A 43,886-nucleotide genomic window follows, 5' to 3' on the forward strand; every position below is an offset into this window, starting at 1 on the left:
CTCGCGCGCACAACAGCGTCACGGTCGATCGGTTCGCCGATTCGGACCGCTTCCGGACGCTCGAGCAGCGAATACTCGATATGCTCGACACCGATACCAAGATCGCCTTCCCCAGCCGTCGCGGCGGCTGGCTGTACAACTTCTGGCGGGACGCGCAGCACCCGCGCGGGCTCTGGCGACGCACGACATTCGCCGAGTACACCACCGCGGCGCCGGACTGGGATGTCCTGATCGACCTGGACGCGGTGGCCGACGACGAGGACGAGAACTGGGTGTGGGGCGGAGCGGTGGTTTTGCGCCCGCAGCAGTCCAGGGCGCTGATCAGTCTGTCGCGCGGCGGGGCGGATGCCAAGGTCGTGCGCGAATTCGACCTCGACGAGCGGCGATTCGTCGACCCCTCCGACGGCGGCTACTTTCTGCCGGAGGCGAAGTCGCAGATCTGCTGGATCGATCTCGACTCGGTGTATGTCGGCACGGATTTCGGTCCGGGTTCGCTGACCGATTCGGGGTATCCGCGCATCGCCAAACGGTGGCGTCGTGGTACGTCGCTTACGGAGGCGACACCGGTTTACGAGGGAGCGGTGACCGATGTCGCGGTATCGGCCGGGTTCGACCGGACGCCGGGCTACGAACGACACTACGTCGGGCGAGCGACCGATTTCTTCAACGAAGAGGTCTACCTACTCGAAGCCGACGACACCCTACGACGTCTGGACATCCCCAGCGACGCGAACGGATTCCTGTTCGACACGAGCGGATTCCTGGACGACGCGAGAGAACCCTGGTACAAGGACTGGCTGTTGATCCGGCTGAAATCTGCCTGGGAAGTCGGCGGCGCCCGCTATCCGGCCGGTGCGCTGCTGGCCACCGACTTCGAGGAGTTTCTCGCCGGATCCCGAGAATTCACCATGATCTTCACACCCGACGCGCGCACCTCGCTACACGGGTACAGGTGGACCGAAAACCACCTGCTGCTGGTCACGCTCGAGGACGTGCAAACCACGCTGTACGTCCTCACGCCCACCGAAAACGGCTGGCACCGTGAACCGCTGGCCGACACCCCACCGATGGCGACCACCAGCGCGCTGAACCTCGACCCACTGGAAGGCGGCGACGAATTCATGCTGACCACCAGTGGGTTCACCACCCCGACCACCCTGTTGTCCAGCACCGTCGGCGGGCGCACCGAGAAACTGAAACAGGAGCCCGGGTACTTCGACGCCGACGGAATCGAGACCGAGCAGTTCTTCGCCGAGTCCAACGATGGCACGCTGGTTCCCTATTTCGTGATCCGACACCGAGACCGCGCGCACCGCCCCGGCCCGACGATCATGACCGGCTACGGCGGTTTCGAGATATCCCGAACCCCGGCCTACAATGGCACAGCCGGCATGGGCTGGCTGGAGCGCGGCGGAACCTGGGTCGCGACCAATATCCGCGGCGGAGGGGAATACGGGCCGCAGTGGCACACCGCCGTGCGCAAAGCCAACCGATACAAGGTGTACGAAGACTTTTCGTCGATCGCCAAAGACTTGGTCACTCGGGGAATCACTACGGCCGACCAACTGGGCGCGGCCGGCGCCAGCAACGGCGGTTTGCTCATGGGCGTGATGCTGACCCGCTACCCGCAACTGTTCGGTGCGATCGTCTGTCAAGTTCCTCTGCTGGACATGCGGCGCTATCACCTGCTGCTCGCCGGAGCATCGTGGATGGCCGAATACGGTGACCCTGACAATCCAGAAGAATGGGACTACATCAGCAGGTACTCCCCCTATCAGAACACCCGCGCCGACGGTCACTACCCGCCGATTCTGCTCACCACCTCGACCCGAGACGACCGGGTGCATCCCGGCCACGCCCGCAAGATGACCGCGCTGCTGAAATCCCAAGGGCATGAGGTCTGGTACCACGAGAACATCGAAGGCGGACATAGCGGCGCCGCGGACAACAAGCAGGCCGCCTTTCAAACCACCTTGCTCTTCGAGTTCTTCACCCAGATGCTCGTCGAGCGCCGATCCGGGGTTTCGAACCAACGGTGACGATGGCGCGCGACTATCGGTCGCGCAGCCACTGCTCGATGCGTTCGACCGTGCTGGAGTAGTTCGAGCATCCAGCCGTTGTGGCCCAGCGCTTGGCGCTGTAGCCAGCTGGTCACCTCGGCGTTCGGCAGTTTGTCCAACAGATGGTCGGCAATCGTGGGCGGGGCGAGATCGTCACCGCTGACCGTGATGGACAAAACCGGAAGTCGCAGCCGCGTGATCCGCTCCTCGTAGTCGATATCCGCCCCCGATGGAAGGAAACGACCGGTACGCGCCAGCCGCGCCCAATCCGAGATCAGCACCCGGGACTGGCGGCCGAAACCGTTGGCGATCTTGTCACCGGGCCAGAAGCCTGCCAGATTCGCGGTCAACGATACCGCCGCGGGTCCCACCAGCATGCGCGTTCCCGACAGTCCGCGGTATCGCCGGTAGTACGGGATGCCGGAGGCGACCAGGATCAGGCCACCCAACCGCCCCCGGGCGCGAGCGGCGTACATCACGCAGAGCTGGCCCCCCAGACTGTGTCCGAGGAGGTATGGCGTGCTGTCCGGAAACCTCTCGTGCACCACCTCGAATATCGCCGGGAAGTCGACCGCTACCAGTTCGTGGTAGCCGAAGGTACTCGCGGAGCTCGGCTTCGGTCGGCTGTCGCCGTTGCCGCGCAACTCGCCGATCGCGACGTCGAACCCGCGCTTGGCCAACGCCCCGGCGAACAGCTCGTAATAGGCGGCCGAAACGTCCAGTCCGGGCACGACCACGAGAACCGGGCGAGGTGCATCGGGCGTGACCGGATGCCGATGCGGACCGGTCGCTGAGAACAATCGCACCGTCACCCGGGTGCCGTCGGGCATCTGGATTGGTACTGCCTGCATGTTCGCACGCTACACCGTAGCGGCGGTCGTGCCCGTTCGCCAGAATGTTACGCGCGGACTGCGCCCATGATTACCCTGCTCAAGACTCGGATTACATTGTCGAGCGGTGGTCGTGGGTCCACACCGGTCCAGGAGTCCACCACATAGTTGACCGCGCCGATGACCGCGAGCATGCGCATCTCGTAGTCGCCGGCGGGGATCTCACCGCCCACGGCCGCGTCCTCGGCGGCGGTGACCAGCAGCGCACCCCATTCACGACGCATGTCGAGGCGGAACTTCTCCACCTTCGGACCCGCGCCGACCACCTCGACCAGGGCGACGCGCGCTTTGCGCGCGTCGGAGCCGATGGCCTCGATATAGGCGCGCACGGCCGCGTCGATGATCGCGGACGCGGGTGCGCCGGACTGCGCTTCCAGCGCCTTCTGCACGGCGTCCCGCGCTTGCTGGTCGATCATCTCGTAGAGCTCTAGGAGTAGAGACTCGCGGCCGGTGAACTCCTCGTAGAACTGCCGTGAGGACAGTCCCGCGTCCTTGCAGATGGCGCCGACGGAACTATTCGCGTAGCCGTCCCGCGCGAAGACTGTCAGAGCTGACTCCAGAAAACGCGCACGCCGCTGCCGTTGCCGGTCCTCCACGGGTTGCCCGGCATACATTCGACCCGTATTCGCATCCTGTGACATCGGGGCAGACAATACAGAAGCGCTCGATCGTATCGTCATGGATCGGGCCGTTCATAGAAACCCTTCAACAAAATTGAAAATAGCTGAATATTAGCCATTATGTGATCACCTCGGCATGCAAGTTGCCCACCAATAGCCACATATCGTCCAAGGTAGGCCTCCTCGCCCTGGGACGGCATCTGTTCCTCCCAGCGATCACGCTCGACCGGATGACCATCCCGTGGGATGACTGAGAATTCGCCATCCGCTCGTCGACCGCGATCACCGATGGAAGCGCACGCGATGATCGACGACCGCGTCGACAACCCATGACGCACAACAGCTGGGCTATCGACACAGCTGGGCTATCGACCTCGAGACAGCCGGGTCCTGCGCGTCGACAAGCTCGAGGCGCTGCTGGCGCAACGCACCTACACGACAGCCGCCGACCTGGCCGCAGAGCTCGGAGTCAGCACACGCACACTGCACCGTGATCTGCAGGTGCTATCGAATCCACGACCTGCAGGTGTTGCCCACCGAATTCCGCCTGCGGCGTCCCGGCCCCTTCCTGGCTGCTGGTGAAGCAGATGCGCGAGCCATATGAGCCCGTGCGATCGTGCGATGGTTGAGTTCGCCGGGCTTCACGCGAGCGTGCCGGTGTCGAGAACGACTGGCAGCGAAACCAACCCGTGCGTGCGCCACGAGTCCCGATAGGCCAGGTCGTCCACCGTCTCGGCCAGACGGGCGTGCGGCCACCGGGCCGTGAACGCGTTCACCACAGCGTCGATCATCGCCTCGCTGATCCGCGCACCCAAGCAATAGTGCGGGCCTCGGCCGAACATCAGGCTCGGCCGTTTTCCCCGCTGTGGGTCGGTATCGGCCGCAGCCAGCGACAACAGCACGGTCGCGCCCGCGGGTACGACCGTGTCACCGACAGGTACGTCCTCGATTGCGAAGCGGCGGATGGCGAATGGTGCGGGATTGGCTTGCTCCATCAGGGCCTGCCTCCTGCACGACCATGCAGCCTGCGGCTGCTCGGGTGCGCTCAGCAAGGCGGCGAAGACGTTCCCGAGCAGATGCGCCGTGTTCTCCAACCCGGCGAGCATCAGGAGAAACGCCAGCGATACCACTTCCTCATCCGACAGCGACGAGTCTCCATCGACAGCCCGCACCCACTCGCTGATCAATCCGTCGTCGATTCCCGACCCACGCTTGTCACCGACCAGTCGCTCGAAGGTGTCGGTCAAAAATCCCACCGCGGTAACCAGCCGTCGAAGCGAATCCGGTGACTCGGCGTCGAAGCACACCATCGCGGTCGCGGCATCGCGGAGCGGCGCAAACACCGACGACGGCACACCCAGCAACCGACCGATCACGGTCGCAGGCACGGGCACACACACATCGGCCAGCAGATCGACCGGTCCATCCGCGGTGAGCGTGTTCACCTGATGGGTGGCCACATCGGTCACCATCGCATCCAGCTGAGCGACCGAGCGCCGTGTGAACGCCGGTGCGGCGAGCGCCCGGACGCGCGTATGGTCGGCGCCGTCCATGTTCAACAAATTGGCATCCAGCGACGGCGGCAGCGAAAATCCCTTGTACCCGTCTCGGGAACGAACTTTGTTCAGCGCCAACCGGGAATCGGCCAGCAAGCGAGCCACATCGTCGTATCCACCCACCACCCAGGCACGGTGACCGCCTGGCAGCGCGACCATATCCACCCGGTCCCGGAACCGTGCATGTTCGCTGACGCATCTGGCCTTCGGTACGGTATTCGAATCCGCCATGGGGCCGATCCTGCTATCTGGCCCTGCAATCCCGCAATCCCGCAATCCCGCAATCCCGCAATCCCGCCCCCCGCCGCTGGCGGCAGTTTGCCACGGTTCTGATGCGTGGCGCTCAGCAATGGGACGTCGCAGCGCTATGCTGTGCAGATGAATGCCGGTCTCCCGCTTCTTGTCAGGACGTGCTGAGCAATATTCTTCAGCACGTCGACCCCTCGCACGCGAGGGGTTTTTCCATTTCTGGAGCACTGGAGACACGAACCGACTGTGAGGGGAGAGCACAGTGAGCGACGAGGACGACTTCGACCCGAAGTTTATCGACGAACGGTGGCAGCGAATCTGGCGTGAGGAGCGGTCCTGGGAGGTATCCACTACCTCCTCGGCAGAGCGGACGGCTTTCGTGCTCGAAATGCTGCCGTACACCAGCGGTGAGCCGCACGTCGGTCATCTGAAGAACTATGCGGTGGGTGATGCGGTCGCACACTTCCTGCGCCGGCACGGCTACTACGTGCTACACCCGATGGGCTTCGATGCTTTCGGCTTGCCCGCGGAAAACCACGCGATCCGCACAGGCCGGCATCCGCGCCTGTCCACCGACGAATCGATCACTGCGTTCCGCGAGCAGTTCGACAGGTGGGGCATCTCGATCGACTGGACCCGCGCGATCGCCACCCACGAACCGGAGTATTACCGCTGGACTCAGTGGATCTTCCTCCAGCTGTTCGAGGCCGGGCTCGCCTACCGTCGTGAGGCCGCGGTGAACTGGTGCCCGAAGGACGCGACAGTGCTGGCGAATGAGCAAGTTGTCGGTGGACAGTGCGAGCGTTGCGGGGCGCCGGTGGAGCAGCGGCAGCTGGAACAGTGGTTTTTCGGTATCACCGCCTATGCCGACCGTCTGCTGGATGACCTCGATGGTCTGAATTGGCCGCCGCACGTGAAACGGATGCAGCGGAACTGGATTGGCCGCTCGGACGGTGTCACCGTACGATTCGCCACCGACACCGAGCCGATCGAGGTCTTCACCACACGGCCGGATACCTTGTTCGGCGCCACGTATCTGGCCCTCGCGCCCGAACATCCGTCGGTGGACACAGTTGTTGCCGACCACTGGCCCGCCGGTATCGACAGCCGCTGGACAGCAGGATCGTCGACGCCCGACGACGCTGTCTGCGCGTACCGCGCTGCCGCGGCACTGAAGACGGAGCTGGATCGGCAGGAAAGCAAGGACAAGAGCGGTGTCTTCACCGGTACCTACGCCACCAACCCGATCAACGGTGCTCGGATTCCCGTCTTCGTCGCCGACTATGTTCTGCCGGATTACGGGACCGGCGCGATCATGGCCGTGCCCGGGCAGGACCAGCGGGACTGGGACTTCGCTGCCGAGTTCGGCCTGCCGGTGATCCGCACCGTACAGCCGGCCGAGAACTTCACTGGCGAGGCATACACAGGGGACGGACCCGCCATCAACTCGGGCTTTCTCGACGGGCTCACGGTCGGCGAGGCGAAGTGGACAGCCATCTCATGGCTGCAGGAGCACAGTCACGGCATCCCGACGGTGACCTACAAGCTGCGTGACTGGCTGCTGTCCCGCCAGCGCTACTGGGGTTGCCCGATCCCGATAGTGTATTGCGACTCCTGCGGTATGGTGCCCGTGCCCGAGCAGTCGCTACCGGTGGAACTGCCAGACGTGAGCGACTACGCGCCGAAGGGTAGATCTCCGAACCGTTCGATGCTCTGTTCACCCAGGGAATGATCACCCGCAACGGCGCGAAAATGTCGAAATCCAAGGGGAACGCGGTTTCTCCTCGGGAGATCATCGCCAGGTACGGCGCCGATGCCGCACGCTGCTATGTACTGTTCATCGGCCCGCCCGACCAGGGCGCGGACTGGTCGGACACGGGTGTCTCAGGGGCATACCGGTTCTTGCGCCGGCTGTTTCGATTCACCGTGCAGGTCTGCGGTACCGATGCGGTGACCATCGGCGTGTCCCCCGGCCGGGACAGCAGTCTCGCGTTGCAACGCAAGACTGCGAGAACGATCCAGAAGGTCACGACCGATATGTCGGGGAAGTTCGCCTTCAATACCGCGATTGCCGCTTTGATGGGACTGACCAACGACATCGGGAGGGCGCTACAGGACGGTATCGACCTAAAGACAGCGACTTTCGCACTGAGCACAACCGCATCGCTGCTCCTGCCGTTCGCTCCCCACACGGCGAGTGAGTGCTACTACCGCCTCACCGGCGAGCACGTGTGGAAGCAGCCGTGGCCCGAGCCGGACGCGAAGCTGCTGCACGCCGAGACGGTAGAGCTGGCTTGCCAGATCAATGGCACGGTCCGGGGTCGGATCACAGTGCCGCAGGGTGCCTCGGAAGAGGCCATACGCGCGGCGGCGCTGGACCTGAGCGAGATTCGGGCGGCCATGGGCGCCCGGTCGATCGAGCGCGTCGTTGTGGTGCCGGGTCGGCTGGTCAACTTCGTCGTCGGTCGATCGGCAGCTGTGTGAAGTTGGTGATTCGTTGCGCAACCGCGACCGGAGATTCGTTGCGCAACCGCCGCTGCCGGTGGGTTACTGGATCCAACGGTGTCGCCACCGCTCCGACAACCGTTGCAGGAAAACCTTTTCCCCCTTCGGAGGCCCCCGATGGCGCCCGTGCTCACTTCGCTCGACCCCGGCTTCGGTCCCGCCTCTGGCGGAAACACGGTACAGATCTTCGGCAGCGGGTTCACCGGCGCCGGACCGTTGACCGTGCGGTTCGGGGCCACGGCAACCACGTTCACCATCGTCTCCGATACCCGGATCGACGCCATCGCCCCACCCGGCACCGGCACCGTCGACGTCACCGTCACCGCACTGGGCGGCGCCAGCAATCCGCTGCCCTACACCTACAACGGCGCCGGCCTGCTATTTTTCACCGATCTCAATCCCGGCAATGTGTATTCGGTGCCGCAAACCGGTGGCGGTACACCTACCCTGTTGGCGTCCGGTCTGAGTATTTCCACAGGTCTCGTGCGGGTCGGTGGCCTGCTCTACGTGTGCGAGTTCTCAACCGGTCAGCTATTGACGGTGCCGGTCACCGGCGGCACGCCGACCCCCCTGGTGACCGGACTGTTGCTCCCCAGGAGTGTCACCGTCTCCGGTAGCACCCTGTTCATCACCAACGGAGGCACCAGTCAGGTGGTGTCGGCACCGATCACCGGCACCGCCACCCCGACCGTGGTCGCCACCAGCCCCACCGGCGTCTTCGGAATCACCGATGGGTTGGTGTCCCAGCCGGGGGTCGTCCCGGTCGCCGCAGCACTCCTGGCAGCACCGGTGCTCACCTCGCTCGATCCGAGTTTCGGTCCCGAATCCGGGGGCAACACAGTACAGATCTCGGGCACCGGGTTCACCGGCGCCGGGCCGTTGACCGTGCGGTTCGGGGCGACGACAACCACGTTCGCCATCGTCTCCGACACCCGGATCAACGCCATCGCCCCGCCCGGGACCGGCACCGTCGGTGTCACCGTCACCGGCTCGGGGGGCACCAGCAATTCGCTGCCCTACACCTACGGCGGCCTGCTGTTCTTCACCGACGCCACTCCCGACAGTGTGTATTCGGTGCCGCAAACCGGTGGCACACCAACCCTGCTGGCGTCCGGCATGAGCACGCCCGCGGGTCTCGTCCGGGTCGGTAACCTCCTCTACATTTGCGAGCTCGGGGCCAATCGGGTGGTGACGGTGCCGATCACCGGTGGCACACCGACCCCGCTGGTGACCGGACTGTCTGCCCCTAGGGACATCACCGTCACCGGCAACACCCTGTTCATCACCAACGGAGGCACCAGTCAGGTGATGTCGGCGCCGATCACCGGCACCGCTACCCCCACGGTGGTCGCCACCAGTCCCACGGGTGTCTTCGGAATCGCGAATTGAGCGGGTCTGCCCGTCGAACCCCGTGGCCTCGACCGCTGCACGGCACGTGATCTCTCCGGTCTTTTGAGCCGGAATACTTCGCGCTCAACGAGCAGGCTCACGGCGATTGTCCCGCGACTCCTGATGGTGGGGCATGGTTTTCGATGTCGCTGACGGTGACACCCGATCACCACGTAACAGCAACGTTCGACTACGACAAAGAACCCGCATAGAGCCTGTACCCCACCTACAGTAGCCATCTCACCGAGCTGAAATGCTTTCCGCGGTCGGAGGAGAACATCCCGGCATGGCTTCGGCAGCGGATGGAAGACGAACGACTGTGCAGTGAATACCGGGCGGCCGAACAAAAAACTACGTCGATACAACCGGCGAGGAACTCGACTTCGAACCCGACCGCCGCGACATCGACACCCTCATCCAAGCAGGACTCCACGCCACCACCGAACACTTCGACGCGATATACGGACCCCTCGACCACGACTCCAACGCCGCCCGCACCGCACTGGAACAGTTCGCCGCCACGATACGACACTGACCACCATCAGGGCTGCATGTCCGGGTCGACCCGCCGCAGTGCCGACGCCAGCCACTCTGTCCGACGATGCTCGAGCGGCATTCCGGTCAGGCCGTCTGTAGCTTCCTCGATCGCTTGCTCGGCGTCCCCCAGCAAGGCCAGCACACCGCCACGTTGCACGGCCCCGAAACCCGGAGTCCACCAGTACATCGCCTCCGGCGGTGTGCATTCGGCCGCCGCCGATGCTGCCATATCGGCTGCGGACAGGGCACTGTACGCGGCATGCCTCTCCCCGCGCGCTGCCAGCAACTCAGCCTGCCGCATTCGCGCGTAAGCGGTCAGGACTGGATGTGCGCCGCGCACTGCCAGCGCTGCGTCCGACAGGCCAATAACCTCGCCGTAATCCCCTGTCGCACTCCAGGCTACGTAGCCGGCGAACCCCAGGCTGTGTACGAGTCGATCAGGATTCCCGGACTTCCGCGCCAGGTCCACCGCAGTGGCCAGGCTGCGTTGTGCGGCGGCATCTGCTCCCACCGCGTGTTCCAGCCAACCTCGGTACTGCACGACCTCGGACGCGAGTGTCGCTGCTTCGGTTCGTACTGTGCGCGCCTTGCGAACGAATTGCTCGGTCATGGAGGATATCCCGCGCGCTATCGGGAGTACCGCCAGCGCCCCGATCGCGTCCTCCACTCGGCGAATGGCCGCCAGCATCGCAGCCACATCCAACAATGCGTTGGCGTCCACAGTGGCGGGGGATCTTGTGGCAGCGGAGAGCCGCCCCAGGTCTGTTGTCCCGAGCACTCGTTCATAAGCGGTGCTCACCCCGACGGGCACGGGACGTCGACCGGTCTCGATCAACCCCAGGTATGCCTTACTGTAAAAGGTCCTCTCAGCCATCTTGCGCAGAGAGATTCCCGCCGCTTCACGAGCGGCACGTAACAGCGCGCCTGATTCCACAACGTTCAGTATGCGTGCGTTGCGGTTCGACTGAAGACGGTTGTGGACAGCAAGACGGTTACCAGCCCAAATACCTATGAATAGCGTCTATCTCAGCCCCTCTGCCGGGTAGACGGCCTACCCAGTTCGTCCCCGACGGTGGTGTGTACCAACCGGACTATGAAGGGGAGGGCCATGGACGTACCCCCACAAATCGATGACGAAGACAATCGGAAACCGGCAGCGGAACCGGACAACAATCGCCCGAGCTTGCTCCAGCACAGAGACGGGTCATGGTCGTTCCTAGGTCCCGATGGATGGCCGATCGGTCCCGAAGACCTGGATGACGAAGTGGTGCTAGCGATTGCCTCGGTATCCATGCGCGTGATGAAGGCAGTACTGAACACTGCGCGGAACAACGAGAGTCGATGAACGGCGCGTGGCTCACGGTCGGGTGGGTGATCGTGTTCTGTCTGCCGCTGGCCGTGCTACTCGCGGCGATCCTCTGGCCCGAGCGCATCCCGAAGGATCGAACGGTACAAGGGATTCGGGAAAGAATCGAGGACGAAAACACCGAGAGGTGAACGGTATTTCGGCGCCGAACGCCGGAAGCCGGCCCACCGTGGAGGTGGACCGGCTTCCGGTTCGCGATATGTGCCCAGCGGCTGGACTCAGAAGTCCATGCCGCCCATGCCACCGGTCGGGTCGGCGGCCGGCGCCGGGGTCTTCTCCGGCTTGTCGGCAACCACGGCCTCGGTGGTCAGGAACAGTGCCGCGATCGACGCCGCGTTCTGCAGCGCCGAGCGGGTGACCTTGACCGGATCGGCGACGCCGACGGCCAGCAGGTCCTCGTATTCACCCGAGTCGGCGTTCAGGCCGTGGCCCGCCTTCAGGTTGCTGACCTTCTCGGCAACAACGCCCGGCTCGAGGCCGGCGTTGAGCGCGATCTGCTTCAGCGGAGCCGACAGCGCGACGTTCACGATGTTCGCGCCCGTGGACTCGTCCCCGCTCAGGTTCAGCGCAGCCAGCGCCGGGGCCGACTGCAGCAGGGCGACGCCGCCACCGGCGACAATGCCCTCCTCGACGGCGGCCTTCGCATTGCGGACCGCGTCTTCGATGCGGTGCTTGCGCTCCTTGAGCTCGACCTCGGTCGCCGCGCCCGCCTTGATCACCGCAACGCCGCCGGCCAGCTTGGCCAGCCGCTCCTGCAGCTTCTCCCGGTCGTAGTCGGAATCGGAGTTCTCGATCTCGGTACGGATCTGCGCGACCCGGCCCTTGATCGCCTCGGCATCGCCGGCACCCTCGACGATGGTGGTCTCGTCCTTGGTGACGACGACCTTGCGCGCCTGACCGAGCAGCTCGAGGCCGGCGGTCTCCAGCGACAGCCCGACCTCTTCGCTGATGACCTCGCCGCCGGTCAGGATGGCGATGTCGGCCAGCTGCGCCTTGCGACGGTCACCGAAGCCCGGCGCCTTGACCGCGACGGACTTGAAGGTGCCGCGGATCTTGTTGACCACCAGCGTGGACAGGGCCTCGCCCTCGACGTCCTCGGCGATGATCAGCAACGGCTTGCCCGCCTGGATGACCTTCTCCAGCAGCGGCAGCAGGTCCTTGACGGTGGAAATCTTCGAGCTGACCAGCAGCAGGTACGGGTCTTCGAGGACCGCTTCCTGACGCTCCGGGTCGGTGACGAAGTAGCCGGAGATGTAGCCCTTGTCGAAGCGCATACCCTCGGTCAGCTCGAGCTGCAACCCGAAGGTGTTGCTCTCCTCGACCGTGATGACGCCTTCCTTGCCGACCTTGTCCATGGCTTCGGCGATCAGCTCACCGATGGACGCGTCGCCGGCCGAAATACCGGCGGTGGCAGCGATCTGCTCCTTGGTCTCGACCTCCTTGGCGGAGTCGAGCAGCTTGGCGGTGACCGCCTCGACCGCCTTCTCGATACCGCGCTTCAGGCTCAGCGGGTTCGCCCCGGCCGCGACATTGCGCAGACCCTCGCGCACCAGTGCCTGGGCCAGCACGGTTGCGGTGGTGGTGCCGTCGCCCGCGACGTCGTCGGTCTTCTTGGCGACTTCCTTGACCAGCTCGGCGCCGATCTTCTCGTACGGGTCCTCCAGCTCGATCTCCTTGGCGATGGACACACCATCGTTGGTGATCGTGGGGGCGCCCCACTTCTTCTCCAGGACAACGTTGCGGCCCTTGGGGCCCAGCGTCACCTTGACCGCGTCGGCGAGGCTGTTCAGACCCCGCTCGAGACCCCGACGGGCCTCTTCGTCGTACGCAATTGTCTTGGCCATTGCGTTGAGATCCTCCACATGTATATGGGGCTGACACACAGAGCGACCGCAGGTTGGGTCGCCCCAGTTACGCTGGCCAGGCTCGGTGCCCGCGACGGACGACCGAGGGTGTCGACGGAACCCGGTCTCACCGTCCCGACCTAGCACTCACAGGTTGAGAGTGCCAAAAGCCTTTTTAGCACTCAGGGATACCGAGTGCAAGGTTCGCCAGCTCGTCGCGGCGGCGTGGCGCACAGATCGTCCGCCCAGCCGGCAGGTCAATGGCGGTCGTCGACACGAAGAACCAATGCCACGAACGCATCGGTACGACGTTCTTCGGGCGTACGCGGTTCGCCATCCTCGACGGTGACGAGTTCGGCATCGTGCAGCAATAGCTCGGCTTCCACTCGCATGATGGCGCGAATGAACGGCGGCGCCACATCCGGCGGCAGATCACCGTTCACCACGTAGCTGCCATCGGGTTGGGACTCGGTGGACACATACGACAGCGCACGCAGCAAATCTGCGCGACGCTCCCCCGCCACTAGGTCGGAATCCGTTTCATCCGCCATTGCTATAGCTTAGCTGTCGGCTATTCACCGCTCCGGCGGGTCGATTCATGCTCCACAACCGGATAAAGGTGCAGCTCACAGCGCTGCTGCTACAGGAATCACGGTGTCGCTGGCGCCACGGCCGATCGGCGCTCGATAGCCTCCGCACAGATATCTCACGCCGGGTCACGGTGATCGCGCCCGAGTAGCGGGATCGATCGGAATCGGGAACCATCGGCGTCGATGCCACACACCCTCGCCGATATCCTGCCCGCCGTCGCTGCGTCGTTCGGGATCGGCGGATACGACCCCCTGGACCTCACGCCGAACCGTGACGTGGTGGTGCTCCTGATCGACGGACTGGGCGCGGAGTTGCTGGCCCGGCACCCCGACATCGCGCCGACAATGACAGCGAATGTCGCCACCACACTGACCGCTGGATTCCCCTCGACCACCGCGACCAGCCTCACCAGCCTCGCCGTGGGGGCGCCCTGCGCGACACACGGCATCGTCGGATCCAGCTTCGCCATGCCCGCATCCGACGGCCCCCGGTTGCTGTATCCGCTGCGGTGGCGGCTCGACAGCACAATCGACGCCATCGAGGAGTACCCACCCGAAACGGTGCAACGGAACTCCAGCCGCCTCCAGGACCTCGCCGTCCACGGGGTGGAGATCCACTATGTGGTCCCCGCCTACCAGCGCGCCTCCGGTCTGACTCGGGCCGCATTCCGCGCGCCGGGCACGCTGCACCCGGCCGCCGATCTCGACGAGGTGCGGGCCGCAATCCTCGAGGTGAGCGCGCGGGCAGGCACTCGATCCCGGTTCACCTATGCCTATTTCCCCGACCTCGATTCCACCGGTCACCGACACGGCCCCGATTCAGCGCAAGCGCTGGAGGTGTTGCGCGACATCGACACCTGCGTGGCCGACCTGCTGACCGACCTTCCAACCACCTGCACCCTGCTCGTCACCGGCGATCACGGGATGATCCACGCGGACGAGGTGATCGACCTGGACACTCGCAGTCGGCTCCATCAAGACGTCCGGCTGATCGGAGGCGAGGCACGGGTGCGTCACATCTACCTCGAGCGCGCCGCCGCCCTGCCCGATGTGGCCGCGCAGTGGAGCGCCGAACTGTCTACGCACGCACGGGTGGTGTCGCGCGCCGAGGCATTGGACGAGCACTGGTTCGGGCGAACCGCACCCGACCCGGCGGTGCTCGATCGCATCGGAGATCTCGTCGCCGTCGCGGAAGGTCGCAGCGTGCTCGTGTGCCCGGGCCGCGAACCGGTGGAGTCGACGATGATCGGCCATCACGGCGCGTGGACTGCCGATGAACAGTTGGTTCCGCTCATCGGCGGTCGTTGAGACGCTACTGCGCTGCCTCGACCAGTGCCTCGCGTAGAAACGCGCTGGCTTGGGCGATGGCGGCGCTCGCGGCTCGAGTACCGCGCAACGCATCGAGCATCACGAAGTCGTGAATGGCGCCCGAGTAGCGCACCGCGGTGACCGCTACGCCGGCTTCCCGCAACCGCGCGGCGTAAGCTTCGCCTTCGTCGCGCAGTACATCGGCTTCAGCGGTGATCACCAGCGCGGGCGGCAGGTCGGCCAGCTGGTCGATGGTCGCGCGCAGCGGTGACGCGGTCACCTGGGCCCGATCGGTCTCGCTGGTGGTGTATTGATCCCAGAACCACTGCATGGCGTCGCGGCGCAGGAAATAGCCCTCGGCGAACTGGTGGTAGGACGGAGTGTCGAAGGCGGCATCGGTGACCGGGTAGAACAGGACCTGCGCCCGCAAGCGCACATCCCCACGCTGCTTGGCTTGCAGGGTCAGTGCCGCGGACATGTTTCCGCCTACCGAGTCGCCGGCTACGGCGATTCGGGCGCCGTCCAGACCATGTTCGTGGCCGTGTTCGCCGACCCATTGGGCAGTGGCGTAGTTCTGTTCGATGGCGACCGGGTATCGGGCTTCCGGTGACAGCGCGTAATCGGGAAAGACCACCGCGGCGCCGGTATTCACCGCCAGCTCACGCACCAGTCGGTCATGGGTGTGCGCATTGCCGAAAACCCAACCGGCCCCGTGAATGTAGAGGATCACCGGCAGCGGACCGGCAGCTGCGGCGGGAGTGACGATCCGAACTCGAACATCGCCGGTCGGCGCGGGCACAGTGACCCATTCTTCACGAATGTCCGGTTTGGCGATGTCGCCGGACTGGACCTCGTCCACCGTCTTGCGGCCCTCGATCGGACCGAGGTCGAACAGGTAGGGCGGATTCGCTGTGGCAGCGGCGAATTCGGCGGCAGCGGCTTCCAGCACTGGGCGGGTGTGCGTGTTCACGATACTCCTCGACGTTCGGGCAACTCGATGGCAGTAAAAGTAGCGCCCATTTATATTGTGCGCAACATGAATGGGCGCAATATTGTTGTGAGCTATACAACACTCTGCGGATCTCTTCGATGCGTCGGCCGCAGCGGGTGCACATCAGGGTGGCCGACCGAATGGATCGACCACCCTGTCACAGCGATTCGCCCGGCGACTTCCATGGAGCGGGCACTGGCGAGGCCACCCTCCTGGGGCGCAACCGATCAGGGCCGGCTGGCCGAGACGGTGCTACGCACCACCTGTTCCTTCACCCAGGCCGCCGTCCGTCCGGTCAGCACCATCCGGCCCGGGGTGTCGTCGGCATGCACGAATTGGATCAGTCCGTCCCGCCGTCCCAGGCTCACGCACTGGACCACATACCGGAAACGCAACTTCGGCGGCTCGGCGCCCCGCAGCCGCGCCGCCACGACATCGGCTGCGTACTTGCCCGTAGGTAGCGCAGTGGCACAGGCCATACGCAGCTCGCGGTCGCCCGGACCCGCGACGACGGCGGCGTCACCCACGGCGTAGATGTCCGGGTGCGACACCGAACGCAACGTGGCGTCGGTCGACACCCGACCCTCGAGATCGACCGCGACACCACTGCGTGCGGCCAGATCGGGTACGCGAAAACCTGTGGTCCACATCGTCGCCCGAGCCTCGACCAACGACCCGTCCGCCAACCGCACGCCCTCTTCGGTCACCTCGATGACCTTGACTCCCGAGCGGATGTCGACCCCGAGACGTTCCAGCGTCCGCCGGACGTGCGCCTGGGCACGCGGTGAGAGCCCCGCCGCCGGTTCCTCCGCACCGAGCAGCAGCACTCGCGTATCCGGGTACGATTCGGCCAGTTCCGCCGCGAGTTCGATGCCGGTCGGCCCGGCTCCGACGACCGCCACCGATCTGGGCATCACCGCCGGCCGCCGCTCGTCTTGGGTCGCAATCGAATAGGCGTGCTCGGCTACCCCGGGGACACTCTCGACATCGGCGACACTGCCGAGTGCGTAGATCAGCGTGTCGTATTCGAGCGCGGGGGACCCGGCGAGCACCACCCGTCTACCGGTGGTGTCGATGGTCGTTGCCGTGGCGTGCTCGAACCGAATATTCTTGCGTTCCAGCAGTTCCCGCAGATCTCGCACGGGAATGTCCTGGCCAGCAGCCCGCTGGTGCAGCCGCACCCGCTCGACGACCGTCGAGTGTGCGTCCACGACGGTGATCTGCGCGCTCCGTGCCTTACGGACGAGCCGGCGGGCTGCCGCCAGTCCACCGTATCCGGCGCCGAGAACGACGATCCGATGCTGTCCGGTCATGATGTGGCTCCTTTCATCGCCGATCACCCCTCAGACCGCACAGGCCCTCGAATCCTGACAGATAGCCGCCATGAAGCGCGTCACACCAGCCGGCGCAGCCGCGCCATCGCCGGGCTCGCTACGGCGTCTACTGCTACGAGCTGGCGAAATGCCTCAGCTTGTCGGGGTTGGCGATCACGTGCAGGGCCACGACTGCACCGTCGGCCACATCGACCCCCATCACCACAAGTGGCGCGCCGTGCACCCGCGCGACCACGGCGGGCGCCGCGTTCACCTCCTCGACGGTCAATCCCAACCCGGGGATCTGCCGGCGTAGCAAGCCCGTCAGGTATCGCGCCACATTGTGCGGGCCGAGCACTGGGCGTCGAGCCGCGGAGACCAATCCGCCGCCATCGGCCGTCGCGGTCACATCAGCAGCGAGCATCCGCTCGAGCGACTCGACATCGCCCTCGCGTGCCGCTGCGAGAAACCGCTCGATCAGCTCACGAGCCTGTTCGGCCGGGATGCCGAAGCGAGCCCGCCCGGCGCGCACCCGCTGGCCCGCGCGCCGAAAGACCTGCTGTGAATTGGCTTCGGTCACATCGAGTATCTCGGCGATCTCGCGATGCGCGTACCCGAATGCCTCGCGCAAAACGAAAACCGCACGTTCCAGCGGTGTCAGCCGCTCGAGCGCGGTCAGCAACGCGAGGGAGACCAGTTCGCGTTCTTCGATCGTCTCCAGCGGTCCCAACTCACCACGCGCGGTCGCCACGGGTTCGGGCAGCCACGGCCCGGTGTAGCGCTCTCGCCGCGCTCGTGCCGAAACCAGCCACGTGCGGCACACGTTCACCACTGCGGTGGTCAACCACGCCTCTGCCGACCGGATCTGGGTACGGTCGACGCCGTCCCAGCGCAGATATGTCTCCTGGACCGCGTCTTCGGCCTCGCTCGCCGAGCCGAGCATCCGGTAGGCCAGCGCGAACAACCGGGGCCGACGCGCCTCGAACTCGCGCAGTCCATCCTGCTCCATAGTCGCCTCCTACACGCCCGCCGAAATCGCCCCGACCGCGCTACGTCCGCGACCGCCGGTGGATACCGAGCGTGCCGCGATCAACCGTAACGTGGACGTCGTCGGACCCGAGTCGCCCGGCTAGAGCACGTCATCCGGCGGTGACGTCCCGTTCTGCCGTCGCTGGCCCGGTCGCCGCAACCGCAACCGGGCCGACGACCCACGAATCGCCGGCCGCCGAGCCGCTTCCAGGCGCCGGTCCGCGCGACGCTGGGCACGGCGCTCGGCAGGCTTGTGCTGCCAGGTCTCCGGACGGGCCGCCACCCAACGCTGGGAATACCAAGCGAACGGAATATGCCCGAGGTACAGCGCAACCAGCACCAACAGCAGCATGATCGGATAGGTGACCAGTGCGGCCGCCGCGAGTGCGACCAGCACCAGCAGCCCGGCCGCCGCCTGCGGCGCCACCGACACCGACTTCATCGCCAAGGTGGGAATCGTGCTCACGCACAGCGCGGCCACGAACACCGTCCATGTGACCACTCCGTAGAAGGTGACCCACCAGCCGTCCCCGAATTGCACGAACAACGCCACCGGCACCATTGCGATGAGCGCACCGGCCGGTGCGGGAACGCCGACGAAGAACTCTCGCGCCCAGTCCGGTCGGGTGTCGTCGTCGACCAGGGTGTTGAACCGGGCAAGCCGCAGCACGATGCTGACCGCGAACAGCAGCGCGACGATCCACCCCACACTGTTGCTGTCGAGCAGGCTCACATACAGAACCAAGGCGGGCGCCACGCCGAAGGAGATCGCATCCGCCAGCGAATCCAACTCCGCGCCGATCCTCGTGGTGGCGGCCAACATCCGGGCCAGTCTCCCATCGAGGGTGTCCAAGACGGCCGCAGCACCGATCATCGCCAGCGCGATATCGAACTTGCCGTCCAAACCGAACTTCACCGCCGACAACCCCGCGCACAGCGCCAGAATCGTGACGATGCTCGGCAACAGCCGGATGGTCCGCCGCCGCTGAGTGGGCATCGCCGCGTCCATTACGCGTCAGCGGTGGAGCCGAACGCGGCGAGTACGGTCTCGCCGCCGATCGTGCGCTGGCCGGGCAGCGCCAGCGGTTCGGTGCCCGGCGGGAAATAGGTGTCGACCCGGGAGCCGAAGCGGATCAGTCCATAGGTGTCGCCGATCGTGAGCACGTCGCCGACCTGCGCGTCACAGACGATCCGCCGGGCCAGCAAGCCGGCGATCTGCACCACCACGATCTGCTGTCCATCCGGGGTCTGCAGCACCATGCTGGTGCGCTCGTTCACGGTCGAGGCCTCGGGCAGATCGGCCGAGCGGAATTGCCCCGGCTGATGCAGCACCGCGCGCACGGTGCCGGAGACCGGAGTGCGCTGCACATGCACGTCCAGCACGGACAGGAAGATGCTGATCCGCGGCAGCGGTCGATCGCCGAGCCCCAACTCGGCGGGCGGGATGGCGGTATCGACCAACGCGATCTCCCCGTCGGCAGGGGCGACCACGACGCCCGGCCGGTTCGGCGGCACGCGATTCGGGTGGCGGAAGAACAGTGCGCAGACCGCCGCGATCAGCAGCCCCGCGCGACGCACCCACCGACGCTTCGAACCGACGAGCGCGATCGCGAGCGGCGCGGCGACGAAGGGGAGCCCAGCGGGATGCAGCGGTGGGACCGTGTGGCGGACCAGGTCCGCGACGTGGGCGACCCTGGTCCGTTCAGGCGTGCCGGGCGGGGTGGGACGGCGGGCCACAGGCTCCTCTTTCGTGCTCGATGCAGACGGTCGCGCCCCCTCAACGATTGAACCGGCGCTAGCGCTCACACCTTACGGGAAAGTGGCCCGAGGCAGGGGGGTCAACTTCGGACACCGCGTCCGGTGACCAACCTGACCACATACAGCAGGACGACCGCACCACCCAAGCAGGTGAAGAAGCTGAACCACAGGCCACCGCCGGCGACATCGACACCGAGCAGCTTCAACAGGAAGCCGCCGAGCAGTCCGCCGCAGATCCCGACGACGACATTGAGCAAGATGCCCTGCTGAGCGTCCGTCTTCATGATTTTGCTTGCGATCCATCCGGCAAGACCGCCGATGATGATCCATCCGATTATCCCGAGACCGAGCATGGGTGTCCTCGCATCACTGATCGGGCCACGCCGCGGGCTGCACTGGTCGAGGTACGCCGCGGGCAGCGGCGGTGTACTTCGAGGAATACCCAGCGATAGTCGAAATACGCGGGTCGGATCGGCTACTCTCAAGTTAATATGAGGGTGCCTCATGTACGTGGGCGCGTAAACATCGAGACCGGCACCCACGAATATGAATGGATGAAGGGTTCGGTGCTTCGGGAAAGACCCGGCGGCTGCGCCGCAGGTACATAGGAGACACAGATGGCTGCTCGTATCGCCCAGACTGTCGGGGCAGAGCACACGGCAATTCTCGGGCTCGGCGTGTACCGCCCCACCCGAGTGGTCACCAACGACGAGGTCGCAGGTCCGATCAACTCGAGCGACGAGTGGATTCGGACCAGGTCCGGCATCAAGACCCGGCGGTTCGCCGACGAATCGGAAACCATCCAGAGCATGAGTGTCGCGGCTGCTCGCGGCGCACTGGAGTCCTCGGCCGTTGCGGTCGACCAAGTCGATTGCGTGATCGTCGCGACATCGACGCACTTGTTGCTCACCCCCGCCGCGGCTCCACGCATCGCTACCGACCTCGGCATGAACGGTGCCGCGGCCTTCGATGTGTCGGCGGGCTGCGCGGGCTTCTGCCATGCGCTCGCACTGGCTTCGGATGCGGTTCGGACCGGTACCGCCGGGCACGTCCTGGTGATCGGGGTGGAGAAACTCACCAACACCGTCGACCCGACCGATCGCTCGACGGCATTCCTGTTCGCCGACGGCGCGGGGGCCGTGATCGTCGGCCCCTCGTCCGAACCCGGTATCGGTCCCACCGTATGGGGCTCGGACGGCACCCAGCACCACGCCATCCGGCAGAACAAGGACTGGATGGAGTTCTTCGCCGAGATAGACGAGAAGGGACTGGACGCGGTTCGGCCCTATATGGCCATGGAGGGCACCGCGGTGTTCCGTTGGGCGGCGCATTCTTTGGAGAAAGTGTGTCGCGATGCGATCGACCGCGCTGGTCTGGAGCCGGAGGACCTGGATGCATTGGTCCCCCACCAAGCCAATGGTCGCATCATCGAGATCATGGCCCGGGTATTGAAATTGCCCGAACACTGCGCACTGGCCACCGATATCGAACATACGGGCAATACCTCGGCCGCGTCGATTCCGCTGGCCATGGAATCGTTACTGCGTGAAGGAAAATCGCGGCCCGGCGACACAGCGCTGCTGATCGCCTTCGGCGCGGGTCTGTCCTACGCGGCCCAGGTCGTGCATCTGCCCAACTGGCGGTAGCGGCTCACAGCGGACGCCAGGATCAGGCAGCGGCCTCGACAGCCTGTTTGATCTTCTCGAGAGTGCGGTTCATACCGCGAGTCAGCGTGTCCTCCATGGAGGGTTCACTGCCGAACACGACCGGGGCCGTCGTGCGCGAAAACCACGAGATGCCGTTGGGCGTGTCTCGCCGTTCGATCAGCCGGGTACCGGTCTCGGTCGGCTCGAGGGTGTAGCTCCACACGGCGCGGTTCTCGTTGATCCGAAAAGCGAACGCACGGTTCGGCTCGTACCGCACGACGCGCGCGGTCGTCGGCCAGAACATTCTGCCATCGCGATTCAGATTGAGTGTCCAGGTACCTGCTTTGAGCGAACCGATCTGGACCATCCGCACGCATTGCGGACTGAATTCCGGCATCCGCTTCAGGTCGGAGACGACCGCCCACACCTGCTCGGGCGGCGCGGAAATGTCGATGGCGGCTTCGAGATTGTTCGGCAACACTGCCTCCGTGACCCAGGCGACGGACCGACGATCATCCGCCCGAACGCGATTCGATGACTCGGTCACATTCTAGCCGGGGAGACGGTTTCGTCACGTTTTCAGCGCTTGTCCGCAGGCCGATGTAATGGGCGGCGCACAATGACAGATAGATGAAGCATCAGATACTGCCTCCACTCTTTCGGTATCCCACACGAGGTGACCGGCCGTGAAATTGCTCTCCCTGCTGCATCGTCGACCTGCGAAGCAGGTTCCGCTCCTGCCCGCCATCGACCCGGACACCGGGCGACGTGCCCGCCGCAGGCCGACAGCTCCGCACGGGTCTCACTCGGCCGGCGCCGAAGAACTCTTGGAGCGACTACTCACCCCCACCGAACTCGATCTCGTCCTACACCATCGGATCTGAACTCGTCGCCGGGCGTGGACGACGGCCGGAGCCGGCCGCATGCCGACGAACAGCGCTGACGTCGCCGCCATGCGACCGGATTCGACCGACGACCGGTCCGGTGCCCGTCCTTCGGAGCACGATCGGAATTCGGTTCCCGATCAGGGCAGCACTTGAGGCACGACCTCTGGCATGAGCGTGCCGACGATGGCACCGATGACCGCGCCGCCGATCGCACCCTGAATGGCGCCCATGACAGCGAACGGCACAGCACCGATGACGAGCAACGGCAGCCCAGCAATCGCGCCGCTCAACGCACCGACCGCCGCGCCGATCCCGGCGCCCGCCGCGGCGCCGTTGGCAACCGGGTCGGAATTCACCGCATTCGGATTCGTTGCAATGTCAGCCGGGGCACTGGCAGCAATCCGTGCGGCCTGCTGAGACGGCACATGCGGCGCCGCAACGGCCGACCCCGAAGCCTCCGCCAGCACCGGCGCCAACGACACCGCCGACACCGGCGCCAACGACACTGCCGACACCGGCGCCGAAGCCACCGCCGACACGGCAACCGCTGGCTCCAACACCGTAAGGGCGGCCTCCGGCGTCGCGTCGACGAAGGGCACCTCGAAGGACGCGGGTAGGCTCGTCGTTCCGGGCGAACCGGAGGCCACCGATACCTGCGCCTCGGCGGCCAATGGCTGGGCCTGCGCCGTGCTCGCTGCAATACCGGCAGCGGCAACGGGCAACAGAACGACGATGCTCAACTTCCGCAACTTCACGTCAGAATCCCCTCGGAGAATGGGCCGGCCATTCGGAACCGGCCGTTCGGAGCCTGGTCGATACGTGCAAGCGACTAGCGCGCACGACTTCGGGGATCCGAATCCACAGTCCACACTCTCGTGGCGACCGAGTAGTACATGCCGAACCGCAGGACCGGACACCCTCGTGCGCGGGAACCACTGCGGGATCGAGCGAATACCCCACATCACAGACGATGCCGTCTGCGCGGCAGAACGTCTCGCCGACGGAGCATCATCGACCGTGGCCTGATGCCGGTCTTGCCTCGAACCGCGCGGACACCCTGATTCCGGGGAAAGACTAGCAAGACGATATCCGTCCGTCGGCGAGGCGCGCCCGAATCGATATACAACCGCTGCCAGGGTTGGGCCGAAACGTGCGCGCGTGACCTCCGGTGTGCCACGCGGCAGAATGACACCGTGGCAGAACTGGAGCTCACCGCCAGACTGAACCCTTCCGCCGCGGATGCCCGGCGTGGCGTGGTGCGGCTACACCCGGAGGCCCTGACCGCGCTCGGGCTACGCGAATGGGATGCGATCACGCTGGTGGGCTCACGACGCACGGCAGCAGTGATCGGTTTCGCGGGCCGTGGAACGCCGGCCGGAACCGCACTGCTCGACGATGTGACGCTGTCCAACGCCGGGCTCCGTGACAGTGCGCCCGTGGTGGTCGGTCCCGCAACGGTTTACGGTGCGAAACAGATCTCGGTGAGTGGATCGGTCCATGCCACCCGCACGATCCCGGCCGCGACCTTGCGACAGGCATTGCTCGGCAAGGTGGTGACGGTGGGTGACGCCGTCTCGTTGCTGCCACGCGACCTCGGCCCGGACATCGATGCCACCGCGGCGACCCAAGCGCTGTCGCGGACTTTCGGTATCGCGTGGACCACGGAACTGCTCACCGTTACCGCTACCGACCCTCCGGGATCGGTGAGCGTGCAACCGAACACCGCAGTGGTGTGGGGCGCGGGTGCGGTCGCAGCGCGAGACGCTGCCGACCGTGCGGCGGCCGGGACACCGATCCCGGTGGGCGAGGCATCGCGCGGAGCCACCGAGGCCGCCGCATTCGGCACAGCGGCGCGCACCAATGCCGCCGCAGCCGGCCGCCGAGCGGCGATCAGGGACGCCGCCCCGCGAATTTCGGTCGAGGATCTTGCTGGGGTCCGCAGCCAGGCCGCGAAACTCACCGAATGGCTCGCTCTCGCCCTGGACGAACCCGAGTTGTTGCGCACACTCGGCGCCCGGCCGCATCTCGGTGTACTGATCACCGGACCCGCCGGCGTCGGCAAGGCGACCTTGGCCCGAGCGGCCATCTCGCCACGGCGAGTGGTGGAACTGGACGGTCCGACCATCGGCGCCGCCGACAGCGGTGCACGACTGCGTGAGGTTGCCCAGGCAGTGGCCGATATCGGCTCCGGCCAGGGAGGCGTGCTGCTCGTCACCGACATCGACGCCCTGCTGCCCGCGACGGCCGAACCGGTCGCCACGCTGATCCTCGACCAGTTGCGCGCCGCGATCGCCGAACCCTGTGTGGCGCTTCTCGCCACGACCGCCCATCCCGCCGAGATCGACCAGCGACTACGAGCGCCCGACCTGTGCGACCGCGAACTCGCACTATCGCTGCCCTCGGCGGCCGTCCGGAGAGCACTTCTCGAGCAACTGCTGCGTCGGGTACCGACCGACATGCTGAAACTCGACGAGATCGCCTCGCGTACACCGGGATTCGTGGTATCCGATCTGGCAGCGTTGTGCCGGGAGGCCGCGTTGCGAGCGGCATCACGAGCCAGGGAGCAGGGTGAGCCATTGCTCACCCAACCGGATCTGCTCGGGGCACTGGAGGTGATTCGCCCGCTGTCGCGATCGGGTATGGAGGAACTCGCCGTCGGTAGTCTGAGTCTCGACGATGTCGGTGACATGGCCGCGACGAAGCAAGCGTTGACCGAGGCGGTGCTGTGGCCGTTGCGCCACCCCGATTCGTTCGCCCGCCTGGGCATCGACCCACCGCGCGGCGTGCTGCTCTACGGCCCCCCGGGCTGCGGCAAGACTTTCCTGGTGCGCGCGCTCGCCGGCAGCGGCCAACTCAGCGTGCACGCGGTCAAGGGCGCCGAGCTATTGGATCGGTGGGTGGGCTCCTCGGAACGCGCGGTACGAGAACTGTTCCAGCGGGCACGTGATTCCGCCCCGTCGCTGATCTTCTTGGACGAAGTGGACGCATTGGCGGCTCGCCGCGGCCAGAGCGGCGACAGCGGCGTCGGTGATCGGGTGGTCGCGGCGTTGCTCACCGAACTCGACGGGGTGCAACCGCTGCGCGACGTCGTGGTCCTCGGCGCGACCAATCGACCGGAACTGATCGATCCGGCGCTGCTGCGGCCCGGCAGGCTGGAACGATTGGTCTTCGTGCCGCCGCCGGATGCCAGCGCCCGACGGGAGATCTTGCGCGCCGCGGGGCGGACGGTACCGCTGGCCGACGACGTCGATCTCGACGCGCTCGCACACGAACTGGACGGATTCTCCGCCGCCGACTGCGCCGCATTGTTGCGCGAGGCGGCGCTGGCCGCCATGCGCCGAGATGTGAATGCCGCCGAAATCACCGCCGCCGATGTTCGAGCGGGCACGGCAGTCGTGCACCCGTCGCTCGATCCGCTGCAGATCGAGGCGCTGCGCCGGTACGCGCACAATCGCGGGCACACGGCCGGTACCGACAGTCACTACCTGTGAATTCTCGCTGAGAATTCACAGCGAATCAGGGGCAAACGCTGCACCGGGCATAGCCGTGAGTATGTTCGACAATCATGCGTAGGGTCGGCGAATGGGTCGACGCGATGACGGCCTTCATAGCGGCCGTGGTCGCGGGACTCACGCTGTTCCTACCCGTCACCGTTATCGATACCCGCAACACGGCGACGCCCTATCAGGTCGCCGGCCTGCTCAACAGCTTGCCGCGCAACGCGGCGATGGCCATGATCGTTACGGTCACGGTCGCCGTGTTGGTCGGAGTGAGCGCCAGGCCGGTGGTGGGCTGGGCGGCAGCAGCGCTGGCCATGCTGGTGGTGTTGATCAGTCACCTGCTCGCGCCGCAGACTCTGACCGCGGAGATGCTCACCACGCAGAACTATATCGACGCGATGGGCGCCGCGGTCGTGCTCGGTGCGCTGGGTGGTGTCCTGCTGCACCGACCCGTGCCCGGGATCGCGTTCGCGGTGGGTAGCGTCGGCTTTCTCGCTTTCGGCGATGTCGCGGCGTTGCTGCGTCTCCCGCTCGATCCCACCTCGCTGCCGAATACTCCGCCGCAATGGTTGGCCGGGATCGCAGTGACCACGGCGTTGCTGGCGTTCGGTACCCTCCGCAACTGGTCGCAGACCAACCCCACGAAGTCGCCAGGAATCGCCTTCTCACTTCCGGTACGGCCGATCCTCGCGGCCACGCTGCTCGCAGCGACGATGCTGGCGGGCACAACCTGGCTGAGCCACGAGTACGAGATGGGACCGACCGATAGTCACGCGATCGAGGTCGTCGCGTTCGTCGCCGCCACCATCGTCAGCGCAACCATCGCGGCCTTGCTGCTGCCCGGTCGCGACGGCGCCGGCATCTACCTGGCCGTGAGCTTCGCCGCCATGGTGGCCGCGGTGAACTATCCTGCCCAACCCGGTTGGGGTGCGGTGATGTTGCTCGTCCTGACCACCCTCGGCATCCGGTTCGGTTCCCGACGTCCCTCGGTCGCTCTGGCCGTCGTGCCGATCGCAGGTATCGCGGTCTTCGCCCGGTTCGCCGCGCCAATCACCAGTCCGGTCGTCAGCGGCGCACTGAGCGTGGTCGTCGCGCTGGCCGCCGGGTACTGCTGCGGCACGGCACGGCCACGCTTTGCCTCCAGCGGCGTGCTCGCCATCACCACGCTGTACCTGCCCACGGTGATCTCGGTGATGCCGACCGAGATCGATACGCTCAACACCGACGCGCGGGTACCCAATTCGGCGCCGGGCCGCGCCGCGATCGCCATCACCGTCGGCTGCGCGATCGGGCTCACGATACTGCACAAGATCCGGCAGAACGGCACACCGGGTACCGAGCAGCAACCGCATCACACCGAGTCCGATCACACCGAGTCCGACCGTGTCGGATACGAGCACGACCTGCGCACCGATCGCTAACGCGCGCGAGTCGTGGACGGTGTGAACCAGGTCGCGTGGAACAGGCAGGCCAGTGCGGCCAGCAGGCCGAGTACGACGGTGCCGGCGAGTACCGGGTAGTCGGCCATCGTCACCGCGAGGTAGCGATACGCCAGCAGCAATGCGGCCAGCAGCACCGCGCCGCCGACGACGAGCCGGACCCGGAACCATCCCCAACCCCGTTCCGGTGCGCGCAGAGCCGACTCGACCGTGAGGCACAACACCGCTCCCGCGACCAGGTCCACACCGTAGTGGTACCCGAAACCCAGGGTGGCGGCCAGCGTCGCCAGCAGCCAGAACGTGCCGCCCCACCGCAGCCACCGTGGCGCCCGACCACCATCGGTATCGCGGCGAGTGTGCAGGAACACCGACAGCGCCCACGCGGTATGCATGGACGGCATGCAGTTGCGCGGCGTCACATCGTCGAACAGCAGCGACGTCGGATTCCGATCGAGCGGTGGCACAACCGCCGGCCAGTAGTTGCCCACCTGCAGACCGTTGCCGTCGGGTCCGAAAACGAACATCGGCCCGACAACCGGGAACAACACGTAGATCAGCGGACCGGTCAACCCGAGCACGAGGAAAGTGCGTACCAGATGGTGCGACGGCCATCGTCCGGAGCGCGCCACCCTGCGCAACTGCCAGCAGGCCACGACGATCGCCGCTACCGGAAGCTCGATATAGACCCAGTGCAGCACCGCATAGACCACCGGACCGAGCGCGTCGACCGCGCGGCCGACGACCCACGCCGGATCACCCAGCGCATGGTCGGCGAGGTTCGCGTATGCGTCGAGGACCGTCGGCTTGCCGATCACCGTGATGTGCAGCCACACGTCGCCGACCTTGGTAGCCACGATGAGCAGCGCACCGAGTGCGGCGGCGCGCAACGCATCGCGACGTTCGGCGCCCGGCCACCGCCACCACGCCAGCAGCGCCAGCCCGGTGAGCACGATCACCGGACCGTTGCCGATGGCGAACGGGCCACCGGTCAGCAGCCGGAGGGCCGCCCACACCAGGTCGATGGCCACCGCCGACCCCACCGCGATCAGCCGCCGGCGGACGGAGATGCCCACCAGGGCAAGGATCAATCCGGCCCACGGCACCGACATGGATTTCGGCGTGCCCACGTAGTCTCGCCACAGACTGCCGAGCGGGCCTTCGACTCCGTGTTCCATCGCGACGAGCTGCAATCCGATCAGCACGACGACAACCGCTGTGAGCGCTGCCGTGACCCGGACCCTGGTCCGCCACCCCCGGCCGCTCGGCGCCGCTACTGCCGACTTGGCATCCGAGTCTTCGACAAGCACATCGGACATAGTAAACGGGGCATGAACGCCGACATCTGGCCAACTGAACGACAGTCGACCTGTGCTGTATGCAGCGCTAGTGGTTCAGCTCCTCGACCAGCGAGTCCACCACCGCGATCAGATCGCCTTGGGCCGCCGCGGCGACCCGGCGCTGCCTCTGGTACGAGGCACCGCGCTTGGGGATTTCGGCAACCAGGGCGAGTTCGTTGCGGCAGCCCAGCTGCACGGCCGTCGGCTCCAGGCGGTTCAGGAGATCGTCGAGGTCGTCGGTGACCAGTCGCTCATTGCTGTCGGCGTCGGTGATGATGATGGCGTCCAGACCGTAGCGGGCGGCGCGCCATTTGTTCTCCTGGACATGCCACGGTGGCAGCGCCGGCAGCGTCTCACCCTGCTCGATGCGTCGATCCAGATCGACGACCAGGCAATGGATGAGGGCGGCCATGGCGGCCAGCTCGGTACGCGTAGAGATCCCGTCGCACACCCGCACCTCGATGGTGCCCCACTTCGGTGCCGGACGAATATCCCAGTGCATCCCCCCGAGCTGCGCGAATACACCGGTCTTGAGCTGGTCATGGACGAAGTGCTCGAATTGCGTCCAGTTTTCGAATTGAAACGGCAAACCCGCGGTCGGCAGCTGTTGGAACATCAATGTCCGGTTGCTGGCGTATCCGGTATCCGACCCCGACCACATCGGCGACGACGCCGACAGCGCGAGCAGATGTGGGTAGGACAGCAACAGCGAGTTCAGAATCGGAAAGACCTTCTCGCGGTGCGACACTCCGACATGGACGTGCACTCCCCAGATCATCATCTGGCGTCCCCACCACTGCGTGCGCTCGATCAACTCGTCGTAGTGCGCCGAACGGGTCAACTGCTGCGCAGACCACTGTGCGAACGGGTGGGTACCGGCGCAGAAAAGGTCGACCCCGAGCGGATCGGCCGCCCGCCGGAGAACACGCATGGTGCCGGCCAGCTCGTCCACTGCCGAGCCGACGGTGTCGTGAACTCCGGTGACGATCTCTATGGTATTGCGCAGCAACTCCTTGGTGACCCGCGGTCTTCCGTCGTGCGAACGCAGGTCACCGACAGAATCGAAGACCGCCGCAGCAGTATTCGACAGATCTCTGGTCGCCTTGTCGACCAGCGCGATCTCCCACTCGATGCCGACGGTCGGCCGGGGCGAACCGTCGAACGGAACGTGGTCGATTCCTGCCCCGGCCATACGACACCGAACTACCCGATGATGCCGCAGGCGACGCGGCCACCCGCGTCGCCGGTCGCCAGCGTCGCCTCGTCTGGACCTGCAACGCCGTCCGCGCGCCGGTAGCGGTCGGGAATATTGCCGAAATTGTCGGCGCCTGCGTGCACGACCAGGGCCTTGCCCTCGATATCGTCCAAGGTGACCGAGTCGGTGGTGGTGACCAGTGTCGCCGCGCCGTCGTCGCGCACCTCGAGCGAGGTGAGGTCGCCGCTGGCCGGGTGCGCGTTGGCGCTACCGACCTGCAGATGGCCTCCCGCCGAGAGGAAGTCGCCGGCTGGACCGCCGGTCGGCGCGACCGAATTGGGCTGGCACTTGCCCACCTGATGGATGTGCAGACCGTGGAAACCCGGACGCAGCCCGCGCGCCTCCACGGTCACTTGGAGGTGATCGCCCGCCTCGGTGAAGTTCGCGGAGCCGACCGCGGCGCCCGAGGCGTCCTTCAACTCGACATTCATCCCAGCGGCAGGCGTCGAGCCATGACCGGTTTCCGATTCTCCCGCTGGAGCAGGAGACGAGGTCCATACCGGGGGGGTTGTTCCCTGGACGTCGCTCGACTCCTGGTTGCTCACGCAGCCAGTGAGGCCGAAGACCGCGACCGCGAGCACGGGGGTCACAGTCCGCCAAGACGGGCGACGAGTTGTGGACGGGACCATCGGGGAACTCCTTTACGAGTGCCGAGTTTACGAGCAAAGTTGAGTGGACACGTTCATTACCGGACAAGATGATGCCACGCCTGCCGTGTCGCGCCCGGAACAGGGCCGCGCGTCGCGCACCGCTCGCCGCGCGTCGCGCACCGCTCACAGCGCACGCACGACCGTGCGCCGCACAAACTCAGCTACCGGTGACGATCACGGTCACGCCCGAATCGGGGCCCGCAATCGAACTCGATTTCGGCGCTACTGCTGCGCCGAGTTCGCGCGCGATGGCCTGCGCCGCCGCCTGGTCATCGGGCGAAGTTCCATAGAACACCGTGGTTTCCGGGATGTTGGCTCCGGCGTAATTCCCGGTTTCCACGATCGTCCAGCCACGTGCGGACAATTGACTCGCCGTCCTGGCCGCGAGTCCGGCGATCAAGCTGTTGTTGAGCACACGCACCGGCACCGAGTCGAGCACGGCGGAGGTGGTCGGCGCCGCCGATGTCGACGCCACAGCCGAGGTCGGCTCCACCGACGCCGGCGGGGTGGACGCCGCAGTGGTGCTGCCTGCAACGCTGGTCGATGTGGCCGAGCTGGATACGGCGGCGCTGGATACGGCGGCGCTGGATGCTGCCGCGCTGGATGCAGCCTGCTCGGTGGCTCCCGAACCGTCGGTGTCGGAACTCGACAGCGACATCGCGCCCAGGCCCGCGCAGACGATGGCCAACGCGATCAACACCATCGCCAGTGCCCGCAACGGCGGCCCACCGGAGGTGGGGTTCGGGTTACTCACCTCCGCGAGCCTAGTCGTATCGGCCGGGTCCTGGTCGGTATCACCGGTCGGACCGGAACCCGAGTCGCCGCGCTGCCCGCGCCTTCTGTCTGCTCGCTCGCAGCCTGCGCAGTCGCTTCACCAGCATCGGATCGGCGGCCAGCGCTTCGGGCCGGTCGATCATGGTGTTGAGCACCTGGTAGTACCGCGTGGGCGACAAGCCGAACAATTCACGAATCGCCTCCTCCTTGGCTCCCGCGTACTTCCACCACTGCCGCTCGAAGGACAGGATGTCGCGCTCGCGACGATCGAGACCATCGTCGTCGCTCGCGGCGACTGCGGACTCGGCCAGCACATCATCGCTCGCGGAAGAATTCCGTGCCGCTGCGCCGTCCATCTCGCTCCCTCGCCGAGTCTCTGCCAGCCGAAATCGATACCTGTAGGTCGCGGATCATTCAACCACGCGGGTGCGCGATCACTTCCGCGCGCCGCGGCGTGTTCGCTGCTCGGACCACCGACGCGGCAGGTCGGCACAGCACAACGTGCCGCTGGATCGCGGCGTGTGCACCCGAGCCGGCACTCTTCGGTACCCGCGGCAATAATTGGTCCATGGCAATCCTCCCGATCGTGATCGTCGGCGACCAGGTTCTACACACCCCGACCGAGCAGGTCACCCAATCGCCGGAGGAGTTGGCCACGCTCGTGGCGGATATGTACGACACCCTCGATGCGGCGCACGGCGTCGGGCTCGCGGCCAACCAAGTCGGGGTGGGGCTACGGCTGTTCGTCTACGACTGTCCGGAAGTCATGGCCGACGGCACAGCCACACGCCGACGCGGGGCGGTGATCAATCCGGTGTTGCAGACCTCGGAGATCCCCGAGACCATGCCCGACCCCGATGACGAGGAGGGTTGTCTGTCGGTCCCCGGCGAGCAGTTTCCCACCGGCCGGGCCGACTGGGCGAAGGTGACCGGCACCGACGAGCACGGCGCACCGATCGAAGTGGAGGGCAAGGGCTTCTTCGCCCGCATGCTGCAACACGAGGTCGGCCACCTCGACGGGTTGCTCTATGTCGACGTGCTGATCGGCCGCAATGCGCGAGCAGCGAAGAAGGCGATCAAGCGGAACGGCTGGGGCACACCCGGTTTGAGCTGGCTGCCCGGCACCGATCCGGACCCGTTCGGCCATGACGACTGAACCCGGCGCCCGGCAACCCGACATCCCGATCGGCCGACGGGTGGTGCTGCGCTATCGACTACCCCCAGGGCAGCCGTATTCCTCGACCGACGTCATCGGTGAACTGGTCTCGGTGGACCCGCCGACAGTGCGCAGCGCCGATGGAGAGCTCGTCTCGGTGACACCCGACCGGGTCGTCGCGATCAAAGCCCTCGGTCCGCGGCCGATTCGCACCAGTGAAATCCGCGCCCTGGAGAGCGCAGCCACCGACGCCTGGCCCGGCCTCGAATACGCTCGGATCGACGGCTGGTTGCTGCGCGCAGGTGACGGCTACACTCGGCGGGCGAATTCCGCAGTGCCACTGGGCAGCTCCGATCGGCCTGCGCTCGCGTCCGCACAGACAGTGCACCGGATCGGCGAGTGGTACACCGCGCACGGCCTACCGCTCCAGCTTGCGGTGCCCGACCGGCTCGCACCAACTCCCGACGGCTGGCACAGCTTTGGGCAGACCGATGTGTTGGCCATGGATATCGAGAATTTCGTGCTGCCACAGGGACCCTCGATGGTCCGGATCATGCCCGCGCCCGACCTCGATTGGCTGGACCTGCACCGCTACCGCGGCGCCGACCCCACGACGCATACGGCATCCACTCCCAAGCCGGTTCCCGACGTGCTGACCGCAGTGCACGACGGCGAACTCGGGTTCGCCGCGCTCGGTGTACCGCGCCCCCTGGCGATCGGTCGCGGCGCGGTGACCACTGCACCGGACGGACGACGCTGGGTCGGCATCACCTGTCTCGCCGTCACCGCCGCGCATCGCAGACATGGCCTCGGGTCCCTGGTGTGCGCCGAGTTGATCCGCTGGGGCGCCGACCGTGGCGCAACGCACGCCTACCTCCAGGTGGAGACCGGCAATACGGCCGCCCGCGCGATGAGCCAACAGCTGGGCTTCCTCGAGCACCACAGCTACCGCTATGTGACGCCCGCCCCTTTCTCCGACCCCGATCCGCCGAGGTAGAACCGGTCCGCCGAGGTAGAACAGCCCTGTCACGTCTTACGAAGGAACCACCGTGCGTCTGGCCACCTGGAATGTCAACTCGATCCGTTCCCGGATCGACCGGGTTACGACCTGGCTCGATCGCCAGGACATCGATGTTCTGGCCATCCAGGAGACCAAATGTCGCGACGACCAGTTCCCGTTCGAGCGCTTCGACGAAATCGGCTACGAGGTGGCGCATGTCGGTGTGAACCAGTGGAATGGTGTGGCAATCGCCTCTCGCGTCGGTTTGGCGGACGTCGAACTCGCCTTCCCGAACCAGCCGGGGTTCGACCGGGACGCGGGCGAATCGTTGATCAGCACTCCCGTGGTCGAGTCCCGCGCGATCGGCGCCACATGCGGTGGCGTACGGGTGTGGAGCCTGTATGTGCCCAACGGCCGCGCGTTACAGGATCCGCACTACGCCTACAAACTGGAATGGCTTGCCACGCTGCGCGAAAACGGCGTCCGCTGGCTGACCGAGAATCCCGAGGCGAAAATCGCATTGATGGGTGACTGGAACATCGCGCCGACCGATGACGACGTCTGGTCGGTGGAGTACTTCACCGACAGAACACACACCTCGCCGCACGAGCGCGAGGCATTCCATGCCGTTGTCGACTCCGGGTACGCGGATGTCATGCGACCGTTCGCGCCGGGCCCGGGTGTCTATACCTACTGGGACTACACCCAGCTACGTTTCGCACGCAAAGAGGGGATGCGTATCGATTTCATCCTCGCCTCTCCCGCGCTGGCCGCCGAGGTGACCGACGCCGCCGTCGACCGCGAGGAACGCAAGGGCAAAGGCGCCAGTGACCACGCGCCGGTGATCGCCGACTTCCGCTGAGCCACGGTTGGCCGTTTCACCGCGGACGAGGGCCTCGATTACTACGATGATGTGCGACGGAGCCCGACATCGGCTGGCGGAGGTACACGGTCATGGCGTTCTATCGGCGCGTGGGTGCGGTGCCGCCGAAACGACACACACAGCATCGCGATGAGCAGGGTTGTCTCTACTACGAAGAATTGATGGGTGAGGAAGGTTTCTCCGGGGACTCCTCATTGCTCTATCACCGCAACCTGCCGCCGGCAATCGTCGATGCGACCGACTGGAACCTGCCCGACCAGACGACGATGCCGAATCATCCCTTGCGCCATCGTCATCTTCGGCTACACACCTTGTTCCCCGACGACCGTCCCCCCAGGACCGACGTGGTCACCGGACGGCGCTTGCTGCTCGGGAACATGGACGTCCGTATCGCCTATGTGGTCGCCCTACGCGCCTCGCCTCTGTACCGCAATGCCATCGGCGACGAGTTGGTCTACCTCGAATCCGGTTCGGCAGTCGTCGAAACCGTGTTCGGTCCACTGACCGCACACCAGGGTGATCACGTACTGATCCCCCGCGCCACCACCCATCGCTGGCTGCCCACCGGTCCGGAACCGCTGCGCGCGTACGTGATCGAAGCAACCGGCCACATCACTCCACCGAAGCGCTACCTGTCCAGGTTCGGCCAACTCCTCGAGCACGCGCCCTATTGCGAACGCGATCTGCGCGGACCAACCGAAACCAGTACGTCGACCGGCACCGACGTCGAGGTGCTCGTCAAACACCGTCCCGGCGGCGGACGGATCGTCGGTACCCGCATGGTGTACGCCAGCCACCCGTTCGACGTCGTCGGCTGGGACGGCTGTCTGTACCCGTTCGCCTTCGACATCGCCGACTTCGAACCGATCACCGGTCGCATCCATCAGCCGCCGCCGGTGCATCAAGCGTTCGAAGGGCACAACTTCGTGGTCTGCGACTTCGTGCCGCGCAAGGTGGACTACCATCCGCTATCGATTCCGGTGCCGTATTACCACTCCAACGTGGACTCCGACGAGGTGATGTTCTATTGCGGCGGCGACTACGCAGCACGCAAGGGATCCGGGATAGCGCTGGGCTCGGTGTCACTGCACCCCGGCGGCTATGCGCACGGCCCACACCCGGGATCGTACGAGGCCAGCATCGGTGTGCAGAGCGTCGACGAGCTCGCCGTCATGGTCGATACCTTTCACCCGCTCGAGCTCGGCGAGGGCGCCTTGGCCTGTGAAGACCCGAATTACGCCTGGACCTGGTCGGGTCGAGGCCCGGCATGAGCAGCGGAGCGGACCTGTACGCCAATCCCCTTTTCGGACCGGACAATCTGCCCTATGGGGTGTTCGCGCCGATCGGGCAGCGCTTCCGCGTGGGGGTACGGCTCGGCGATCACGTGATCGACCTGGCGGCGACCCTGCGCGACGATGTGTTCGCCGAACCTGGACTGGACGCTTTCCTTGCCCAGGGACCCGCCCGCTGGCGCGAGGTACGTCACCGGGTTCGCGCACTGGTCGACGATGAAATCGATAGCGCTGCAGTGTATCCCCTGGACGAGGTGACACTGCGACTGCCGGTGCACATCGGTGACTACGTGGATTTCTACGCGAGCATCGATCACGCAACGAATCTCGGCCGACTGCTGCGACCGAACGGCGCGGCGCTGCTGCCGAACTGGCGACACCTGCCGGTCGGATACCACGGCCGGGCAGGCACCGTGGTGGTATCCGGTACCGACGTGCGCCGACCGTGCGGACAGCGAAAAACTACCTCGGGGACACCGGATTTCGGACCCTCGCGCCGTCTGGACGTCGAGGCGGAACTCGGATTCGTCATCGGGGTCGGTTCGCGGCTCGGAGTCCCGGTGGAGATCGACGAGTTCGCCGAACGCGTCTTCGGTGTCACGCTGGTCAACGACTGGTCCGCTCGCGACATCCAAGCCTGGGAGTACCAACCGCTGGGTCCGTTCCTCGGCAAGTCGTTCGCGACCTCGATATCGCCCTGGATCACACCACTGGCCGCCCTGGAATCCGCGCGGATAGCGCTGCCCGAGCAGGACCCGACCCCGCTGCCCTACCTTCGCGGAACTCAGCAGTGGGGTCTGGACATCGACCTCACAGTGGCCTGGAACGGCCAGCCGGTGACCTGTCCGCCGTACTCTCGAATGTACTGGTCACCGGCACAGATGCTGGCCCATCTCACCGCAAACGGCGCCTCCACCCGCACCGGCGACCTGTACGCCTCCGGTACCATCTCCGGCCCCGCCCCGAACCAGCGCGGCTCGTTCATCGAATTGTCCTGGGGCGGAGCCGATCCGATCCTGGTCAACGAGAGTCGACGCACCTTCCTGGAAGACGACGACGAAGTGACGATCACGGCGACGGCTCCGGGCCCGGATACGACGCGCATCGGATTGGGTGAGGTGACCGGCCGAATCCTGCCTGCTCACCAACCCACTGCTCATTGACCACCACCTGTCCGATCGACCACCCGGCTCCACCGCACGCGGGCGCGGGCATGAGCGCACGCGAGACAGCGCGTCGCGACGCAAGCGCCTCGCACGGAACTGCCGAATCGCCCAGCGTGTGCGCCACGGGCCCGGGTATGGTCGGTGAGAAGATTTCACAACCAACGGGGGCTCGCACCAGCGGGCTGAGAGGACGGCTAGCCGGGAGGCGTCAGGGCCGTCGACCGTATGAACCTGACCGGGTAATGCCGGCGTAGGGAGGAAAAATGACACCGACCGCCGCGTCCGACGGCCACTCCGCATCGGACCGCACCACCACCACGCCCATCGAGGGCAGTGGCACAACCGGCCCCATCGAGGGCAGTGTCACAACCGGCCCCATCGAGGGCAGTGTCACAACCGGCCCCATCGAGGGTAGTGCCAAGCACTATCTCGAGGTCGATGATCTGCGCGTTCCCGTGCGACGGATCGATCTGAGCAATGGTGAGCACTTCGATGTCTACGACACCTCGGGACCCTATACCGACGACACGGCGGCTATCGATCTCGACACCGGACTACCCAAGCTCCGCGACACCTGGGCCAGGACCGAAGCCACCGGTCCGCGCACGCAACTGTCCTGGGCTCGCCAGGGCATCATCACCCCGGAGATGCGCTTCATCGCTGCACGCGAAGGGATTTCGCCGGAGTTGGTGCGGACGGAGGTAGCCGCCGGCCGCGCCGTGATCCCGGCCAACCACAAGCATCCCGAACTCGAGCCGACGATCATCGGCAAGAAGTTCCTGGTCAAGATCAACGCGAATATCGGCAACTCGGCGGTGTCCTCCTCGATCGCGGAGGAAGTGGAGAAGATGGTGTGGGCGACCCGCTGGGGTGCCGACACGGTCATGGATCTGTCCACCGGCAAGAACATCCACGAAACGCGCGAGTGGATTCTGCGCAACTCTCCAGTCCCGATCGGTACGGTGCCGCTCTATCAGGCACTGGAAAAGGTCAAAGGTGATCCGACTGCCCTGACCTGGGAAATCTACCGCGACACCGTGATCGAGCAGTGCGAGCAAGGCGTGGACTACATGACCGTTCACGCGGGAGTGTTGCTGCGCTATGTGCCGCTGACCGCCAAGCGCGTCACCGGCATCGTCTCGCGTGGCGGATCCATCATGGCCGCGTGGTGCCTGGCACACCACCAGGAATCGTTCCTGTATACGCACTTCGAAGAACTGTGTGAGATCTTCGCACGCTACGACGTCACCTTCTCTCTCGGCGACGGTCTGCGGCCGGGTTCCATCGCCGACGCCAACGACGAAGCACAGTTCGCCGAGCTGCGCACGCTCGGCGAACTGACCACGATCGCGAAATCGCATGGTGTCCAAGTGATGATCGAAGGCCCCGGCCACGTGCCGATGCACAAGATCGTCGAGAACGTGCGGCTGGAAGAGGAGTGGTGCGAGGAGGCGCCATTTTACACTCTCGGCCCACTGGCCACCGATATCGCGCCCGCCTACGACCACATCACCTCGGCTATCGGCGCGGCGATCATCGCGCAAGCGGGTACCGCCATGCTCTGCTACGTCACCCCGAAAGAGCATCTCGGTTTGCCCAACCGGGACGATGTGAAGGTGGGCGTGATCAGCTACAAGATTGCCGCTCACGCTGCCGACCTGGCCAAAGGGCATCCACATGCCCAAGATCGCGACGATGCCTTGTCGCGAGCACGTTTCGAGTTCCGGTGGCGCGACCAGTTCGCGCTGTCGCTCGATCCGGACACTGCACGCGAGTACCACGACGAGACATTGCCCGCCGAGCCCGCGAAGACCGCGCACTTTTGCTCCATGTGCGGGCCGAAATTCTGCTCCATGCGAATATCGGCCGATGTGCGTGAATACGCTGCTCGACAGGGGCTGACCGAGGACGAGGCGCTGACGGCGGGCATGGCACAGAAGTCGGCCGAGTTCGCCAGCAACGGCAACGCCGTCTATCTTCCCGTGGTCTCGTAGCGTTCGGGCCTCGAATCAGCTGGCTGCCAGGCCACCGTCGACATCGAGGACATGGCCGGTGATGAACGCAGCGTCTTCCGAAGCGAGGAACACGATCGCGGCGGCGAGTTCCTTGGTGCGACCAAGACGGCCCTGCGGGATCACCTTCATCAGGCCCTCCACCTTGTCCGGCGCGCCCGCGGTCCGGAGCAACATTCCGGTGTCGATCGGGCCGGGAGCAACAGCGTTCACTCGGATCCCCGACGAGGCAACTTCGAGCGCCACCGACTTGGTGAGGCCTTCGACGGCATGTTTGCTGCCGGCGTACATGGTGCCCTGGGTTGCGGCCACAAGACCGAAGGCCGCGTGCCCGACAGTGGAGGAAATGTTGATGATGACGCCGCTTGCCTGCTCCTTCATCACCCGCACTTCGTACTTCATGCTCAAGACCACGCCGAGCACATTGGTATCGAAGGTGTCGTGATAGGTCTGCGCGGTTTGGTCGGTGATCGGGCCGGGCACGCCTTCGGTGCCGGCATTGTTCACCGCGACATCGAGCCGACCGAACCGAGCGACGGTCTCCTCGACCATGGCCCGAACCTCGTCCTCGTTGCGCACATCGGCATGGACGAACTCCGCCTCCGAACCCAGAACGCGCAATTCCTCGGCGAGGGTCTTACCCACCTCGTCGCGCCGACCGGCCACGACAACTTTCGCACCCTTCTCGGCAAACGCGACCGCCGTGGCGCGGCCGATACCAGTGAGTCCCCCGGTGATCAAGATGACAGGCTTGCCCATGGTACGACTCCTGTGGTTTCGGTGCAGTGGCTCCTGGGGTATCAGTGCAGTTCACAAGGCCGGGCGTCCCAACAGTCAGTGGTGGCGGCGGCAGCGACCAGTCGTTCGCTCATCACGGTCGTTCGCTTATCACGCCAACGTCATGGCTGACCCAGATTATTTCCGTTGTCTCCCGTACGAAGGTCTTCCGCGCGGGAGGCAACGGTGGTATTTCCCTGTGGTCAGCTCGCCGTCAAGCCGCCGTCGACATCGAGCACATGGCCGGTGATGAACGCGGCATCCTCCGATGCGAGGAACACGATCGCAGCGGCGATCTCGTCGGCGAGACCGACGCGACCCAACGGGACCTGGGCTATCAGAGCCTCCAAGTTCTCCTTCGTACCCGTGGTACGGGTCAGCATGTCGGTGTCGATCGTGCCGGGGGCGACAGCGTTCACCCGAATGCGGGCAGGGGCCAGTTCGAGTGCCACGGACTTGGTGATGCCTTCGACGGCGTGTTTGCTGCCGACATAGATCGAGGCGCCGGCCTCACCGGCGAACCCGTAGGCCGCATGCCCGTAGGTCGAGGAAACATTGACGATGACACCGCCGCCCTGCTGCTGCATCACGCGTACTTCGTGCTTCATGCTCAGCACGGTGCCGAGTACATTCGTGTCGAATGTGTCGTGATAGGCCTGCACGGTATGGTCGGTGATCGCGCTGAGAACGCCTTCGGTACCAACGTTGTTCACCGCGATGTCGAGACGACCGAACCGACCGACGGCCCGATCGACCATCGCGCGAACCTCGTCCTCATGGCGCACGTCGGCATCGATGAACTCCACCTCTGATCCCACGGCACGCAATTTCTCGGCAAATGTTTTGGCGAGCTGGACCCGACCAGCCTCGTCCGGCCGACCGGCGACAACCACCCTCGCACCCCGCTCGCCGAAGGCCAGAGCTGTGGCCAGGCCTATACCGGTGAACCCCCCGGTGATCAAGACGACCGGATCATCCATGGTGCGTCTCCCGTGGTTGTAGAGATCTCTACCCGACACATGAGGAGTCTCTTCACGCGGCGCCGGGGTCCGGTCGCCGCCCGAATCACACCCCACGTTACCGTGACTACAAACCGACCGGACGACTCGAAACGAGGGCAACGACGTGACCGACGCCTTCTACCTGCCCGACCCACAGCGCCCGGATCGATTCCTGTCCACCGAACTCACTCGCGGCCCATGGTCACCGGACGCCCAGCACGCAGGTCCGCCGTCGGCACTGCTCGGTCACGTGATCGAGCGATGCGAGCCGCGGCCAGGATTCCAAATCGGGCGCGTCGCCGTCGAGATCCTCGGCCCGGTACCGCTGGCCCCGCTGACAGCGCAGGCCCACGTTGCCCGCCGCGGCCGCAGCGTCGAGTTGATCGAAGCCACACTGTCCACCGATCGCGGGCCGGTGATGCGGGCGAATGCCTGGCGATTCAAGTTGGCCGAGCCGGAGTTGCCGGTGCCCGAGCCCTACGTCCCCTCCGGGACACGTCCCGGTGTGGAGCAGGGGTCGACCCAGCCCTTTCCCTCTTCGGAGCCCGTCGGCTTCCACACCGCCATCGAGTATCGATTCGTCACCGGATCGTTCGTCGAACCCGGTCCCTCGATCTGCTGGATCCGGATCAAACACCCGATCGTGGCCGGAACCGATCCGAGCCCGCTCGAGCGCACGCTCGCCGCCGCCGATTCCGGCAATGGAGTCAGCTCCGTTCTGGACTGGACCCGGTACCTGTTCATCAACACCGATCTCGTGGTGTCGTTGCACCGTCAGCCAGTGGGCGAATGGGTGTGCCTCGACGCCGTCACCTACCCCCAGACTCATGGCATCGGGCTGGCCGAATCTGCGCTCTACGATGAAAAGGGTCCGCTGGGTCGCAGCACACAAACCCTGCTCCTCGGCGCTCGATAGTCTCGGCGGTATTCGCTCGCATCGCCGCCGAGCACAATCGGCGTGCATGTAACGAAATTTCGTATCCGCGGAGCTCACTTCAGGGACACGATCACAGCGCTGCCGGTATGGACACGAAAAGGTAACGCACTCAGCGATTTACACCACGTGCGTTCCACTCGACTCCGGCAGGTTCGGCTGCTGGTCATCCATCGCTGGGCGCCGCGGACCGACCGGTCACGGCGCGTACGGTCCGTCGTAGGGTTGTGAGGTGGAATTGCTGCCTTTGCCCGCGGAAGGAAGTACTCCGGTCCGCGTGCTCACGATTGCGGGGACCGATTCCGGCGGCGGCGCCGGAATCCAGGCCGATACGCGCACCATGGCGCTGTGCGGGGTGCACGCGTTGGTGGCCGTGGCGGCAGTGACGATACAGAATTCGGTGGGCGTCAGCGGCTTCCACGAAATTCCGCCCCAGATCGTGACCGATCAGGTGCGTGCGGTAGTCGGCGACATCGGCGTCGGCGCCGCGAAGACCGGGATGCTGGCTTCCGCCGCCATCGTGGAGGCGGTCGCAGCGGTGTGCCAGGAGATCGGCATCGGCCGTGACGGCCACATACCGCTGGTCGTCGATCCGGTCGCAGCCTCGATGCACGGCGACCCATTGCTCGACGCAGAAGCGCTGGACGCGCTACGCCACACCTTGATTCCACTCGCCACTGTCGTGACGCCGAATCTGGACGAGGTCGGACTGCTCACCGGCATCGAGGTCGACAGCGCCGATTCGGCACGGCGTGCAGCGCGGGCACTGCACGCCCTGGGACCACGCTGGGCGATCGTCAAGGGCGGGCACCTGCGCGCGTCCGCATCCAGTACCGATCTGCTGTTCGACGGAGAGCAGTTTCTCGAGTTCGACGCGCCACGCCTGGCGACCGGCAACGATCACGGTGGCGGCGACACCTTCGCCGCTGCGACTGCTTGCGCACTGGCACATGGGTATTCGGTTCCCGACGCGGTGCACTTCGCCAAGCAGTGGACCCACCGCTGTCTGGCCGCATCCTATGACCTCGGTGCAGGCCACGGCCCGGTTTCTCCGCTGTGGCGGCTGCATCACAATTGACGAACAAGCCACTACTGGGCATGCGCCGAGCGAGCGCCTCTCCACGGCCTCCTAGCCTCGTTGGATGCACCTGGAACTGATCGCGATCGTGGTTGCAGAGTATGACCCTGCCATCGACTTCTTCGTGAAGAAACTCGGCTTCCACCTGGTCTCCGACGTCGCGTCACTGACCAACGATGGGCGTCCGAAGCGATGGGTCGTCGTTCGCCCACCCGGCGCGCAGACCGGGATCTTGCTCGCCCGTGCCGACGGAACCCGCCAACTCGCCGCCGTCGGTGATCAGACTGCGGGCCGCGTCGGGTTCTTCCTGCGAGTGGACGACTTCGACCAGGCGTACGCCCGAATGACAGCAGCAAACGTCGAGTTCGTAACGCAGCCCCGCACCGAACCCTACGGTCGGGTCGCCGTATTCCTCGACATCGCAGGCAATCGTTGGGATCTTCTCGGCCCCGTCGACGGCTCGTCAGACGCCGAGAGCGACGAATAGTCCCAGTTCGCAGTAGTGTTGCTTCGCCAACAGTATCGAGAAGAGCGTCTGCCCGCCATGTTGCGGCGGGCAGACGCTCCACCTCGCGTCAGCTGGCTGCCAGGCCGCCGTCGACATCGAGGACATGGCCGGTGATGAACGTGGCTTCCTCCGAGGCGAGGAACACGACCGCAGCGGCGAGTTCCTCCACGCCACCCGCGCGACCCATCGGGACCAGCGTCAACAGACCTGCTTTGTTCTCGGGTGTGCCCACGAAACGGCTCAGCAACTCGGTGTCGACCGGGCCGGGAGCGACAGCGTTCACCCGGACCCCCGAGGTGGCCAGCTCGAGCGCCACCGACTTGGTGAGGCCTTCGACGGCGTACTTGCTGGCTGCGTAGATCGCACCTCCCGCCGGGCCGGCGATCCGGGCGGCCGCGTGCCCGAAGGCCGATGAGATGTTGATGATGCTGCCGCTACCCTGGCCTTTCATCACTCGCGCTTGGTGCTTCATACTCAGCACGACACCGAGGACATTGGTATCGAAGGTGTCGTGATAGGTCTGCGCGGTTTGGTCGGTGATCGGGCCGGGCACGCCTTCGGTGCCGGCATTGTTCACCGCGACATC

At 65.7% G+C, this 43,886-nt stretch carries 41 protein-coding genes, 1 pseudogene and 1 riboswitch; of the genes and pseudogenes, 20 read left to right on the forward strand and 22 right to left on the reverse strand.

Going from position 1 to position 43,886, the window contains the following annotated elements; genetic code table 11:
• Positions 1-2,039 (forward strand): prolyl oligopeptidase family protein (locus K940_RS30020; RefSeq protein WP_036530002.1); only part of this gene is annotated, 2,039 nt, incomplete at its 5' end.
• 13 nt (positions 2,040-2,052) lie between these two features.
• On the opposite strand, the pseudogene K940_RS30025 reads toward K940_RS30020, so the two are convergent.
• Positions 2,053-2,911 (reverse strand): annotated as a pseudogene (locus K940_RS30025) (alpha/beta fold hydrolase).
• Positions 2,912-2,958: 47 nt separating this feature from the next.
• Positions 2,959-3,591, reverse strand: coding sequence for a TetR/AcrR family transcriptional regulator (locus tag K940_RS0122945; protein WP_028479385.1), 633 nt, complete (start codon positions 3,589-3,591; stop codon positions 2,959-2,961).
• A gap of 369 nt (positions 3,592-3,960) precedes the next feature.
• Here K940_RS0122945 and K940_RS34200 point away from each other — a divergent pair, with 369 nt between their 5' ends.
• The gene (locus K940_RS34200) at positions 3,961-4,152 is read left to right on the forward strand and encodes a helix-turn-helix domain-containing protein (protein ID WP_155981098.1); all 192 of its coding nucleotides are present in this window, start codon (positions 3,961-3,963) and stop codon (positions 4,150-4,152) included.
• A gap of 59 nt (positions 4,153-4,211) precedes the next feature.
• Here the strand turns inward: K940_RS34200 and K940_RS30030 are convergent, their stop codons facing one another.
• Complete coding sequence (locus K940_RS30030; RefSeq protein WP_051407477.1) at positions 4,212-5,357, reverse strand: cytochrome P450; 1,146 nt, start codon at positions 5,355-5,357, stop codon at positions 4,212-4,214.
• A gap of 280 nt (positions 5,358-5,637) precedes the next feature.
• On the opposite strand from K940_RS30030, the gene leuS reads away from it, so the two are divergent.
• The 3 genes from leuS (at position 5,638) to K940_RS34045 (ending at position 9,269) form a co-directional block, all read left to right on the forward strand.
• Positions 5,638-7,107 (forward strand): leucine--tRNA ligase, encoded by a 1,470-nt coding sequence (leuS, locus tag K940_RS30035; RefSeq protein ID WP_051407478.1) that lies wholly within the window; start codon positions 5,638-5,640, stop codon positions 7,105-7,107.
• 20 nt (positions 7,108-7,127) lie between these two features.
• Complete coding sequence (locus K940_RS33800; protein WP_231390486.1) at positions 7,128-7,859, forward strand: class I tRNA ligase family protein; 732 nt, start codon at positions 7,128-7,130, stop codon at positions 7,857-7,859.
• Positions 7,860-7,997: 138 nt separating this feature from the next.
• Positions 7,998-9,269, forward strand: a complete 1,272-nt coding sequence (locus tag K940_RS34045) for an IPT/TIG domain-containing protein (protein WP_051407480.1) — start codon at positions 7,998-8,000, stop codon at positions 9,267-9,269.
• 541 nt (positions 9,270-9,810) lie between these two features.
• Here K940_RS34045 and K940_RS0122975 read toward each other — a convergent pair.
• Positions 9,811-10,740, reverse strand: coding sequence for a helix-turn-helix transcriptional regulator (locus K940_RS0122975; protein WP_196812340.1), 930 nt, complete (start codon positions 10,738-10,740; stop codon positions 9,811-9,813).
• A gap of 407 nt (positions 10,741-11,147) precedes the next feature.
• Between K940_RS0122975 and K940_RS32685 the strand changes: the two genes are divergently transcribed.
• Positions 11,148-11,303, forward strand: a complete 156-nt coding sequence (locus K940_RS32685) for a hypothetical protein (protein WP_155981077.1) — start codon at positions 11,148-11,150, stop codon at positions 11,301-11,303.
• Positions 11,304-11,390: 87 nt separating this feature from the next.
• On the opposite strand, the gene groL is transcribed toward K940_RS32685, so the two are convergent.
• The gene (groL, locus tag K940_RS0122990; RefSeq protein WP_028479389.1) at positions 11,391-13,016 is read right to left on the reverse strand and encodes a chaperonin GroEL; all 1,626 of its coding nucleotides are present in this window, start codon (positions 13,014-13,016) and stop codon (positions 11,391-11,393) included.
• Between the two features lie 257 nt (positions 13,017-13,273).
• Positions 13,274-13,567, reverse strand: coding sequence for a hypothetical protein (locus tag K940_RS0122995; protein WP_028479390.1), 294 nt, complete (start codon positions 13,565-13,567; stop codon positions 13,274-13,276).
• 222 nt (positions 13,568-13,789) lie between these two features.
• Between K940_RS0122995 and K940_RS0123000 the strand changes: the two genes are divergently transcribed.
• Positions 13,790-14,914, forward strand: coding sequence for an alkaline phosphatase family protein (locus tag K940_RS0123000; RefSeq protein WP_028479391.1), 1,125 nt, complete (start codon positions 13,790-13,792; stop codon positions 14,912-14,914).
• Between the two features lie 4 nt (positions 14,915-14,918).
• Here the strand turns inward: K940_RS0123000 and K940_RS0123005 are convergent, their stop codons facing one another.
• The 6 genes from K940_RS0123005 to K940_RS0123030 all read right to left on the reverse strand — a co-directional run bounded on the left by K940_RS0123005 (position 14,919) and on the right by K940_RS0123030 (position 20,358).
• The gene (locus tag K940_RS0123005; protein WP_196812341.1) at positions 14,919-15,884 is read right to left on the reverse strand and encodes an alpha/beta hydrolase; all 966 of its coding nucleotides are present in this window, start codon (positions 15,882-15,884) and stop codon (positions 14,919-14,921) included.
• 248 nt (positions 15,885-16,132) lie between these two features.
• Positions 16,133-17,218, reverse strand: coding sequence for an NAD(P)/FAD-dependent oxidoreductase (locus K940_RS0123010; RefSeq protein WP_028479393.1), 1,086 nt, complete (start codon positions 17,216-17,218; stop codon positions 16,133-16,135).
• Positions 17,219-17,351: 133 nt separating this feature from the next.
• Entirely contained in the window at positions 17,352-18,227 is an 876-nt protein-coding gene (locus K940_RS0123015; protein ID WP_028479394.1) for an RNA polymerase sigma-70 factor, read from the reverse strand.
• A 120-nt stretch (positions 18,228-18,347) separates the two neighbouring features.
• Positions 18,348-19,244 carry a phosphatidylcholine/phosphatidylserine synthase gene (locus K940_RS0123020; protein ID WP_155981078.1) on the reverse strand — a complete coding sequence of 299 codons (897 nt, stop codon included), beginning with the start codon at positions 19,242-19,244 and terminating at the stop codon, positions 18,348-18,350.
• Positions 19,245-19,255: 11 nt separating this feature from the next.
• The gene (locus K940_RS0123025) at positions 19,256-19,984 is read right to left on the reverse strand and encodes a phosphatidylserine decarboxylase (protein ID WP_028479396.1); all 729 of its coding nucleotides are present in this window, start codon (positions 19,982-19,984) and stop codon (positions 19,256-19,258) included.
• Positions 19,985-20,085: 101 nt separating this feature from the next.
• Positions 20,086-20,358 carry a GlsB/YeaQ/YmgE family stress response membrane protein gene (locus tag K940_RS0123030; RefSeq protein ID WP_028479397.1) on the reverse strand — a complete coding sequence of 91 codons (273 nt, stop codon included), beginning with the start codon at positions 20,356-20,358 and terminating at the stop codon, positions 20,086-20,088.
• 264 nt (positions 20,359-20,622) lie between these two features.
• Between K940_RS0123030 and K940_RS0123035 the strand changes: the two genes are divergently transcribed.
• Positions 20,623-21,651 (forward strand): beta-ketoacyl-ACP synthase III, encoded by a 1,029-nt coding sequence (locus K940_RS0123035; RefSeq protein ID WP_028479398.1) that lies wholly within the window; start codon positions 20,623-20,625, stop codon positions 21,649-21,651.
• Positions 21,652-21,673: 22 nt separating this feature from the next.
• Here the strand turns inward: K940_RS0123035 and K940_RS0123040 are convergent, their stop codons facing one another.
• Positions 21,674-22,129, reverse strand: a complete 456-nt coding sequence (locus K940_RS0123040) for an SRPBCC family protein (protein WP_028479399.1) — start codon at positions 22,127-22,129, stop codon at positions 21,674-21,676.
• Positions 22,130-22,337: 208 nt separating this feature from the next.
• Between K940_RS0123040 and K940_RS0123045 the strand changes: the two genes are divergently transcribed.
• On the forward strand, positions 22,338-22,535 hold the full coding sequence (locus K940_RS0123045; protein WP_028479400.1) for a hypothetical protein: 198 nt from the start codon (positions 22,338-22,340) through the stop codon (positions 22,533-22,535).
• A gap of 140 nt (positions 22,536-22,675) precedes the next feature.
• Here K940_RS0123045 and K940_RS32690 read toward each other — a convergent pair whose 3' ends face one another.
• Positions 22,676-23,293 carry a hypothetical protein gene (locus tag K940_RS32690; protein WP_155981079.1) on the reverse strand — a complete coding sequence of 206 codons (618 nt, stop codon included), beginning with the start codon at positions 23,291-23,293 and terminating at the stop codon, positions 22,676-22,678.
• 438 nt (positions 23,294-23,731) lie between these two features.
• On the opposite strand from K940_RS32690, the gene K940_RS0123060 reads away from it, so the two are divergent.
• Positions 23,732-26,029 carry an AAA family ATPase gene (locus K940_RS0123060; RefSeq protein WP_028479402.1) on the forward strand — a complete coding sequence of 766 codons (2,298 nt, stop codon included), beginning with the start codon at positions 23,732-23,734 and terminating at the stop codon, positions 26,027-26,029.
• A gap of 74 nt (positions 26,030-26,103) precedes the next feature.
• Complete coding sequence (locus K940_RS0123065; protein WP_028479403.1) at positions 26,104-27,459, forward strand: hypothetical protein; 1,356 nt, start codon at positions 26,104-26,106, stop codon at positions 27,457-27,459.
• On the opposite strand, the gene K940_RS0123070 is transcribed toward K940_RS0123065, so the two are convergent.
• From K940_RS0123070 to K940_RS0123090, 5 genes are all read right to left on the reverse strand, one after another.
• Complete coding sequence (locus K940_RS0123070; protein WP_028479404.1) at positions 27,456-28,793, reverse strand: phosphatase PAP2 family protein; 1,338 nt, start codon at positions 28,791-28,793, stop codon at positions 27,456-27,458. The genes K940_RS0123065 and K940_RS0123070 overlap by 4 nt on opposite strands.
• A gap of 67 nt (positions 28,794-28,860) precedes the next feature.
• Positions 28,861-30,006, reverse strand: coding sequence for a glutamate--cysteine ligase (locus K940_RS0123075; RefSeq protein WP_028479405.1), 1,146 nt, complete (start codon positions 30,004-30,006; stop codon positions 28,861-28,863).
• Between the two features lie 11 nt (positions 30,007-30,017).
• Positions 30,018-30,698 carry a superoxide dismutase family protein gene (locus K940_RS0123080; protein WP_081706588.1) on the reverse strand — a complete coding sequence of 227 codons (681 nt, stop codon included), beginning with the start codon at positions 30,696-30,698 and terminating at the stop codon, positions 30,018-30,020.
• 178 nt (positions 30,699-30,876) lie between these two features.
• Complete coding sequence (locus K940_RS0123085) at positions 30,877-31,473, reverse strand: LytR C-terminal domain-containing protein (RefSeq protein WP_028479407.1); 597 nt, start codon at positions 31,471-31,473, stop codon at positions 30,877-30,879.
• A 40-nt stretch (positions 31,474-31,513) separates the two neighbouring features.
• Positions 31,514-31,849, reverse strand: coding sequence for a DUF3263 domain-containing protein (locus tag K940_RS0123090; protein ID WP_028479408.1), 336 nt, complete (start codon positions 31,847-31,849; stop codon positions 31,514-31,516).
• Positions 31,850-32,061: 212 nt separating this feature from the next.
• On the opposite strand from K940_RS0123090, the gene K940_RS0123100 reads away from it, so the two are divergent.
• The 6 genes from K940_RS0123100 (at position 32,062) to thiC (ending at position 38,984) form a co-directional block, all read left to right on the forward strand.
• A complete protein-coding gene (locus K940_RS0123100; protein ID WP_028479409.1) occupies positions 32,062-32,649 on the forward strand; it encodes a peptide deformylase in 588 nt (195 codons plus the stop codon).
• Complete coding sequence (locus K940_RS0123105) at positions 32,639-33,646, forward strand: GNAT family N-acetyltransferase (RefSeq protein ID WP_028479410.1); 1,008 nt, start codon at positions 32,639-32,641, stop codon at positions 33,644-33,646. Before K940_RS0123100 ends, K940_RS0123105 begins: the two co-directional genes overlap by 11 nt.
• A 52-nt stretch (positions 33,647-33,698) precedes the next feature.
• Positions 33,699-34,511, forward strand: coding sequence for an exodeoxyribonuclease III (locus tag K940_RS0123110; protein WP_028479411.1), 813 nt, complete (start codon positions 33,699-33,701; stop codon positions 34,509-34,511).
• Between the two features lie 92 nt (positions 34,512-34,603).
• The gene (locus K940_RS0123115; protein WP_028479412.1) at positions 34,604-35,803 is read left to right on the forward strand and encodes a homogentisate 1,2-dioxygenase; all 1,200 of its coding nucleotides are present in this window, start codon (positions 34,604-34,606) and stop codon (positions 35,801-35,803) included.
• The gene (gene fahA, locus K940_RS0123120; protein WP_028479413.1) at positions 35,800-36,987 is read left to right on the forward strand and encodes a fumarylacetoacetase; all 1,188 of its coding nucleotides are present in this window, start codon (positions 35,800-35,802) and stop codon (positions 36,985-36,987) included. Before K940_RS0123115 ends, fahA begins: the two co-directional genes overlap by 4 nt.
• Before the next feature lie 154 nt (positions 36,988-37,141).
• Positions 37,142-37,264: riboswitch (TPP riboswitch) on the forward strand.
• Positions 37,254-38,984, forward strand: a complete 1,731-nt coding sequence (thiC, locus tag K940_RS0123125) for a phosphomethylpyrimidine synthase ThiC (protein WP_231390487.1) — start codon at positions 37,254-37,256, stop codon at positions 38,982-38,984. It overlaps the preceding riboswitch by 11 nt.
• 15 nt (positions 38,985-38,999) lie before the next feature.
• Here thiC and K940_RS0123130 read toward each other — a convergent pair whose 3' ends face one another.
• Both K940_RS0123130 and K940_RS0123135 read right to left on the reverse strand, forming a co-directional pair.
• Positions 39,000-39,761, reverse strand: coding sequence for an SDR family NAD(P)-dependent oxidoreductase (locus K940_RS0123130; RefSeq protein WP_028479415.1), 762 nt, complete (start codon positions 39,759-39,761; stop codon positions 39,000-39,002).
• Positions 39,762-39,982: 221 nt separating this feature from the next.
• Positions 39,983-40,759, reverse strand: a complete 777-nt coding sequence (locus K940_RS0123135; protein ID WP_028479416.1) for an SDR family NAD(P)-dependent oxidoreductase — start codon at positions 40,757-40,759, stop codon at positions 39,983-39,985.
• Positions 40,760-40,904: 145 nt separating this feature from the next.
• Between K940_RS0123135 and K940_RS0123140 the strand changes: the two genes are divergently transcribed.
• The 3 genes from K940_RS0123140 (at position 40,905) to K940_RS0123150 (ending at position 43,279) form a co-directional block, all read left to right on the forward strand.
• Positions 40,905-41,696 carry a thioesterase family protein gene (locus K940_RS0123140; protein ID WP_028479417.1) on the forward strand — a complete coding sequence of 264 codons (792 nt, stop codon included), beginning with the start codon at positions 40,905-40,907 and terminating at the stop codon, positions 41,694-41,696.
• Between the two features lie 250 nt (positions 41,697-41,946).
• Positions 41,947-42,792, forward strand: coding sequence for a bifunctional hydroxymethylpyrimidine kinase/phosphomethylpyrimidine kinase (gene thiD, locus K940_RS0123145; RefSeq protein ID WP_028479418.1), 846 nt, complete (start codon positions 41,947-41,949; stop codon positions 42,790-42,792).
• Between the two features lie 64 nt (positions 42,793-42,856).
• Entirely contained in the window at positions 42,857-43,279 is a 423-nt protein-coding gene (locus tag K940_RS0123150; protein WP_028479419.1) for a VOC family protein, read from the forward strand.
• 88 nt (positions 43,280-43,367) lie between these two features.
• On the opposite strand, the gene K940_RS30045 is transcribed toward K940_RS0123150, so the two are convergent.
• Positions 43,368-43,886: SDR family NAD(P)-dependent oxidoreductase (locus K940_RS30045; RefSeq protein WP_196812342.1), on the reverse strand; the 519-nt coding region annotated here is incomplete at its 5' end.

The sequence above is a fragment of the Nocardia sp. CNY236 genome (assembly GCF_000482385.1).
In the GTDB taxonomy this organism is placed as follows: Bacteria; Actinomycetota; Actinomycetes; order Mycobacteriales; family Mycobacteriaceae; genus Nocardia.

Coding starts and splice junctions, on each gene's coding strand:
- K940_RS30030 (WP_051407477.1), bottom strand. CDS start 5,357: ATGGCGGATTCGAATACCGTACCGAAGGCCAGATGCGTCAGCGAACAT.
- K940_RS0123105 (WP_028479410.1), top strand. CDS start 32,639: ATGACGACTGAACCCGGCGCCCGGCAACCCGACATCCCGATCGGCCGA.
- K940_RS0123015 (WP_028479394.1), bottom strand. CDS start 18,227: ATGGAGCAGGATGGACTGCGCGAGTTCGAGGCGCGTCGGCCCCGGTTG.
- fahA (WP_028479413.1), top strand. CDS start 35,800: ATGAGCAGCGGAGCGGACCTGTACGCCAATCCCCTTTTCGGACCGGAC.
- K940_RS0123010 (WP_028479393.1), bottom strand. CDS start 17,218: ATGACCGGACAGCATCGGATCGTCGTTCTCGGCGCCGGATACGGTGGA.
- K940_RS0123150 (WP_028479419.1), top strand. CDS start 42,857: ATGCACCTGGAACTGATCGCGATCGTGGTTGCAGAGTATGACCCTGCC.
- K940_RS32685 (WP_155981077.1), top strand. CDS start 11,148: ATGAACGGCGCGTGGCTCACGGTCGGGTGGGTGATCGTGTTCTGTCTG.
- K940_RS0123065 (WP_028479403.1), top strand. CDS start 26,104: ATGCGTAGGGTCGGCGAATGGGTCGACGCGATGACGGCCTTCATAGCG.
- thiC (WP_231390487.1), top strand. CDS start 37,254: ATGACACCGACCGCCGCGTCCGACGGCCACTCCGCATCGGACCGCACC.
- K940_RS0123130 (WP_028479415.1), bottom strand. CDS start 39,761: ATGGGCAAGCCTGTCATCTTGATCACCGGGGGACTCACTGGTATCGGC.
- K940_RS0123030 (WP_028479397.1), bottom strand. CDS start 20,358: ATGCTCGGTCTCGGGATAATCGGATGGATCATCATCGGCGGTCTTGCC.
- K940_RS0123000 (WP_028479391.1), top strand. CDS start 13,790: ATGCCACACACCCTCGCCGATATCCTGCCCGCCGTCGCTGCGTCGTTC.
- K940_RS0123135 (WP_028479416.1), bottom strand. CDS start 40,759: ATGGATGATCCGGTCGTCTTGATCACCGGGGGGTTCACCGGTATAGGC.
- K940_RS0122945 (WP_028479385.1), bottom strand. CDS start 3,591: ATGTCACAGGATGCGAATACGGGTCGAATGTATGCCGGGCAACCCGTG.
- K940_RS0123020 (WP_155981078.1), bottom strand. CDS start 19,244: ATGCCCACTCAGCGGCGGCGGACCATCCGGCTGTTGCCGAGCATCGTC.
- K940_RS0123090 (WP_028479408.1), bottom strand. CDS start 31,849: ATGGACGGCGCAGCGGCACGGAATTCTTCCGCGAGCGATGATGTGCTG.
- K940_RS0123075 (WP_028479405.1), bottom strand. CDS start 30,006: ATGGCCGGGGCAGGAATCGACCACGTTCCGTTCGACGGTTCGCCCCGG.
- K940_RS0123035 (WP_028479398.1), top strand. CDS start 20,623: ATGGCTGCTCGTATCGCCCAGACTGTCGGGGCAGAGCACACGGCAATT.
- K940_RS33800 (WP_231390486.1), top strand. CDS start 7,128: ATGTCGAAATCCAAGGGGAACGCGGTTTCTCCTCGGGAGATCATCGCC.
- groL (WP_028479389.1), bottom strand. CDS start 13,016: ATGGCCAAGACAATTGCGTACGACGAAGAGGCCCGTCGGGGTCTCGAG.
- K940_RS0123100 (WP_028479409.1), top strand. CDS start 32,062: ATGGCAATCCTCCCGATCGTGATCGTCGGCGACCAGGTTCTACACACC.
- K940_RS0123115 (WP_028479412.1), top strand. CDS start 34,604: ATGGCGTTCTATCGGCGCGTGGGTGCGGTGCCGCCGAAACGACACACA.
- K940_RS0123080 (WP_081706588.1), bottom strand. CDS start 30,698: ATGGTCCCGTCCACAACTCGTCGCCCGTCTTGGCGGACTGTGACCCCC.
- K940_RS34045 (WP_051407480.1), top strand. CDS start 7,998: ATGGCGCCCGTGCTCACTTCGCTCGACCCCGGCTTCGGTCCCGCCTCT.
- K940_RS0122995 (WP_028479390.1), bottom strand. CDS start 13,567: ATGGCGGATGAAACGGATTCCGACCTAGTGGCGGGGGAGCGTCGCGCA.
- K940_RS0123070 (WP_028479404.1), bottom strand. CDS start 28,793: ATGTCCGATGTGCTTGTCGAAGACTCGGATGCCAAGTCGGCAGTAGCG.